53 protein-coding genes (2 of these 53 only partly in view) are annotated in these 56,393 nt (G+C 70.2%); 32 read left to right on the forward strand and 21 right to left on the reverse strand.

Annotated elements, in window-relative coordinates; genetic code table 11:
- From IE209_RS06355 to IE209_RS06380, 6 genes are all read right to left on the reverse strand, one after another.
- A protein-coding gene (locus tag IE209_RS06355) for an ABC transporter substrate-binding protein (RefSeq protein WP_189686122.1) crosses the window boundary here: on the reverse strand, window positions 1-976 show its 5' portion. The gene continues 605 nt to the left of window position 1, outside the view; 976 of the gene's 1,581 nt are visible here — the first part of the coding sequence; the start codon lies at window positions 974-976; its stop codon lies off the left edge, out of view.
- Window positions 977-998: 22 nt separating this feature from the next.
- The gene (locus IE209_RS06360; RefSeq protein WP_189686123.1) at window positions 999-2,222 is read right to left on the reverse strand and encodes a M20 aminoacylase family protein; all 1,224 of its coding nucleotides are present in this window, start codon (window positions 2,220-2,222) and stop codon (window positions 999-1,001) included.
- On the reverse strand, window positions 2,222-3,202 hold the full coding sequence (locus tag IE209_RS06365) for an ABC transporter permease (RefSeq protein ID WP_189686124.1): 981 nt from the start codon (window positions 3,200-3,202) through the stop codon (window positions 2,222-2,224). Before IE209_RS06365 ends, IE209_RS06360 begins: the two co-directional genes overlap by 1 nt.
- A gap of 54 nt (window positions 3,203-3,256) precedes the next feature.
- Window positions 3,257-4,834, reverse strand: coding sequence for an ABC transporter substrate-binding protein (locus tag IE209_RS06370; RefSeq protein ID WP_189686125.1), 1,578 nt, complete (start codon window positions 4,832-4,834; stop codon window positions 3,257-3,259).
- 76 nt (window positions 4,835-4,910) lie between these two features.
- Window positions 4,911-5,672, reverse strand: a complete 762-nt coding sequence (locus IE209_RS06375) for a DUF3047 domain-containing protein (protein ID WP_189686126.1) — start codon at window positions 5,670-5,672, stop codon at window positions 4,911-4,913.
- Window positions 5,673-5,779: 107 nt separating this feature from the next.
- Window positions 5,780-6,844, reverse strand: a complete 1,065-nt coding sequence (locus IE209_RS06380) for a porin (RefSeq protein WP_189686127.1) — start codon at window positions 6,842-6,844, stop codon at window positions 5,780-5,782.
- A gap of 274 nt (window positions 6,845-7,118) precedes the next feature.
- On the opposite strand from IE209_RS06380, the gene coq7 reads away from it, so the two are divergent.
- Window positions 7,119-7,736 (forward strand): 2-polyprenyl-3-methyl-6-methoxy-1,4-benzoquinone monooxygenase, encoded by a 618-nt coding sequence (gene coq7 / locus IE209_RS06385; RefSeq protein ID WP_189686128.1) that lies wholly within the window; start codon window positions 7,119-7,121, stop codon window positions 7,734-7,736.
- Window positions 7,737-7,743: 7 nt separating this feature from the next.
- On the opposite strand, the gene IE209_RS06390 is transcribed toward coq7, so the two are convergent.
- Entirely contained in the window at window positions 7,744-8,193 is a 450-nt protein-coding gene (locus tag IE209_RS06390) for an OsmC family protein (protein ID WP_189686129.1), read from the reverse strand.
- A gap of 302 nt (window positions 8,194-8,495) precedes the next feature.
- Between IE209_RS06390 and ilvA the strand changes: the two genes are divergently transcribed.
- From ilvA to IE209_RS06405, 3 genes are read left to right on the forward strand one after another with little or no spacing between them, the layout of a single operon-like run.
- Window positions 8,496-10,058, forward strand: coding sequence for a threonine ammonia-lyase, biosynthetic (ilvA, locus tag IE209_RS06395; RefSeq protein ID WP_189686130.1), 1,563 nt, complete (start codon window positions 8,496-8,498; stop codon window positions 10,056-10,058).
- A 16-nt stretch (window positions 10,059-10,074) separates the two neighbouring features.
- A complete protein-coding gene (locus IE209_RS06400) occupies window positions 10,075-10,881 on the forward strand; it encodes an adenosylcobinamide-GDP ribazoletransferase (RefSeq protein WP_189686131.1) in 807 nt (268 codons plus the stop codon).
- Window positions 10,881-11,444: a histidine phosphatase family protein gene (locus tag IE209_RS06405; RefSeq protein ID WP_189686132.1), complete on the forward strand. Its 564-nt coding sequence runs from the start codon at window positions 10,881-10,883 to the stop codon at window positions 11,442-11,444. The genes IE209_RS06400 and IE209_RS06405 overlap by 1 nt, the downstream gene beginning before the upstream one ends.
- Here IE209_RS06405 and IE209_RS06410 read toward each other — a convergent pair.
- A complete protein-coding gene (locus tag IE209_RS06410) occupies window positions 11,434-11,907 on the reverse strand; it encodes a type II secretion system protein N (protein ID WP_189686133.1) in 474 nt (157 codons plus the stop codon). The two genes, IE209_RS06405 and IE209_RS06410, sit on opposite strands and share 11 nt — an antisense overlap.
- 49 nt (window positions 11,908-11,956) lie before the next feature.
- Here IE209_RS06410 and gspG point away from each other — a divergent pair, with 49 nt between their 5' ends.
- From gspG to IE209_RS06500, 18 genes are all read left to right on the forward strand, one after another.
- Window positions 11,957-12,394: a type II secretion system major pseudopilin GspG gene (gene gspG, locus IE209_RS06415; protein ID WP_189686134.1), complete on the forward strand. Its 438-nt coding sequence runs from the start codon at window positions 11,957-11,959 to the stop codon at window positions 12,392-12,394.
- A complete protein-coding gene (locus tag IE209_RS06420) occupies window positions 12,369-12,833 on the forward strand; it encodes a pilus assembly FimT family protein (protein WP_189686135.1) in 465 nt (154 codons plus the stop codon). Before gspG ends, IE209_RS06420 begins: the two co-directional genes overlap by 26 nt.
- A complete protein-coding gene (gene gspI / locus IE209_RS06425; RefSeq protein ID WP_189686411.1) occupies window positions 12,833-13,189 on the forward strand; it encodes a type II secretion system minor pseudopilin GspI in 357 nt (118 codons plus the stop codon). The genes IE209_RS06420 and gspI overlap by 1 nt, the downstream gene beginning before the upstream one ends.
- Complete coding sequence (locus tag IE209_RS06430) at window positions 13,190-13,852, forward strand: prepilin-type N-terminal cleavage/methylation domain-containing protein (RefSeq protein ID WP_189686136.1); 663 nt, start codon at window positions 13,190-13,192, stop codon at window positions 13,850-13,852.
- Window positions 13,849-14,805: a type II secretion system minor pseudopilin GspK gene (gene gspK, locus IE209_RS06435; RefSeq protein WP_189686137.1), complete on the forward strand. Its 957-nt coding sequence runs from the start codon at window positions 13,849-13,851 to the stop codon at window positions 14,803-14,805. Before IE209_RS06430 ends, gspK begins: the two co-directional genes overlap by 4 nt.
- 76 nt (window positions 14,806-14,881) lie before the next feature.
- Entirely contained in the window at window positions 14,882-16,108 is a 1,227-nt protein-coding gene (gspL, locus tag IE209_RS06440; protein ID WP_189686138.1) for a type II secretion system protein GspL, read from the forward strand.
- Window positions 16,105-16,611, forward strand: coding sequence for a type II secretion system protein M (locus IE209_RS06445; RefSeq protein WP_189686139.1), 507 nt, complete (start codon window positions 16,105-16,107; stop codon window positions 16,609-16,611). The genes gspL and IE209_RS06445 overlap by 4 nt, the downstream gene beginning before the upstream one ends.
- 2 nt (window positions 16,612-16,613) lie before the next feature.
- A complete protein-coding gene (gspN, locus tag IE209_RS06450) occupies window positions 16,614-17,420 on the forward strand; it encodes a type II secretion system protein N (protein WP_189686140.1) in 807 nt (268 codons plus the stop codon).
- A 4-nt stretch (window positions 17,421-17,424) separates the two neighbouring features.
- Window positions 17,425-19,815, forward strand: a complete 2,391-nt coding sequence (gene gspD / locus IE209_RS06455) for a type II secretion system secretin GspD (RefSeq protein ID WP_229882713.1) — start codon at window positions 17,425-17,427, stop codon at window positions 19,813-19,815.
- Entirely contained in the window at window positions 19,815-21,203 is a 1,389-nt protein-coding gene (locus IE209_RS06460; RefSeq protein WP_189686141.1) for a GspE/PulE family protein, read from the forward strand. Before gspD ends, IE209_RS06460 begins: the two co-directional genes overlap by 1 nt.
- An 88-nt stretch (window positions 21,204-21,291) precedes the next feature.
- Complete coding sequence (gspF, locus tag IE209_RS06465) at window positions 21,292-22,521, forward strand: type II secretion system inner membrane protein GspF (protein WP_189686142.1); 1,230 nt, start codon at window positions 21,292-21,294, stop codon at window positions 22,519-22,521.
- 4 nt (window positions 22,522-22,525) lie between these two features.
- Window positions 22,526-23,437 carry a 5'-nucleotidase gene (locus IE209_RS06470; protein ID WP_189686143.1) on the forward strand — a complete coding sequence of 304 codons (912 nt, stop codon included), beginning with the start codon at window positions 22,526-22,528 and terminating at the stop codon, window positions 23,435-23,437.
- Between the two features lie 87 nt (window positions 23,438-23,524).
- Complete coding sequence (locus IE209_RS06475; protein ID WP_229882714.1) at window positions 23,525-24,328, forward strand: SDR family oxidoreductase; 804 nt, start codon at window positions 23,525-23,527, stop codon at window positions 24,326-24,328.
- Window positions 24,325-25,647, forward strand: a complete 1,323-nt coding sequence (locus IE209_RS06480) for a flavin-containing monooxygenase (protein ID WP_189686144.1) — start codon at window positions 24,325-24,327, stop codon at window positions 25,645-25,647. The genes IE209_RS06475 and IE209_RS06480 overlap by 4 nt, the downstream gene beginning before the upstream one ends.
- A gap of 8 nt (window positions 25,648-25,655) precedes the next feature.
- Window positions 25,656-26,582, forward strand: a complete 927-nt coding sequence (locus tag IE209_RS06485) for a bile acid:sodium symporter family protein (RefSeq protein WP_189686145.1) — start codon at window positions 25,656-25,658, stop codon at window positions 26,580-26,582.
- The gene (locus IE209_RS06490; protein WP_189686146.1) at window positions 26,579-27,553 is read left to right on the forward strand and encodes an SDR family oxidoreductase; all 975 of its coding nucleotides are present in this window, start codon (window positions 26,579-26,581) and stop codon (window positions 27,551-27,553) included. Before IE209_RS06485 ends, IE209_RS06490 begins: the two co-directional genes overlap by 4 nt.
- A gap of 67 nt (window positions 27,554-27,620) precedes the next feature.
- The gene (locus IE209_RS06495) at window positions 27,621-29,399 is read left to right on the forward strand and encodes an ABC transporter ATP-binding protein/permease (RefSeq protein WP_189686147.1); all 1,779 of its coding nucleotides are present in this window, start codon (window positions 27,621-27,623) and stop codon (window positions 29,397-29,399) included.
- 251 nt (window positions 29,400-29,650) lie between these two features.
- Window positions 29,651-31,483, forward strand: a complete 1,833-nt coding sequence (locus IE209_RS06500) for an NAD(P)/FAD-dependent oxidoreductase (RefSeq protein ID WP_189686148.1) — start codon at window positions 29,651-29,653, stop codon at window positions 31,481-31,483.
- A gap of 16 nt (window positions 31,484-31,499) precedes the next feature.
- Here IE209_RS06500 and IE209_RS06505 read toward each other — a convergent pair whose 3' ends face one another.
- The 3 genes from IE209_RS06505 to IE209_RS06515 form a co-directional block, all read right to left on the reverse strand.
- On the reverse strand, window positions 31,500-32,207 hold the full coding sequence (locus IE209_RS06505; RefSeq protein WP_189686149.1) for a hypothetical protein: 708 nt from the start codon (window positions 32,205-32,207) through the stop codon (window positions 31,500-31,502).
- Window positions 32,208-32,347: 140 nt separating this feature from the next.
- Window positions 32,348-32,806: a cyanophycin metabolism-associated DUF1854 family protein gene (locus IE209_RS06510; protein ID WP_189686150.1), complete on the reverse strand. Its 459-nt coding sequence runs from the start codon at window positions 32,804-32,806 to the stop codon at window positions 32,348-32,350.
- The gene (locus IE209_RS06515) at window positions 32,806-35,103 is read right to left on the reverse strand and encodes a cyanophycin metabolism-associated ABC transporter (protein ID WP_189686151.1); all 2,298 of its coding nucleotides are present in this window, start codon (window positions 35,101-35,103) and stop codon (window positions 32,806-32,808) included. The genes IE209_RS06510 and IE209_RS06515 overlap by 1 nt, the downstream gene beginning before the upstream one ends.
- An 83-nt stretch (window positions 35,104-35,186) precedes the next feature.
- On the opposite strand from IE209_RS06515, the gene IE209_RS06520 reads away from it, so the two are divergent.
- From IE209_RS06520 to IE209_RS06550, 7 genes are all read left to right on the forward strand, one after another.
- Complete coding sequence (locus tag IE209_RS06520) at window positions 35,187-37,424, forward strand: cyanophycin synthetase (RefSeq protein WP_189686152.1); 2,238 nt, start codon at window positions 35,187-35,189, stop codon at window positions 37,422-37,424.
- 47 nt (window positions 37,425-37,471) lie between these two features.
- A complete protein-coding gene (cphA, locus tag IE209_RS06525) occupies window positions 37,472-40,054 on the forward strand; it encodes a cyanophycin synthetase (protein WP_189686153.1) in 2,583 nt (860 codons plus the stop codon).
- Between the two features lie 80 nt (window positions 40,055-40,134).
- A complete protein-coding gene (gene minC, locus IE209_RS06530) occupies window positions 40,135-40,884 on the forward strand; it encodes a septum site-determining protein MinC (protein ID WP_189686154.1) in 750 nt (249 codons plus the stop codon).
- 31 nt (window positions 40,885-40,915) lie between these two features.
- A complete protein-coding gene (gene minD, locus IE209_RS06535) occupies window positions 40,916-41,728 on the forward strand; it encodes a septum site-determining protein MinD (protein ID WP_145549099.1) in 813 nt (270 codons plus the stop codon).
- 5 nt (window positions 41,729-41,733) lie between these two features.
- Window positions 41,734-41,994 carry a cell division topological specificity factor MinE gene (gene minE, locus IE209_RS06540; protein ID WP_056671990.1) on the forward strand — a complete coding sequence of 87 codons (261 nt, stop codon included), beginning with the start codon at window positions 41,734-41,736 and terminating at the stop codon, window positions 41,992-41,994.
- A gap of 3 nt (window positions 41,995-41,997) precedes the next feature.
- Window positions 41,998-42,468: a CreA family protein gene (locus tag IE209_RS06545; RefSeq protein ID WP_189686155.1), complete on the forward strand. Its 471-nt coding sequence runs from the start codon at window positions 41,998-42,000 to the stop codon at window positions 42,466-42,468.
- Between the two features lie 4 nt (window positions 42,469-42,472).
- Entirely contained in the window at window positions 42,473-44,101 is a 1,629-nt protein-coding gene (locus tag IE209_RS06550; RefSeq protein ID WP_189686156.1) for an MFS transporter, read from the forward strand.
- Here the strand turns inward: IE209_RS06550 and IE209_RS06555 are convergent.
- Genes IE209_RS06555 through IE209_RS06565 form a run of 3 tightly spaced genes read right to left on the reverse strand, consistent with a single transcriptional unit; the run spans window position 44,074 to window position 46,742 of the window.
- Window positions 44,074-44,901 carry a phosphatase PAP2 family protein gene (locus tag IE209_RS06555; protein ID WP_189686157.1) on the reverse strand — a complete coding sequence of 276 codons (828 nt, stop codon included), beginning with the start codon at window positions 44,899-44,901 and terminating at the stop codon, window positions 44,074-44,076. The genes IE209_RS06550 and IE209_RS06555 overlap by 28 nt on opposite strands.
- On the reverse strand, window positions 44,894-45,700 hold the full coding sequence (locus IE209_RS06560; RefSeq protein ID WP_189686158.1) for a metallophosphoesterase family protein: 807 nt from the start codon (window positions 45,698-45,700) through the stop codon (window positions 44,894-44,896). Before IE209_RS06560 ends, IE209_RS06555 begins: the two co-directional genes overlap by 8 nt.
- 58 nt (window positions 45,701-45,758) lie before the next feature.
- On the reverse strand, window positions 45,759-46,742 hold the full coding sequence (locus IE209_RS06565; RefSeq protein WP_229882715.1) for a diacylglycerol/lipid kinase family protein: 984 nt from the start codon (window positions 46,740-46,742) through the stop codon (window positions 45,759-45,761).
- A 131-nt stretch (window positions 46,743-46,873) separates the two neighbouring features.
- On the opposite strand from IE209_RS06565, the gene IE209_RS06570 reads away from it, so the two are divergent.
- Window positions 46,874-47,740 (forward strand): DMT family transporter, encoded by an 867-nt coding sequence (locus IE209_RS06570; protein WP_268245950.1) that lies wholly within the window; start codon window positions 46,874-46,876, stop codon window positions 47,738-47,740.
- On the opposite strand, the gene IE209_RS06575 is transcribed toward IE209_RS06570, so the two are convergent.
- The 5 genes from IE209_RS06575 to IE209_RS06595 form a co-directional block, all read right to left on the reverse strand.
- On the reverse strand, window positions 47,741-48,232 hold the full coding sequence (locus IE209_RS06575) for a GFA family protein (protein ID WP_189686161.1): 492 nt from the start codon (window positions 48,230-48,232) through the stop codon (window positions 47,741-47,743).
- A gap of 64 nt (window positions 48,233-48,296) precedes the next feature.
- Window positions 48,297-48,662, reverse strand: a complete 366-nt coding sequence (erpA, locus tag IE209_RS06580; protein ID WP_145549107.1) for an iron-sulfur cluster insertion protein ErpA — start codon at window positions 48,660-48,662, stop codon at window positions 48,297-48,299.
- Window positions 48,663-48,787: 125 nt separating this feature from the next.
- The gene (rpsI, locus tag IE209_RS06585; RefSeq protein ID WP_056898360.1) at window positions 48,788-49,180 is read right to left on the reverse strand and encodes a 30S ribosomal protein S9; all 393 of its coding nucleotides are present in this window, start codon (window positions 49,178-49,180) and stop codon (window positions 48,788-48,790) included.
- A gap of 11 nt (window positions 49,181-49,191) precedes the next feature.
- Window positions 49,192-49,620 (reverse strand): 50S ribosomal protein L13, encoded by a 429-nt coding sequence (gene rplM, locus IE209_RS06590; RefSeq protein WP_145549108.1) that lies wholly within the window; start codon window positions 49,618-49,620, stop codon window positions 49,192-49,194.
- Between the two features lie 155 nt (window positions 49,621-49,775).
- On the reverse strand, window positions 49,776-51,335 hold the full coding sequence (locus IE209_RS06595; protein WP_189686162.1) for a serine/threonine protein kinase: 1,560 nt from the start codon (window positions 51,333-51,335) through the stop codon (window positions 49,776-49,778).
- 27 nt (window positions 51,336-51,362) lie between these two features.
- Between IE209_RS06595 and IE209_RS06600 the strand changes: the two genes are divergently transcribed.
- The gene (locus IE209_RS06600; protein WP_189686163.1) at window positions 51,363-52,253 is read left to right on the forward strand and encodes a 23S rRNA (adenine(2030)-N(6))-methyltransferase RlmJ; all 891 of its coding nucleotides are present in this window, start codon (window positions 51,363-51,365) and stop codon (window positions 52,251-52,253) included.
- A 36-nt stretch (window positions 52,254-52,289) separates the two neighbouring features.
- On the opposite strand, the gene IE209_RS06605 is transcribed toward IE209_RS06600, so the two are convergent.
- Window positions 52,290-53,111 carry an outer envelope protein gene (locus tag IE209_RS06605; protein ID WP_189686164.1) on the reverse strand — a complete coding sequence of 274 codons (822 nt, stop codon included), beginning with the start codon at window positions 53,109-53,111 and terminating at the stop codon, window positions 52,290-52,292.
- Between the two features lie 179 nt (window positions 53,112-53,290).
- A complete protein-coding gene (locus IE209_RS06610) occupies window positions 53,291-54,184 on the reverse strand; it encodes a LysR family transcriptional regulator (protein WP_189686165.1) in 894 nt (297 codons plus the stop codon).
- 108 nt (window positions 54,185-54,292) lie between these two features.
- Between IE209_RS06610 and IE209_RS06615 the strand changes: the two genes are divergently transcribed.
- Window positions 54,293-56,393, forward strand: partial view of a hypothetical protein gene (locus IE209_RS06615; RefSeq protein WP_189686166.1) — the 5' portion only. Its footprint extends 389 nt past the window's final position; the window shows 2,101 of its 2,490 coding nt (coding positions 1-2,101); it begins with the start codon at window positions 54,293-54,295; its stop codon lies beyond the right edge, outside the window.

Genomic DNA, 56,393 nt, shown 5'->3' on the forward strand with positions numbered 1-56,393 from the left:
CCACGGGGATGGCCGAGTTGCGCATCACGCGCGTGCGGATCGCCTCGATGTCGATGGCCTGGTAGAAGGCCTGGCGCACGCGCTTGTCCTTGAACGGGTTCTTGCCCTTGATGTTGGAGAACTGCAGCTCGTCGCGCTTCTGGTCCATGCCGAGGAAGACCACGCGCAGCTCGGGCCCCTGCAGCACGTTGGCCTTGCCGTCGCGCTTGATGCGCTCCACGTCCTGCACGGGCACGGGCTCCATCACGTCGACTTCGCCCGACAGCAGCGCCGCCACGCGCGTGGCGTCGTTGCCGACCACGTTGAAGACCACTTCGTCGACGTTGCTGTCGATCTTGCCCCAGTAGTTGGGACTGCGCGTGAACACCGAGCGCACGTTGGGCTGGCGCTCGCGTGCACGGAACGGGCCCGTGCCATTGGTGCGGAACGAGGCCGCGTTCTCGATGCCCTTGCGCCGGTCCACCGGGCGCGTGGCCTGGTTGGCCTCGCACCACTTCTTGCTCATGATGTACCAGTTGGTGATGAGGTCGGGCAGGATCGGGAACGGCTGGGAGGTGACGATGTCGATGGTGTGGTCGTCGATCTTGTTGATCTGCTTGATCTGGCCCACGTAGCTCTTGACGTCCGAGCCTTCGCCGCGTGCGCGGTCGTAGCTGAAGATCACGTCGTCGGCCGTGAACGGCGTGCCGTCGTGGAACTGCACGTTCTTGCGCAGGTTGAAACGCCAGACCGTGGGCGAAGTTTGCTTCCAGTCGGTGGCCAGCGCGGCGGTCAGCTTGAAGTCGGCGCCGCGCGTGACGAGCGGCTCGTAGACGTTGCCGGTCACGGTGAGCTGCAACGATTCCTGCAGCGAGTGCGGATCCAGCGAGGTGGCGTCGCCCTGGTTGGCGATGCGCAGCGTGACGGCCTGGGCCGAGAGGCATGCGGCCAGCAGCAGGGACGCAGTCAAGGCGGCGAGGCGGGGCTTGGTGTGCATGGCGTTGGCTCCGGTGAAGGGTTCACGTGGGGTGGGATGTGGCGAGCGGCATGCCCTGCTCGATGAGGCCGGCATGCAGCGCCGCGCCCAGGGGCAGGATGTCGTCGTTGAAGTCGTAGCGGCTGTTGTGCAGGTGGCAGCCATCGGGCGCGCCCTGGCCGATGCGCAGGTACGCGCCGGGCCTGGCCTGCAGCATGAAGGAGAAATCCTCGGCGCCCATGCTGGGCTCCATGTCGCGCACCAGCAGCTCAGCGCCGACCAGGCGCTCGGCCACGTCGCCGGCGAACAGGGCCTGGTCGCGGTGGTTGATGGTGGCGGGGTAGATGCGCTCGAAACGCACCTCGGCCCGGGCGCCGAAGCCCTGGGCCACCGCGGTGCACAGCTCGGCCAGCCGCCGCTCCACGAGCGCCTGCACCTTGGCGTCGAAGGTGCGCACGGTGCCGACCAGCGTGGCCTCGCCGGGCACCACGCTCATGGCGCCGAGGTCGCCCGCCTGCATCGCGCACAGGCTCAGCACCGCTGCGTCGATGGGGCGCGTGTTGCGCGAGACGATGCTCTGCGCGGCCGTGATGATGTGCGCGGCCACCAGCACCGGGTCCACGGTCTGGTAAGGGTGGGCGCCGTGGCCGCCCTTGCCGACCACGCGGATGGTCACCCGGTCGGCGGCGGCCATCATGGCGCCGCTGTTCAGCCCGATGGTGCCGGGCGCCATGGCCGGCCAGTTGTGCATGGCGAACACGGCCTGCACGGGGAAACGGTCGAACAGGCCGTCCTCGACCATCGCCCGCGCGCCGGCGAAGCCTTCCTCGCCGGGCTGGAAGATCAGCACCGCGGTGCCGTCGAAGTGGCGTGTCTCGGCCAGGTAGCGCGCGGCGCCGACCAGCATGGCGGTATGCCCGTCGTGGCCGCAGCCGTGCATGAGGCCGCTGCGCGCGGAGCGCCAGTCGCGCTCGCCCTGCTCGGCCATGGGCAGCGCGTCCATGTCGGCACGCAGGCCCAGCATGCGGCCGCTGGCCGTGCTGCGCCCGCGGATCACGCCGACCACGCCGGTCTTGGCGATGCCGGTGTGGACTTCGTCCGCGCCGCACAGCCGCAGCGCGTCGGCCACCCGGGCCGCCGTGTAGTACTCCTCGAAGCCCAGTTCCGGGTGGGCGTGCAGGTCGCGCCGCAGCGCCGTGAGCTCGGGATGGAACTGCGCGATGTGGGCGAATGCGCGCCCGCCTGCGCGTAGCAAGGGAGCCAGCATCAATGTCCTCCCGACTTGCCGAGGCGCAGCCGCGGATCGACCGCGAAGTACAGCAGGTCCACGATCAGGTTGATGGTCACGAAGATCAGCGCGATCAGGCACAGGTAGGCGGCCATGACCGGGATGTCCGCGAAGGTCACGGCCTGGATGAACAGCAGTCCCATGCCGGGCCACTGGAACACCGTCTCGGTGATGATGGAGAACGCGATCAGCGTGCCCAGCTGCAGCCCGGTGATGGTGATCACGGGCACCAGCGTGTTCTTGAGCGCATGGCCGAAGTGGATGGCACGGTCCGACAGGCCGCGTGCCCGCGCGAACTTGATGTAGTCGGTGCGCAGCACCTCCAGCATCTCGGCACGCACCAGCCGCATGATCAGCGTGAGCTGGAAGATCGCCAGCGTGATGGCGGGCAGCATGATGTGGTGCCAGCCCTTGGGCGTGAGCAGACCCGTCGTCCACCAGCCCAGCTGCACTGTCTCGCCGCGCCCGAAGCTCGGGAACCAGCCCAGCCAGACCGCGAACACCAGGATCAGCAGAATGCCGATCAGGAAGGTCGGCAGCGACACGCCCAGCAGCGACAGCGTCATCAGCACCTGGCTCATGAAGCTGCCGCGGCGCAGCGCGGCGTAGACACCGGCCGGCACGCCGACCAGCAGCGCGATCAGCGCAGCGACGAGCGCCAGCTCCAGCGTGGCCGGGAAGCGCTCGGCGATGAGCCGCGACACCTTGGCCCCCTGGCGCAGCGACAGGCCGAACTCGCCCTGCGCCGCGTTGTAGAGGAAGTGCCAGAACTGCACGATGAAGGGACGGTCCAGGCCCAGCGCTTCGCGCAACTCGCGGATCTGCTCGGGCGTGGCGTCCTGCCCGAGCAGGAACACGACGGGATCGCCGACGTACTGGAACAGCAGGAAGGCGATGAAGGCCACGGCCACCATCACCACCACGGCCTGCAACAGCCGGCGCAGGATGAATGCAAACATCGGTTGAGGCTCCTGGGGCCTGCGGCGCGCGTCGCGCGCCGTCGGCCCGCGGGATCAGTTGACCTTGATCAGGCGCCAGTCGAGACGGTTGTCGGCGCGGTGCACGACTTCGATGTTCTTGCGCATGGCCCAGGGGATGACCTGGTTGTACAGCGGCAGGTGCGAGACGTCCTCGTGCGAGAGGATCAGCGCCTTCTCGATGAGTTCATTGCGGTTCTTGAGGTCGGTCTCGACCTTGATGCGCTCCACCAGCGCGTCCATCTGCGGGTTGGAGTAACGGCCCACGTTGTAGTTGCCATCGCCGCCCGCGCCGACCGAGCGCACCAGCGACTGCAGGCTGTACAGCGCGTCGAAGGTGGGCACGCCCCAGCCCAGCATGTAAATGCTGGCCTCGTAGCGCTGGATCATCGGGAAGTAGGTGACCAGCGGCAGCGTGCGCAGCTTGGCCTTCACGCCCACGCGCGCCCACATGGCCGTGATGGCCTGGCAGACCGCTTCGTCGTTGATGTAGCGGTTGTTGGGGCAGGCGAAGTCGACCTCGAAGCCCTGCGGGTAGCCGGCATCGGCCAGCAGCTTCTGCGCGGCCTTGGCATCGTAGGGCCAGCGCACGTCGGCCTTCTTGGTCCAGCCATTGACCTGTGGCGAGACCAGCGTGCCGGTGCTCTCGCCCAGGCCGCGCAGCGTCACGCGCTGGATCGCGTTGATGTCGATGGCCTGGTACAGCGCCTTGCGCACGCGCACGTCCTTGAGCGGGTTCTTGCCCTTGACGCTGGAGCCCACCAGTTCGTCGCGGAACTGGTCCATCCCGAGGAACAGGGTGCGGTTCTCCACGCCGTCCATGACCTTCATGTCGGGGTTGCTGCGCAGCCGGCCCAGGTCCTGCGGGCTCGGGTCGAGCACGAAATCGGTCTCGCCCGACAGCAGTGCCGCGAGCCGCGTGGCCTGGGCCTTGATCGGCGTGTAGACGATCTCGGTCACGTTGCTGGTGTTCTTGCCCCAGTAATGCGGGTTGGCCACGAGCACCATGCGCTGGTCGGGCTGCCACTCCTTGAGCATGTAAGGGCCCGTGCCCATGGCGTTGCGGTGCGCGAAGGTCTCGTCCTGGGTCTTGATGTCCTTGGGCTCGACCGATTTGTTCTTCTCGGCCCAGGCCTTGCTCATGATGCGCAACTCGGTCAGCTGGTTGACCAGCGTGGGCGTGGGCGCCTTGAGCATCACGTCGACCGTGTTGTCGTCGACCTTGACCACCTTGTCGATGCCCTGGGCGTAGACCGCGTAGTTCGAGGTCTTGGCCATGGCACGCGTGAGCGAGAACACCACGTCGTCGGCGGAGAAGGGCGAGCCGTCGCTGAATTTCACACCCTTGCGCAGCGAGAAGCGCATCTGCGTGGGGCTGATCTGCTTCCATTCCGTGGCCAGCTGCGGCTCGGGCTTGAAGGTCTTGCTGTTGTAATAGACCAGCGAGTCGTACATGGAGGCATGCACGCCATTGCCGAGCGCGTTGTTCTGCGAATGGATGTCCATCGTGGGGATGTCGCTGGCACTGGACCATTTGAAGGTCTTGGCGTGCGCAGCACTTCCGAGGGTCAACGCGACGAATGCACCGGTACAGAACAAAGCAATCTTTTGCATGGGCAGACTCTCAAAAAAAGAGATTCCACTATGCAACAAGCGGGCCAGCGCAGGCAGCCGGAGTTTCCCGATGCGTTCAGCGCGCGGCCTGCGTCCTCGTGCGCAGATCCAACGGTCCGTACCAGGCCTGGACGCGGCTGCCGGTGTTGTCGGAGTCCGTCATGATGCCGACCGCCAGCAGCGCACCCGGCTCCTCGCCGAAGGCGCGCACGAAATCGGCACGCACGTCGCGTTCGTAGTCGCGCCACTGGCCCAGGCCCGCCGCACCCGACTCGACCACGATCTTGCGGATGCGGTCGGTGCGCGGGTTGAAGATCACCGTGCCCGGCGCGCGGCTGTTGCACCACACGTACATCAGCGTGGCGTAGGGCATCTCCTCGCCCGTCAGCGCACGCGCCAGTTCGGACAGCATCGCGTTCTTGGCCGAGAAGCGGCTGCGGTCGCCCTCGAAAGCCAGCACGAGGCGGACCGGGGCATCGTCGGCGTCGCGCGCAGCCATGTCGGCACCGGCGATGAGGGCCGGCACCTTCCAGGAGAACGACAGCGGACCCAGGGCGTCCGCCGGCACATGGACCTGCTTGCGCAGCATGCTGGCCGAGGCATCGGCGGTCACGGCCATCGCCGCCCGTCCATTCGCCTGCACCGGGTCGAACTGCGTCGCGCGCTTGCCCGGCAGCGGCAGATGCTGCCATGGCGTGCCCTCCACCTGCGGCAGCGACGCCCTGGCCCATGGGGTCTGGGCGACAGGCCCTGCGGCCGCCGGCGCGTCCTTGTCCGCGCGCCAGGATGCGCATCCCAGCAGCTGCGAGGCCACCAAAGCCACCCATACGAAGCGCATCAATCCAGATCCCTTCCAAAGCAGCACGCACGAAAAAAGCCGCCGGTCTTGCGACGCGGCGGCTTTATACATTGCAATCGTCAAGCTGCGCTCAGGCAGCTCTTGGATCAGAACGTGTGGACAACGCCCAGGCCGACGGCGTACGGCTCGGAGGGACGGGCAGGCGTGGCGGCGGTCGCAGCAACACCGTTCTGGTCGTAGGTCTTCACGAAGTCGACGTAGAAACGGGTGCGCTTGGACAGTGCGTAGTTCGCGAACACTTCCACGGCGCTGATGTCGGCACCGGTGTTGCGAGCGTACTGAACGCCGATGTTTGCGGGACCGAACGGAGCGACAGCAGCGAGCGTCCAGCCCTTGCCACCAGCCAGGCGACCGCTGTTGGCGGCAATGGTGTTGTAACCATCGATGCCTTCGGTCTCGCGGCGGTTGTAAGTGGCGGCCAGCTTCACAACCTTCAGGTCGTAGCTAACGCCAACTGCGTAAGCAGTGCGCATGCCTTCCTGAGCCTTGGACTCGCCCATTGCGCTCACGGACAGCGGGCCGTTGGCAAACGTGGCGCCCAAGCTGTATTGAGCCTTAGCTTCGCCGTACGGCGCCGGCAGCAAGCCCACGCTGGGGGTGCTGGTGGTCTGGTCGCCCTTGGCGGTGTAACCAGCGCGCAGGGTGAAGCCGCCGAAGTTCGGGGTCACGTACTGCACTTGGCTGCTGCGGCGCGACGAACCGTACCAGGTCACAGCGCTGATGCCGGCGCGGTCGTAAGCGGAGGAGTAGGACGTGCCGTTGAAGTCATAGGCACCCATCACCTTGGCAGCGACCGACGAAGAGCGACCGAGCTGGATTGCACCCCAGCCAGCGCCTTCCAGGCCCACCCAGGCTTCACGGCCGAAGTTCAGGCCGGTGCCGGAGCTCGACAGGTCCAGACCGCTGGTTTGCAGGTTGAAGTTGGCCTTCAAGCCGCCACCCAGGTCCTCCGTGCCGCGAAAGCCGATCACGGAAGTGCTGTTGAAGCCGTCGCCACCGCCAGAGTAGCCCTCACCGTTGTTCATGCCCCACTTTTCGCCCTTGACCTTACCGAAGCCAATGTCCAGCACGCCGTAGAGGGTGACGGACGACTGAGCCATGGCGGCGCCGGAAGCAGCCAGCACGGCCAAAGCGATCAGACTCTTTTTCATTGCGAGATTCTCCAAGGTTAAACAGAGGGCTCCGGTTCGAAGAGACCGCGTCGTGCTTCAGCACTTTTGTTCGATCTCGCCGGAGTCCCGGGCCAACCTCCTTTTGGGAAGTTGGGCGTATTGCACCAGAACAGGTGACCTTGGGCAAAAGAAAAGGCCGAATATGGCTCTTTTTCGTCGCTTGATTACAACAGACAGCAAACGGGCGCCGGGCGCCGCCCGCGCGCACTGCCGCGCGGGCGATCCCTATACTGGGGTTTTCCCAAACACGACCATGGACACCTTGCTCAGCACCGTCGACGCCGCCCTTCGAACGGTCTTCGTGCCGGCGCGCGCCAGCCGGCCCTGCCCGACCTTGCCCGCGCAGGCCACGGCGCTGGAGGCCAAGGAGAAGCAGTTGTCGGGCGCGCTGATGCGCGTGAACCACGTCGGCGAGGTCTGCGCCCAGGCGCTCTACACAGGCCAGGCCCTGGCCACGCGCGATCCGGCGCTGCGCGCCCATTTCGAGGAAGCCAGCCGGGAGGAAACCGACCACCTGGCCTGGACGGCCGAGCGGCTGCAGGAACTAGGTGCGCGGCCCTCGCTGCTCAACCCCGTCTGGTACGCCGGCGCTTTCGCGCTCGGCTTCGTGGCCGGCAAGATCGGCGACAAGCTGAGCCTGGGCTTCGTGGTCGAAACCGAGAAGCAGGTGGCCGAGCACCTGGGTTCGCACCTGGACCGCCTGCCGGAGAACGACCACGCCTCGCGCGCCATCGTGGCCCAGATGCGCGACGACGAGCTGCGCCACGCGCACGATGCGGCCATGGCTGGCGCACTGCCCCTGCCGCGGGTCGCCAAAGGCCTGATGCGTGCGGCGGCGAAGGTCATGACGACCACCGCGCACCGCATCTGAGGGTCCCTCAGCCTTCTTTCAGCTCGAAGCTGGTCACGATCTCGGCGGTCTTGCCGAGCATGATGGTGGCCGAACAGTACTTGTCGTGGCTCATGGCGATGGCGCGTTCCACCGCCGCAGCCGGCAGATCCTTGCCCGTGACCGTGAAGTGCATCTGGATGCGCGTGAAGACCTTGGGATCGGTTTCGGCGCGCTCGGCGCTGAGCTTGACCGAGCAGCCGCGCACGTCGTGCCGGCCGCGCTTGAGGATCAGCACCACGTCGTAGGCCGTGCAACCGCCCGCGCCGGCCAGCACGGTCTCCATGGGGCGCGGCGCAAGATTGCGCCCCCCGTTCTCGGGCCGCACCGCGTCGGGCGCGCCATCCATCGCCAGCACATGGCCACTGCCGGTTTCGGCCACGAACCCCATGCCGGACTGCGTGCCGGCGGCGCCGGTCCAGCTCACTGTGCATTCCATCTCTCGGTACTCCCTGTGTTGTTCAAGCCGAACAGCGTTGCGAAATTGCCGAATTCTTCACGAAAATTCACCGCTGACATGTCACGCAATGCTGCGTCGCACAAAAATTCTCGCTATACTGCACCCATCGCGTCGCAAGTCGGCGCACCGATTGTCTCCTCCACCCTCCGAAAAGGTGGATTGGCCCCGAACCGCAAGGTTCGGGGCTTTTTTCTTTGTGGCGTCGGTGGCGCACGCAGGACCGGGCTCCCGCGGTTCTCTATGATCCGCGCTCCCCGCATCTGCCGGCCCCGCTCCATCCCATGCCTTCGACCAAGCGCCTGTCCCCCGCCGACTACCTCAAGAAAATCCTGACCGCCCGGGTCTACGACGTGGCCACGGAATCGGCGCTGGAGCCGGCACGCGCGCTGAGCCAGCGCCTGCACAACACCGTGCTGCTCAAGCGCGAGGACCAGCAAGCGGTGTTCAGCTTCAAGCTGCGCGGTGCCTACAACAAGATGGCGCACCTGACGCCCGCGCAACTGAAGAAGGGCGTGATCTGTGCCTCGGCCGGCAACCATGCCCAGGGCGTGGCCATGAGCGCGCGCAAGCTCGGCACCCGGGCCGTCGTCGTGATGCCGACGACCACGCCACAGCTCAAGATCGACGCCGTGCGTGGCTTCGGCGGCGAGGTCGTGCTGCACGGCGAGAGCTACAGCGACGCCTACCAGCACGCCGCCAAGCTTGAGAAGAAGGAAGGCCTGACCTTCGTCCACCCGTTCGACGATCCGGACGTGATCGCCGGCCAGGGCACCATCGCCATGGAGATCCTGCGCCAGCTGCAGGGCCTGGGCACCCAGCACCTGGACGCCGTGTTCGTCGCCATCGGCGGCGGCGGCCTGATCTCGGGCGTGGCCAACTACATCAAGGCCGTGCGGCCGGAGACCAAGGTCATCGGCGTGCAGATGACCGATTCCGACGCCATGGCCCGCTCCGTCGCGGCGGGCAAGCGCGTGGCGCTGGACGACGTGGGCCTGTTCTCCGACGGCACGGCCGTCAAGCTGGTCGGCGAGGAGACCTTCCGCGTCGCGCGCGGCCTGGTCGACGACTTCGTGCTGGTCGACACCGACGCCGTCTGCGCCGCCATCAAAGACGTTTTCGTCGACACCCGCAGCATCGTCGAACCGGCTGGCGCCCTGGCCGTGGCCGCGATCAAGCAGTACGTGGCCACCCACAAGACGCGCGGCGAAACCTACGCCGCCATCTTGTGCGGCGCCAACATGAACTTCGACCGGCTGCGCTTCGTGGCCGAGCGGGCCGAGGTCGGCGAGGAGCGCGAAGCCTTGTTCGCGGTGACCATCCCCGAGGAACGCGGCAGCTTCCGCCGCTTCTGCGAGGTGGTTGGCCAGCTGCCCGGCGGCCCGCGCAACGTGACGGAGTTCAACTACCGCATCAGCGATGCGGCCCAGGCCCATGTCTTCGTGGGCCTGACCACCCACGGCAAGGGCGAGTCCGCCAAACTGGCCACGCGCTTCGTGCGCAGCGGTTTCGAGGCCATCGACCTCACGCACGACGAGCTGGCCAAGGAGCATGTGCGCCACATGGTGGGCGGCCGCTCGGCGCTGGCCCGCGACGAGCGCCTGCTGCGCTTCACGTTCCCGGAGCGCCCGGGCGCATTGCTCAAGTTCCTGAGCCTCATGAAGCCGAACTGGAACATCAGCCTGTTCCACTACCGCAACCAGGGCGCCGACTACGGCCGCATCCTGGTCGGTATGCAGGTGCCCGCCGCCGAGGCCAAGGCCTTCGGCAAGTTCCTGGACCAGCTCGACTACCCCTGGGTCGAAGAGACCGCCAACCCGGTCTACCGCCTGTTCCTGCAGGCCTGAGAAGCTGAGCGCGCGCGTGCAGCAGGCCGTCCGCCACTACCTGGTCGCGCTGCAGTTCTTCACGCGCGTGCCGGTGACGGGCCGGCTGGCGGCCTGGGTCGGCTTCGACCAGCGCATGTTGCGGGCGGCCGCGGCGCACTTCCCGGGCGTCGGCTGGCTGGTCGCGCTGTGCGCCTGCTGTGTCAGTGCCGTGCTCTGGTGGCTGCTGCCGGCCCAGGGCTTCACGCCGCTGGCGGTGGCCGCACTGGGCACCGTGGCCACCGTGCTGGTGACCGGCGGCTTCCACGAGGACGGACTGGCCGACGTGGCCGACGGCCTGGGCGGCAGCCTGGACCGCGAGCGCGCGCTGGACATCATGAAGGACTCGCGCATCGGCGCCTTCGGTGCCATGGCCCTGGTGCTGGGCCTGGTCTCCAAGATCGCGCTATTGGCCGTGCTGGGCAGCGCCGGCCTGGCGCCGTTGCTGTGGGCGCTGCTGGGCGGGCATGTGCTGTCGCGCCTGCTGCCGCTGGCCCTGCCCATGCTGCTGCCGCACGTGGGCGACACGGCCCGCTCCAAGGCCAAGCCGCTGGCCGACCAGATCGACGTGCGCACGCTGCGCCTGGGCGCGCTCTGGTGCCTGCCCGCGCTGCTCGGCGTCGCCTTCGGGCAGGGCCTGGCCTTCGCGCTGTACGGCTGCACCGGCGCGGTGCTGGCGGCGGCCTGGATGTTCCGCTGGTTCCGCCAGCGGCTGCAGGGCTTCACGGGCGACGCGCTGGGTGCCACGCAGCAGGTCTGCGAGATCGCCTTCTACTTGGGCGCGGCCTGCGCGCTCGGCCGCTGATGCGGCTGTGGCTGGTGCGCCATCCCCAGGTGCTGCTGGCGCCCGGCATCTGCTATGGCGCCAGCGACGTGCCGGCGGATCCGGCCCACACGGCCCAGTGCGCCACGCGGCTGGCCCGGCAGTTGCCCCACGGTCTCGCCGGTGCGTGCTCGCCGCTCCTGCGCTGCCGCGGCCTGGCCGATGCACTGGCGGCGCTGCGGCCCGACCTGCATTGCACGCCCGATGCACGCCTGGCCGAGATGGATTTCGGCCGCTGGGAAGGCCTGCACTGGGACGGCATCGGTCGCGCCGCCATGAATGCATGGACCGAAGATTTCGTCCAACACCGCCCGGGCGACGGCGAATCGGTGGGCGGCTTCGTCGCGCGCGTGGCGTCGGCCCTGCAGACCGTGACGGCGACGGCTGGCCCGCAGGCCCTGTGGATCACGCATGCCGGCGTGATCAAGGCCGTCCGCTGGTTGCTGGCGAACGAGGGACCGCTCGAGCGTGCGGACCAGTGGCCGACCGACAGCGTCGCCTGCGGCGACTGGTGCGTGCTGGAGCTGCCTGCGCCTAGCGCGTGATCGGCGGCAATTCCAGCGTGGCGAGCGGATCGGCATCGGGCGACGCCGCCAGCACCGCCTTGCGCGCACCGACCGAGGTCAACCGCACGCCCGGCTCGATCTCGGCACCGACGCGAAAGGGCTTGGGCGGCTGGCCGGCGATGGCGATCAGCGCTGCACCACCCTGGCGCCGGTCGGCCACGACACCGGTCAGCACATAGCGGTTGCTGGTCACGGCAGGAGCGGCCGCGACCACCTGGACCGTGGCCCCCAGCGCGCGGCCCACCGCGGTGGCGTCGGCCTGCGCCAATGCGGCCTTGGCCACGGGCGCCGTCGCCCCCTCGTCGCCGGGCCCTGCCAGACGCAGCGCCCAGAACGCCACGCTGAGGGCGGCCAGCACCCACACCAGCACGGTCACGAGCCGCACGGGCCAGGGATTCGCCGCGCGCGCGGACGCAAAGGAAGCTGGAGCGGTTCGCAACATGCGCGGATTATCATGGAACGCTTCGCCCCCGCAGCGCTCCACATCTCCCATGAATCTGCTGTCCCGCTCCCGCCGCCGCATCCAGGCCGGTTTCACCCTGATCGAACTGATGGTCGTGCTGGTCATCATCGGCGTGCTGGCCGCGCTGATCGTGCCCAACGTGCTCGACCGCGCCGACGACGCCCGCGCCACGGCAGCCAAGACCGACGTGACCAACCTCATGCAGGCGCTGCGCATGTACCGGCTGGACAACCAGCGCTACCCCACGGGCGAGCAAGGCCTGCAGGCGCTGCTGGTCAAGCCCACCACCAATCCCGTTCCCCTCAACTGGAAGCCCTACCTGGAAAAGCTACCCAACGACCCCTGGGGCCGCCCCTACCAGTACCTGAACCCGGGCGTGAAGGGCGAGATCGACGTCATGTCCTTCGGCGCCGACGGCCAGCCCGGCGGCGAGGGCAAAGATGCGGACATCGGCAGCTGGCAATAAGCCGACGACCAGCCGCACGCGCCAGCGCGGCTTCACGCTGCTCGAACTGCTGGTCGTCGTGGCCATCGTGGCCCTGGCCAGCGCCGGTGTCGGCTTCGCCTTCCGCGACAGCGCCGACAGCCAGCTCGAACGCGAGGCGCAGCGCCTGGCGGCGCTGTTCGACGCGGCCCGGGCCCAGTCGCGCGCCAACGGCGTGCCCGTGCGCTGGCGCGCGCTGGAGGGCGGCTTCCGCTTCGAAGGCGCCTTGCCGGGCACCCTGCCCGAACACTGGCTGAGCCGCGACACCATCGTCGCCGCGCAGGCCAGCGTGCTGCTGGGGCCCGAGCCCGTGATCGGCGCACAGTGGCTGGAGCTGCGCTCGGTGGCCAACCCACAGCTGGCGCTGCGTGTCGCGACCGACGGCGTGCGCCCGTTCGCGGTGCAGAACGTGCAACCGTGATGCGCCCGAGCCGGGGCTTCACGCTGGTCGAGGTGCTGGTCGCGCTCGGCATCGTCGCCATCGCGCTGCTGGCCGGCGGCCAGGCCACCAGCGCGCTGACGCGCAACGCCACGCGCCAGGGCGACGTGTTGCTGGCGCAGATCTGCGCCGAGAACGCATTGATCGCGCTGCGCCTGGCGCGCCAGCTGCCCGGCGTGGGCGACACCGACCAGCCCTGCGAGCAGGCCGGCCGCATGTTCCGCGTGCAGCTGGGCGTGCGGCCCACGCCCAACCCGAGCTTTCGCCGCATCGACGCCCAGGTGCTGGAAGACAGCGTGCCGGTGCTGCGCATCACCACCATCCAGGGGCGCTTCTAGATGCGCAGCCCCCACCGCGGCTTCACGCTGGTCGAGCTGCTGATCGCGCTGGCCATCATGGCCATCGTCGCCGTGCTGAGCTGGCGCGGCCTGGACGGCATGACCCGCACGCAGGCCGCCACGCGCGCCCACACCGACGCCGTGCTGACACTGCAGGCCGGCCTGGCCCAATGGACGGCCGACCTGGACGCCATGCTGGACGTGACCGAACGCCCGCCGCTGGACTGGGACGGCCGCGTCATGCGCATCGTGCGGGCCAGCACCACGCCCGGCGAGACCGGCCCGCTGGTCGTGGCCTGGACGCGTCGCGGCGTCGCCGATGGCGGCCAGTGGCTGCGCTGGCAGTCCCCCGTGCTGCGCAGCCGGGCCCAGCTGCTGCAGGCCTGGGAGCGCGCGGGCAACTGGGCCCAGACGCCCAGCAGCGACGAGCGCCAGCGCGAGGTGGCCATCGCCCCGTTGCTGGATTGGCGTCTCTTCTACTACCGGCTCAACACCTGGACCAACCCGCTGTCCAGCGCCGACACGCCCCAGACAGGTGGCAGCGGCAACACCGATGTGCCCGATGGCGTGCGCCTGGTGCTCGAACTGCCGCCGGGCGGCGCAGTGTCGGGCACCATCACACGCGACTGGGTGCGGCCCACGGTGGGAGGCAGCGACTCATGAAGCGCGCCCAGGCCCAACGCGGCGCCGCCCTGCTGCTGGCCATGCTGACCGTGACGCTGGTGGCGACCTTCGCCGCCACCGCGCTGTGGCAGCAGTGGCGCGCGGTCGAGGTCGAGCAGTCCGAGCGCGCGCGCAGCCAGTCGACCTGGGTGCTGGTCGGTGCGCTCGACTGGGCCCGACTGATCCTGCGCGAGGACGGTCGCGCCAGCGGCAGCATCGACCATCTGGCCGAACCCTGGGCCGTGCCGCTGCAGGAGTCGCGCATGTCCACCTTTCTGGCGGCCGAAAACGGCGTGAGCCAGGGCGGCGACGAAGGCCTGCCCGAGGTCTTCCTGTCCGGCAGCATCGTCGACCTGCAGTCGCGCATGAACGTCGCCAACCTCGTGGACGCCGACGGCAAGCTCATCGAAAAGCCTTTGGAGGCGTTCAAGCGCCTGTTCGAGCTGCTGGGCCTGCCCCACGCCGAACTCATGGCCATGGCCGAGAACCTGCGCCGCGCCAGCCAGAAGCAGACCGACGACGGCGCCGACGTGCCACTGCGCCCCGAACGCTTCGAGCAGCTGGTCTGGCTGGGCGTCTCTCAGGCCACGCTGCGCGTACTGGAACCCCATGTCACGCTGCTGCCGCAGAACGACACCAAGATCAATCTGAACACCGCCAGCGCCCAGGTCATCGCGGCCTCCTCCGAGGACCTGGACCTGGCCGACGCACAGCGGCTGGTGCAGGCACGCACCAACAGCCCGCTGCGCGACCTGCCGTCAGCCGCCAAGATCCTGAACCCGGACGGCCCGCTCGCCACGACCAACTACAGCGTGACCTCCAGCTTCTTCGAGGTCAACGGCCGCCTGCGCATGGAGGGCACCGTGGTCAGCGAGCGTTCGTTGGTCCAGCGCAAGAACAACGCCGTCACCACCGTCTGGCGCCAGCGCGTCGCCGGAGAGCGCCAGCCGTGACCGTCATGGACGCTCTCTACAATCGCGCGCCGCAAGCGCGGCCTGTCCGCGTCCCGCCGCCCCGGAGAGAGAAGTCTTGAGCACCCTGATCGTCGTCCTGCCCCTGGACACCCCCGGTGCAGCCACACCGCTGGAATACGTGCTGAGCGCCGACGGTCGCACCGTCGCCGCCCACGCGCAGGCCGTCGCGGCGCTGCTGCCCGCCGCACGCGAGACCGTGGCGCTCGTGCCGGCGCAGGCGCTGTCCTGGCACCGCGTGGAGCTACCCAAGGGCGCGCTGGCGCGCGGTGCCACCGGCACGCCGCGCCTGCGCGCGCTGCTCGAAGGCCTGCTCGAGGACCGCCTGCTCGACGACCCGGCCGCCGTGCATTTCGCGCTGGAGGCCGGTGCCCGCGCCCAGGCCCCGGCCTGGGTCGCCACCTGCGACCGCGCCTGGTTGCGCGCCGGCCTGGACCTGCTGGAGGCGGCACGCCGCCCGGCCGCCCGCGTCGTGCCCGAACTGGCACCCGGCAGCGAACAGATCGAGATCCTCGGCACGCCCAAATCCGCCTGGCTGGGCTACAGCGGCGCGCAGGGGGTCAGCGTGCTGCCGCTGGCCGCGCCCGCGCTGGACTGGGCCCTGGCCCAGGCCGGCAGCGCCGAAGAGGTGCCCGTGTTCGCCGATCCGGCCCTGGCCCAGCTGGCCGAGCAGAGCGGCGCGCGCCAGTTGCAGCTGCGCCCTGCCACCGAGCGCTGGCTGCAGGCCGGCGCCGGCGGCTGGGACCTGGCCCAGTTCGACCTGGCCAGCTCCGACCGCCGCCGCGCCGTGCAGGGCACGCTGCGCCGCGTGGCCGCCATCGCCCGTGGCCCGCAGTGGCGCCCCGCGCGCTGGGGCCTCGCCCTGCTCGTCGCGGCCCACCTGGTCGGCGTCAACGCCTGGGCCTGGAAGGAATCCACCGCCCTGGCCGACAAGCGCGCCGCCGTGCGCGGTGTGCTCTCCAGCAGCTTCCCGTCGGTGCGCGTGGTCGTCGATGCGCCCGTGCAGATGGCACGCGAGGTCGAGCTGCTGCGCCAGGCCTCCGGCGCCTACGGCCCGCGCGACCTCGAAGCCATGCTGGGCGCGCTGGGCACCACGCTGCCACCCGGCCAGGTGCCGCAGGCGATCGACTTCGGCAACGGCGAAGCCCGGCTGCGCGGCCTGGCCAACACCCCCGAAGCCCTGGCCGCATTGAACGGCCGCCTGCGCGCCCATGGCCTGGCGGCGCAGTCCGAAGGCGAGCGCCTGCTGCTGCGCCCCCTGCCCGACGCCGGAGCCACGCCATGAAGTTCGACGCCCTGCAGCAACAGCTGCGCACCCGCTGGGACCTGCTCGCACCGCGCGAGCGCGGCGCCGTCATGCTCGCCGGCGCCATCGTGCTGGTGGCCCTGGTCTGGTGGGTGTTGCTGGGTCCGGCCCTGTCCACACTGCGCCACGCCGAGTCCCAGCACCAGGAACTGGACCGGCAGCTGCAGACCATGCGCAGCCTGCAGGCCGACGCCATGGCGCTGCAGAACCAGCCGCGACTGGCCTATGACGACGCCTTGCGCGCGCTCGAGGCCTCGGTGCGCCAGCGCCTGGGCAACACGGCCCAGCTCAGCGTGGCCGGGGAACGCGCCACCCTCACGCTCAAGGCCGCCGAGGCCGACGCGCTGGCGCGCTGGCTCACGCAGGCCCGCGTCAACGCGCGTGCGCTGCCCGCCGAAGCGCGCCTGACCCGCGCGGCCGGCCCGGCCAATGCACCGGCCCGCTGGGACGGCGCACTGGTCCTCACGCTGCCGGCCCGCTGACCGTGGCCCGCGCCCCCCGCACCACCGTGACCGCGCGCGCCCCTTGGGGCTGGGCGGTGCTGGGTGGCGCCGTGGGCCTGCTGGCCGGCGTGCTGGTGTTCGCGCCGGCGCGCTGGCTGGCCTGGGCCGTGGAACAAGGCAGCGAGCAGCATGTGCTGCTGCGCGCGCCGCGCGGCAGCCTGTGGAACGGCTCGGCCCAGCTGGTGCTGGCCGGCGGCGTGGACAGCCGCGACGCCACCGCCCTGCCTGGCCGCTTCGAATGGCAGCTGCGCCCCGCGCTGACGGGCCTGCGGCTGGCGCTGCGCGCGCGCTGCTGCATGCAGCAGCCCTGGCAGGTGCACGCCCAGCCGCGCTGGACGGGCGCCCGCGTGCAGATCGGCGATGGCCAGTCGCACTGGCCAGCCACGGTGCTGGCCGGCCTGGGCACGCCCTGGAACACGGTCCAGCCCGAAGGCACGCTGGCACTGGCCGCACAGGATCTCTCGCTCGAATGGGTCTCCGGCCGCATGCTGGTGAACGGCCGGCTGCAGCTGGAGGCCAGCGACCTGTCCTCGCGCCTGTCCACGCTCAAGCCCATGGGCAGCTACCGGCTCACGCTGGCCGGCGGTGGCGACGGTGCGCCGGCCAGCCTGCGGCTGGAAACGCTCTCGGGCAGCCTCACGCTGAGCGGCAGCGGACAATGGGTGGGTTCGCGCCTGCGCTTTTCCGGTGAAGCCAGCGCCGACCCCGCGCGGGTCGACGCGCTTTCCAATCTCCTGAACATCATTGGCCGACGCAATGGCCTGCGTTCCATCATCCAAGTGGGCTAGCCCGATGCACTCCTTCCCGAACCGCCGCCCCGCCCCGCCGACCCGCCGCGCCTGCGCCCTCGCCGCCGCGCTGCTGTGCCAGGCCCTGCCGGCCCTGGCCCAGATCCCGCCGGCACCGCTGGTGCCGCAGACCGGGATGCCGGCCGGCGCCGCGCAGGCCCCGGGCGGCCCCAGCACCGTGAGCCTGGTGCCCAGCGGCCCGCGCCGCGGCGACCCGGTCACGCTGAATTTCATGAACGCCGACATCGAGGCCGTGGCGCGCACCATGGCCACCATCACCGGCCGCAACGTGGTGGTGGACCCACGCGTGAAGGGCACGATGAACCTGTCGACGGACCAGCCCGTGCCGCCCTCCGTGGCCTACAGCCAGTTCATCGCTGCGCTGCGCATGCAGGGCTTCACCGTGGTGGATGCCGCCGGCCTGGACAAGGTCGTGCCCGAGGCCGACGCCAAGCTGCAGAGCAGCCCGGTCAGCGTGAGCGAAGGCGGCGACGGCGGCCTGCCCAGTGGCAGCCAAATCGTCACGCAGATCTTCCGGCTCAACCACGAGAACGCCAACAACCTGGTGCCGGTGCTGCGCCCGCTGATCAGCCCGAACAACACCATCAACGCCAACCCCGGCACCAACTCGCTGGTCATCACCGACTACGCCGACAACCTGCGCCGGCTGGCCCGCGTGATCGCGGCCATGGACGTGTCCAACGCCACCGACGTGGAGGTGATCCCGCTGCGCCATGCCATCGCCAGCGACCTCGCGCCGCTGGTCTCGCGGCTCGTCGAGCCCGGCAGCAGCACGGGCGGCGCGGCCGCGCCGGCCGCGGGCCAGGCGGCCGACACCTCGTACCGCACCACGTTGATGGCCGAGCCGCGCAGCAATGCGCTGGTCGTGCGCGCCAGCAATGCGGCGCGCATGAACCTGATCCGCTCGCTGGTGGCGCGGCTGGACCAGCCGCCGGCGCCAGGCTCCAGCGCCGCCACGGGCAACATCCACGTCGTCTACCTCAAGAACGCCGACGCCGTGAAGCTGGCGGCCACGCTGCGCGCTGCCATCGCCGCGGGCAACGTGGGCGGTACCGGCACGCAGGGCGGCGGCAGCCAGCCCAGCAGCGGATCGCCGAGCCTGGGCGCGCTGCAGACCTCGTTCGGTTCCAGTTCCAGCAGCAGCGGAACGAGCGGCAGCGGCAGCAGCAGCATCTCGGGCTTCGGCAGCAGCGGCACGGGCGGCGGCAGCCTGAACCAGGGCAACAGCAACCAGCCCTCGACCGGTGGCCAGATCCAGGCCGACCCCTCGACCAACTCGCTGATCATCTCGGCGCCGGAACCACAATACCGGCAGCTGCGCGCCGTGATCGACCGGCTCGACGGCCGGCGTGCGCAGGTGCTAGTGGAAAGCCTGATCGTGGAAGTCAACGCCGAGAAGGCGGCCGAGTTCGGCATCCAGTGGTCGGCCCTGCTGGGCGGCAAGAACCTGGCAGCCATCGGCACCAACTTCAGCGTGGGCGGCCGCAACATCTTCAGCATCGCGCCCGGCCTCATCAACGGCTCGGGCACCACGACGACGGGGCAGACCGCCCTGCCCTCCACGGGCGGCAACCTGGGCTACATCTACCAGAAGAACGGCAACAACGTGCTGGGCTTCCTGGCGCGCTTCCTGGAGACCAACACCGACGGCAACATCCTGTCCACGCCGAACCTGCTGACGCTGGACAACGAGGAAGCCCGCATCATCATCGGCGAGAACGTGCCCTTCGTGACCGGCTCCTACACCAACGCCACGAGCACCGGCTCGGGCACCGTCAACCCGTTCCAGACCTACGAGCGCCAGGACGTGGGCCTCACGCTGCGCGTGCGCCCGCAGATCAACGAGAACGGCACGGTCAAGATGGTGATCTACCAGGAGAGCTCGGCCGTGAAGTCGGGCACCGAGTCGGCCGCCAGCGGCCCCACCACGACCAAGCGCGCCATCGAGTCCACGGTGCTGGTGGACGACGGCTCCATCGTGGTGCTCGGCGGCCTGCTGCAGGACCAGTACGGCGGCAACCAGGAGAAGGTGCCCGGCGTCGGCGACATCCCGTTCTTCGGCAACCTGTTCAAGAGCGAAGCGCGCTCGCGCCGCAAGACCAACCTCATGGTGTTCCTGCGCCCGGTGGTGGTGCGCGACAACCAGTCGGCCGAAACCCTGTCCATGGACCGCTACGACCTCATGCGCGTAGGCCAGCAGCAGGCCCAGCCGCAGGAAAGCTCGCTGGTGCGCGTGAACGAGGCGCCCGTGCTGCCCGAGCAGCCGCTGCGCCGCCCGGCCGCGCCGGTGCCCGCCCCGCTGATGCAGCCCTCCACCAACCTACAGACCCAGACGCCGGGCGCGCCCTCGCAACCCGTGGCCTCGCCGCAGTGATGCGCCATCCGCTGCCTTACGCCTTCGCCCGCAGCCAGCAGCTGCTGCTGGAAGACAACCTCGGCGAACTCACGCTGTGGCTGCACCCGGCCACGCCACCGACCGCCGTGGCCGAGGTCATGCGCAAGCACCCGGTGCGCCATGTGCAGTCGCTGGCCCAGGCCGCACTGGCCCAGCGCATCAGCGCGGCCTACGCCCAGGGCGAGTCCAACGCCGCGGCCGTGGTCAGCGAGGTCGAGAGCGACGCCGACCTCTCGCGCATGATGCAGGAGCTGCCGGCGGTGGAAGACCTGCTGGAGACCTCGGACGATGCGCCCATCATCCGCATGCTCAACGCGCTGCTCACGCAGGCCGCGCGCGACGGCGCCAGCGACATCCACATCGAGCCCTACGAGCGCCATTCCAGCGTGCGCTTCCGCGTGGACGGCACGCTGCGCGAGGTGGTGCAGCCCAACCGCGCGCTGCATGCCGCGCTGATCTCGCGCCTGAAAATCATGGCCGAGCTCGACATCTCGGAGAAGCGTTTGCCGCAGGACGGGCGCATCAGCCTGCGCATCGGCACGCGCGCGGTCGACGTGCGCGTCTCCACGCTGCCCAGCGCGCACGGCGAACGCGCCGTGCTGCGCCTCCTGGACAAGTCCAGCGAGCGCATCAGCCTGGCCTCCGTCGGCATGCAGGGCGCCGTGCTGCACCAGCTGCAGGAACTGATCGCCCAGCCGCACGGCATCATCCTCGTGACCGGCCCCACGGGCTCGGGCAAGACCACCACGCTGTACGCCGCGCTGTCCGAACTCGACGCCAGCCGCAGCAACATCATGACGGTGGAAGACCCGATCGAGTACGAGCTGCCCGGCATCGGCCAGACCCAGGTCAACGCCAAGATCGACCTGACCTTCGCCAAGGCCCTGCGCGCCATCCTGCGCCAGGACCCGGACGTGATCATGATCGGCGAGATCCGCGACTTCGAGACCGCGCAGATCGCCATCCAGGCCTCGCTGACGGGCCACCTGGTGCTGGCCACGCTGCACACCAACGACGCCGCCAGCGCCGTCACGCGCCTGATCGACATGGGCGTGGAGCCCTTCCTGCTGAGCTCCTCGCTCTTGGGCGTGCAGGCCCAGCGCCTGGTGCGCAAGCTGTGCCCGGCCTGCCGCGGCCCGGGCTGCGAGGCCTGCGGCCACACCGGCTACCAGGGCCGCACGGGCGTGTTCGAGCTGCTGGTGGCCGACGACGCGATCCGCGCCCAGGTGCACAACCGCGCCTCGGAGGCCGACATCCGCGCCGCCGCGCAGCGCAACGGCATGCTGCTCATGCGCGAGGACGGCGAGCGCCTGGTGGCCGCCGGCATCACCTCGCGCGAGGAACTGCTGCGCGTGACGCGAGACTGACATGAAGCCCCCACGCTCATCGCTGCGCGTATCGCTGCCCCCCAGGGGGGCGCGTCAGAGCCTTCGGGCGGCCGGGCGGCACTGACACATGCCAGCCTACGCATTCGAAGCCGTCGACGCCGAAGGCGCGACCCGCAAGGGCGTGCTGGAGGCCGACACCGCGCGCTCGGCGCGCACCATGCTGCGCGCCCAGGCGCTGGTGCCGCTGGCCGTCGAGCCGGTCGGCGCCGGCCAGGGCGCGGGCGAGGAAGCGCCGCGTTCGCGCGGGTTGTTCGCCGGCCGCATCTTCCGCGGCACGGCGCTGGCGGTCTGGACGCGCCAGCTCTCCGGCCTGGTCTCGGCCGGCCTGCCACTCGAGCGCGCGCTGACCGCGCTGACCGAGGAGGCCGAGGACGAACGCCAGCGCCACCTGCTGGCCGGCCTGCGCTCGGAGGTCAATGCCGGCTCGTCCTTCGCCAAGGCGCTGGCCCGGCACCCGCGCGAGTTCACGCCGATCTACACCGCCGTGATCGGCGCGGGCGAACAGAGTGGCCACCTGGGCCTGGTGCTGGACCGGCTGGCCGAGGACCTGGAGACGCAGCAGGAACTCAAGTCGCGCCTGATCGGCGCCGCGCTGTACCCGGCCATCGTGAGCTTGGTGGCCATCGTGATCGTGATGTTCCTGGTCGGCTACGTGGTGCCGCAGGTGGCCAACGTGTTCGCGGGCACCAAGCGCGCGCTGCCCATCCTCACGGTGGTCATGCTGGCCATCAGCGACGTGGTGCGCCACCACGGCTGGTGGATCGCGCTGCTGCTGCTGGCCGGCGGCGTGGGCCTGAAGCTCTCGCTGCGCGCCGAGGCCATGCGCCTGCGCTTCGACGCCATGGTGCTGCGCCTGCCGCTGATCGGCCGGCTTGCCGCGGGCTACAACGCGGCCCGTTTCACGAGCACGCTGGCCATGCTGGCCGCGGCCGGCGTGCCCATCCTGCGCGCCCTGCAGGCCGCGGCCGAGACGCTCAACAACCGCGCCATGCGCGCCGACGCGCTGGATGCGCTGGTGGCCGTGCGCGAGGGCGCGCCGCTGGCCTCGGCGATCGCGCAGAAGAAGCGCTTTCCCGGCCTGGTGTCCATGTTCGCGCGCCTGGGCGAGCAGACCGGCGAGCTGCCCACCATGCTGCAGCGCGCCGCGCGCCAGATCGGCAGCGAGGTACAGCGCCGCGCCATGGCGCTGGCCACCATCCTGGAGCCGCTCTTGATCGTGGCCATGGGCCTGATCGTCATGCTGATCGTGCTGGCCGTGCTCATGCCCATCATCCAGCTCAACCAATTCGCGAGGTAGACCCATGCCCGCCACCCTGGAAGACAAGCTCGTCGTCGCGATCTCCTCGCGAGCGCTGTTCGACCTGGAGGAGGAAAACCGGCTGTTCGAGGCCGGCGACGCGCGCGCCTACATGCAGCTGCAGCTCTCGCGGCTGGAAGTGCCGGCGCGGCCCGGCGTGGCCTTCTCGCTGGTGCGCAAGCTGCTGGCCTTCAACGACCCCGCGCAGCAGCGCGTGGAGGTGGTGGTGCTCTCGCGCAACGACCCGGTCAGCGGCATGCGCATCTTCCGCTCGGTGCGCGAGGCCGGCATCAAGCTCGAGCGCGGCGTGTTCACGCAGGGCCGCGACCCCTTCGGCTATCTGCGCCCGCTGCGCGCCCACTTGTTCCTGTCGGCCAACGAGGCCGACGTGCGCGAGGCGCTGGCCCAGGGCTTCCCGGCCGCGCGCGTGCTGACCGAATCGGCCCAGGCCGGCATCAACCACCCGGACGAGGTGCGCATCGCCTTCGACGGCGACGCCGTGCTGTTCTCCGACGAGGCCGAGCAGGTGTTCCAGGCCCAGGGCCTGGATGCGTTCCAACTGCACGAGACCGACAAGGCCGCGCTGCCGCTACCCGACGGCCCGTTCAAGCCACTGCTGGCCGCGCTGCACCGGCTGCAGCAGGCCTCCCAGGCCGGCATGCGCATCCGCACCGCGCTGGTCACGGCGCGCAGCGCGCCCGCGCACGAGCGCGCCATCCGCACGCTCATGAACTGGAACATCGAGGTCGACGAGGCCATGTTCCTGGGCGGCCTGCCCAAGGGCGAGTTCCTGCGCGAGTTCGAGCCCGACTTCTTCTTCGACGACCAGACCACGCATGTGCGCTCGGCCGCGCGCCACGTGCCGGCCGGCCATGTGAGCCACGGCGTGGCCAACCACCCGCCTCCCGTGCGCTGAAGACGGCCGCAGGCCGCGCAGCCTGCGGAACACCCGGATGCGGCGGCGCGCGGCGGCCGCTAGCATGCGCCGCGGAGGAGACTGCCCGTGACGTTCGACAACGCCGTGCTGACCGGTGCCTGCGGCGGCCTGGGCCAGGCGCTGGCCCGTGCGCTGATCGCCGGCGGTGCGCGGGTCGCGCTGGTCGGCCTGCAGCGCAAGGCCCTGGCCCCGCTGGCGGCGCTGGCACCCGGCCGCTGCGCCATCTACACCCCGGACGTGAGCGACGGCCCGGCCATGGCCGCCATGGCGGCGGACTGGACCGCGCGCTTCGGCCCGCCCGACCTCGTGATCGCCAACGCCGGCGTGGCCGGCGGCTTCGACACGGCGCGGCCCGAGGATCTGGCCGTGCTGCGCCGCATGCTGGAGATCAACCTCGTGGGCGTGGCGGCCACCTTCGCGCCCTTCCTGCCGGCGATGCAGGCCGCGGGCCGTCCGGGCGCCCTGGTCGGCGTGGCCAGTGTGGCGGGCTGGCGCGGCCTGCCCGGCAACGGGGCCTACTGCGCCAGCAAGGCGGGCCTGATCGCCTACCTGCAAAGCCTGCGCGCCGAACTGCGCCCCACGGCGCTGCGCGTGCACACCGTGAGCCCGGGCTACCTGCGCACCGCGCTCACGGCCGGCAACCGCTTCGCCATGCCGGGCCTGCTGGAGCCCGAGGATGCGGCCCAGCGCCTGCTGGCCGGTGTGGCCGCGGGCCGCGCGCACATCGTGCTGCCGCGCCGCACCGGCTGGCTGGCACGCGCACTGGCCCTGCTGCCCGCGCCGCTGCACGACCGCATCCTGCTCGCGCAACCGCGCAAGCCCCGGCCCGGCGAAGCCGGCGCCACCGAGATTCCCGGCCTGGAACGATGAGCACTCCGACACACGCACAGATCGCCCTCGTCGGCGCCGGCCCCTCGGGCCTGGCCGGGGCCCGCAACCTGCAGAAGCTGGGCATCGCCTTCCAGGGCTTCGAGGCCCATGGCGATGTCGGCGGTCTGTGGAACATCGAGAACCCGCGCTCCACGGTCTATGCCTCGGCACACCTGATCTCCAGCAAGCGCATGACGGAGTTCAGCGAGTTCCCGATGGCCGACACCGTGGCCGACTACCCGAGCCACCGCGAGCTGCTGGACTACTTCCGCGCCTTCGCACGCCGTTTCGACCTGCACCGCGACTACCGCTTCCATACCCGGGTGCTCAAGGCCGAACCCGTCTCGGACGCCCCCGGCACACGCTGGCGCCTGACCACGCAGACCGGCGACGCGGCGCCCGAGGTGGCCGAGTACAAGGGCCTGGTGGTGGCCAACGGCACGCTGGCCGAGCCCAACATGCCAACCTTCCCAGGCCAGTTCGCGGGCGCGCTCTGGCACACCTCGGCCTACAAGCAGGCCACCCAGTTCGCCGGCCAGCGCGTGCTGATCGTGGGCGCGGGCAACTCGGGCTGCGACATCGCGGTCGACGCAGTCCACCACGCCAGGAGCATCGACATCTCGGTGCGGCGCGGCTACTACTTCGTGCCCAAGTACGTGTTCGGCAAGCCGGCCGATTCGATCGGCGGCAAGCTGACGTTGCCGCCCTGGCTCAAGCAGCGCATCGACAGCACCATCTTGCAATGGTTCACGGGCGACCCGGTGCGCTTCGGCTTTCCGCGGCCCGATTACCGCATGTACGAGTCGCACCCGGTCGTGAACTCGCTGATCCTGTACCACATCGGCCACGGCGACGTGGGCGTGCGCCCCGACATCGCGCGCCTCGAGGGCCACACCGTGCACTTCAAGGACGGCAGCGCACGCGACTACGACCTGGTCCTGGCCGCCACCGGCTACAAGCTGCACTACCCCTTCCTGGACCACGCGCTGCTGAACTGGCAGGGCATGGCGCCGCGCCTGTACCTGAACATCTTCGCGCCGCGCTTCGACCGGCTGGCCGTGCTGGGCATGGTGGAGGCCAGCGGCCTGGGCTGGCAGGGCCGCTACGAGCAGGCCGAGCTGGTGGCGCGCTATTTCAAGGCACTGGACGACGGCAGCCCGCAAGCCGGCGCGCTGCGGTCGGCCAAGGATGCGGATCCGGCCGCCTGGCCCGACCTGTCGGGCGGCTACCGCTACCTGAAGCTCGAACGCATGGCGTACTACGTGCACAAGGACACCTACCGCAAGGCGGTGCGCGCGGCCGCCGCGGCCTTCCACTGAGAGCCCCCATGCTGCCCGTCGACGACATCCGCCTGAACTTCAACCCGGCCTCGCTGGCCGTGCTCAACGCGGTGCTGGCCTTCCTGATGTTCGGCATCGCGCTGGACACGCGCATTGAAGATTTCAGGCGCGTGGCGCGCATGCCGCTGGCCTTCGCGGTCGGCGTGGGCGCGCAGTTCATCGCCCTGCCGGCCATCACCTACGTGCTCACGCGCGTGCTGGGCGTGGGGCCCAGCATCGCGCTGGGCATGATCCTGGTGGCCTGCTGCCCGCCCGGCAACGTGAGCAATGTCCTCACGCACCGGGCCGGCGGCAACGTGGCGCTCAGCGTGTCCATGACGGCGGTGTCCAATGCCATCGCCATCGTGGCCATGCCGCTGAACTTCGCGTTCTGGGGCGGCCTGCATCCCACGGCATCCGCGCTGCTGCGCAGCATCTCCATCGACCCGCTGGAAATGGGCGGGCACATCCTGCTCATCATCGGTCTGCCCTTCGTGCTGGGCATCTGGTGCGCCGAGCGCTTTCCGCGCTGGACGGCGCGCTTCAAGAAGCCCATGCGCATCCTGAGCTTCGTGACGCTGATCGCCTTCATCCTCGGCGCCATCGCGGGCAACTGGCGCTACTTCCTCGACTACATCGGCCTGGTCATCGTGGCGGTGGCGCTGCACGACGCGCTGGCCTTCGCCACCGGCTGGCTCTGCGCGCGCGCCTTCGGCCTGGCCGACTACGACCGCCGCGCGCTGACCATCGAGGTGGGCATCCGCAACGCCGGCCTGGGGCTGGTGCTGATCTTCGGGTTCTTCGGCGGCCTGGGCGGCATGGCCGTGGTGGCGGGCGTCTGGGGCTTTTGGGACATCATCGCCGGCCTGGTGCTGGCCGGCTGGTGGGGCAAGCGGCCGGTGCAGGGCGGCGCTGCAGCCCCCGAAACGCCATGAGGGCCGAGCGCATCCTGGTCACGGGCGCAGACGGCTTTCTCGGCCGTGGCCTGCTCCATGCGCTGGCGACGCGGCCGGAACCGACCACGGTGGTGGCGGCCGATGTGCGCGAGGTGCCGGCCACACGCCGCCTGCTTGGCATCGCCTACCTGCGTTGGGACGTGCGCGACGAAGGGCTGGCGCAGGTGCTGGCCCGGCACGGCATCGACACCGTGGTGCACCTGGCCTCCATCGTCACGCCGCCCAAGGGCTCCACGCGCGCGCTGGAACATGCGGTGGACGTGGGCGGCACGCGCAAGGTGCTGGACGCCTGCCTGGCGCAGGGCGTGCGCCACCTGCTCGTCTCCTCCAGCGGCGCGGCCTATGGCTACCACGCCGACAACCCCGCCTGGCTGACCGAGGCGCATCCGCTGCGCGGCAACGAGAGCTTCGCCTATGCCCACCACAAGCGGCTGGTGGAGGAGATGCTGGCCGAGGCCCGTGTCCGGCATCCGCAGCTGGCGCAGACGGTGCTGCGCATCGGCACCATCCTGGGCGAGCGCGTGGACAACCAGATCACCGCCCTGTTCGAGAAGACGCGGCCGCTGGCGATCGCGGGCAGCGACAGCCCCTTCGTCTTCGTCTGGGACGAGGACGTCTGCGGTGCGCTGCTGCACGCGCTCGACGGCAAGGGGCCGCCGGGCTGCTACAACCTCGCCGGCGACGGCGCCCTCACGATCCACGCGATCGCCGAGCGACTGGGCAAGCGGCCCCTGGTGCTGCCGGCCGGCCTGCTGCGCAGCGCGCTGCGCCTGGGCCGCTCGCTGGGCATCGGGCGCTATGGGCCGGAGCAGCTGGACTTCCTGCGCTACCGGCCGGTGCTGGACAACAGCGCGCTCAAGCAGCGCTTCGGCTACGTGCCGCACAAGACCAGCGCCCAGGCCCTGGAGGCCTTCATCGCCGCGCGCAAGGCCCAGGGCCGGCCGCTCTAAGGCTGGCCTAAGTCTGCTGCGGCGGTCCGCGCTAGCATGGGCGCGCCCCCACGACCGCCGGCATTTCATGCAACTCCGAGAACGGCTTGCGCGCACGCGCCAACAGGCAGGGCGCATCTGGCGCCTGTCCCGTCCCTACTTTCAGTCCGAGGAAAAGTGGCGCGCGCGCGGCCTGCTGGCCGCCATCGTGCTCCTCAATCTGGCCGGCGTCTGGCTGCTGGTGCAGTACAACGACTGGTACCGCGTGTTCTACGACGCGCTCGAGAAGCGCGACCAGACCGTGTTCTGGGAGCAGCTGTGGCGCTTCACGGTCCTGGCCTTCGGCATGATCGTCCTGGCGGTCTACCGCTTCTACCTGACCCAGCTGCTGGAGATGCGCTGGCGCGCCTGGATGACCGGCACGTACCTGAAGCGCTGGATGGCCGACCACGCCTTCTACCGCATGGAGCTGGCGCGCTACGGCCAGGCCGAAGGCGGCGCACCGCCGGACAACCCGGACCAGCGCATCCAGGAAGACCTGAACCTGTTCACCACCTACACGGTTTCGCTGACCATGGGCGCGTTCAACGCCTTCGTCACGCTGGTGAGCTTCGTCGGCGTGCTGTGGGGCCTGTCGGGGGCCTTCGGTTTCAGCATCGGCGGCCAGCACTACGAGGTACCCGGCTTCATGGTCTGGGTGGCCGTGCTGTACTGCCTGGCCGGCAGCCTCATCACGCACTGGATCGGCCGGCCGCAGATCGGCCTGAACTTCCAGCAACAGCGGCTGGAGGCGGACTTCCGCCACCACATGGTGCGCGTGCGCGAGTACAGCGAGGCCATCGCGCTGGACCGCGGCGAACCCGTCGAGCGCAAGCAGCTGGACCTGCGCTTCTCCAAGGTGCTGGCCAACTACCTGGATCTGATCCGCGCGCAGAAGCGGCTGATCTGGTTCAGCAGCTTCTTCGGCCAGGCCGCCGTGATCTTCCCCTTCCTCGTGGCGGCGCCGCGCTTTTTCAGCGGCGCGATCCAGCTCGGCGAACTCATGCAGATCTCCACGGCCTTCGGCCGCGTGCAGGACTCGCTGGCCTGGTTCGTCGACAACTACCAGCAGCTCGCGGTCTGGCGTGCCACGACCGACCGGCTGACGAGCTTCGAGGCGCACCTGGCCGCCCATGCAGCAGGCGCCGACGGCCGGGTCCGCTACAGCGCGGGCGGCGACACGCTGGCCACCCAGGACCTCGCGCTGGCCCTGCCCGACGGCACGCAGCTGCTGCAAGGCCTCGACCTGCAGGTGCGGCCGGGCGAGCGCGTGCTGCTCCAAGGGCCCTCGGGCAGCGGCAAATCCACCTTGCTGCGCGCCCTCGCGGGCATCTGGCCGCAGGCCAGCGGCAGCGTGGCCCAGCCGGCGGACGCCATGTTCATCCCGCAGCGCCCCTACTTTCCGGACGGCCCCTTGCGCGATGCACTGGCCTACCCGAAGCCGGCATCGGACTACCGCGACGAAGACCTGCGCGCCGCGCTGCGCGACGCCCAGCTGCCGCAGCTGGCGGACGACCTGGACCGCCAGGACGCCTGGAGCCAGAAGCTTTCGGGCGGTGAGCAGCAGCGCCTGGCCGTGGCGCGCGTGCTGCTCAAGAAGCCGCGCTGGATCTTCGCCGACGAGGCCACCAGCGCGCTGGACGCACCGGCCGAGCAGGCGGTCTACGCCAAGCTCGTGGACCAGGTGCAGGCGGCCGGCGGCGCCTTGCTGTCGATCGCACACCGGCCAGCGGTCGCCGCCTTCCACGACCGCAGCTGGCAGCTGGTGCCGAACGACGGCGGGGCGGCGCGCTTCCGGTTGCAACAGGCGCCGCTGCCAGCGCATTGATGTGGCGGACCCGGCCCACTGCCGGGCTGCGGCGTCTGGCCCCACAACGGCACTGGACCGGGCGCGACAGCTGTCGCAGGCGGGTGCGACAGCTGTCACTCCGCCTGCGACATTCGGGTCCGTCCTGGCACAGAGGAAATGCTTTCAGAACAAGCACTTGCGCTTCATGACCCGGCAGGCATGCGGCTTGCGCAGCAGGGACCGCCGCGGCCACGCCGGCCCGGCCACACCCACCGCAAGGAGACGACAGCATGACCCAGACCCTGGCCGCAGCGCCGGTCACTTCCCCATCCGACCAGGCCGCGCAATGGCTACAGGACTTCGGCGCCGCGCTGGCCCGCGGCGACATCGCCGCCACGCTCGAGGCCTTCGCCGACGACTGCTATTGGCGCGACCTCGTGGCCTTCACCTGGAACCTGCACACGGCCGAGGGCAAGCAGGCCATCGCCGCGATGCTGCAGGCCAACCTGGCCCGCGTCGCGCCCAGCGGCTGGCAGGTGCAGGACCAGCCCAGCCATGCCGACGGCGTGACCGAGAGCTGGTTCACGTTCGAGACCGCCGTGGCACGCGGGCGCGGCCACCTGCGGCTCAAGAACGGCAAGTGCTGGACGCTGCTGACCGTGATGAGCGAACTCAAGGGCTTCGAGGAAAAGAAGGGCAAGCGCCGCGTGCTCGGCGCCGAGCACGGTGCGCGCCGCAATCGCACCACCTGGCTGGACCGGCGCCAGCAGGAGGAGGCCGCACTGGGCTACACCGAGCAGCCCTACTGTGTGGTCATCGGTGGCGGCCAGGGCGGCATCGGCCTGGCCGCACGGCTCAAGCGCCTGGGCGTGCCCACGCTCGTGATCGAGAAGAACGCGCGCGCCGGCGACTCCTGGCGCAAGCGCTACAAGTCGCTGTGCCTGCACGACCCGGTCTGGTACGACCACATGCCCTACCTGCCGTTCCCGGACGACTGGCCCGTGTTCTGCCCCAAGGACAAGATCGGCGACTGGCTGGAGATGTACACCAAGGTCATGGAGCTCAACTACTGGAGTTCCACCGAGGCGAAGAGCGCCAGCTTCGACGAGGCCAGCAAGACCTGGACCGTGACGGTGGAGCGCCAGCATGCCGACGGCCGCCGCGAAACCGTGGTGCTGCGGCCCACGCAGCTGGTGTTCGCGCTGGGCGTCTCGGGCTTTCCGTCCGTGCCGCGCATCGCCGGTGCCGAGACCTTCGAAGGCGCGCAGCACCATTCCAGCGCCCATCCGGGTGGCGCGGCCTATGCCGGCAAACGCTGCGTGGTGCTGGGTTCGAACAATTCGGCCCACGACATCTGCGCCGACCTCTGGGAGCATGGTGCCGACGTGACCATGGTGCAGCGCTCGTCCACGCACATCGTGAAGTCCGATTCGCTCATGGAGCTGGCGCTGGGCGGTCTGTATTCGGAAGAAGCCTTGGCCCAGGGCATCACCACCGACAAGGCCGACCTGCTGTTCGCCTCGGTGCCGTTCAGGATCATGCACAGCTTCCATGTGCCGGTGTACGAGGCGATCCGCCAGCGCGACCGCGACTTCTACGCGCGGCTGGAAAAGGCGGGCTTCCTGCTGGACTTCGGCGACGACGGCTCCGGCCTGTTCATGAAGTACCTGCGGCGCGGCTCGGGTTACTACATCGACGTGGGCGCGTCCGAGCTCGTGGCCGACGGCAGCATCCACCTCAAGAGCGGCGTCAACATCGAGCAGATCAAGCCGCGCTCGGTGGTGCTCACCGACGGCACGGAGCTGCCGGCCGACCTGCTGGTCTACGCCACGGGCTACGGCTCGATGAACGGCTGGGTCGCCAAGATCGTCTCGCCCGAGGTGGCCGACCGCGTCGGCAAGTGCTGGGGCCTGGGCTCGGGCACGACCAAGGATCCCGGCCCCTGGGAAGGCGAGCTGCGCAACATGTGGAAGCCGACGCAGCAGCCGCAGCTGTGGTTCCATGGCGGCAATCTGCACCAGTCGCGCCACTACTCGCAGTACCTGGCGCTGCAGCTGAAGGCAAGGATGGAGGGGATCGCGACCCCGGTCTACGGCCAGGGCGCCGTGCACCACCTGCGCTGAACGCAGGCCGCCGGCCTCACAGGCCGGTGGTCTTCTTGGCCGACGGGTCGGCGTAGGTGACCGGGCTGTCGGCTTCCTTGGGCGGGTTGAGCGTGAGGTTGCCGGTCTGCGCCACGTCGATGGCATTGCCGCCGGCGCGCCACAGGCTTTGCAGGAAGTCCAGCAGCTTCTTGGAGATGGGCTCCTTGGGCGGCTCTGGCGGCTTTTCTTCCTCGACCTTGGGCTTTTCGGTCCAGTTCTTGGGCGCGGCATCGTCCGGGCCGGAAGGCTGGTCCGGCCCCGGCTTCTGGCCGGTGGCCTGGTAGCGGCCGAGGGCCTCGGCCGTCTCGGCGGTCGGTGCGGCGTCCGTCTGCTGGCGCTGTTCGAACGCTTCTGTGGCCGCCTCGATGCTGGACTTGGCCGGCACCGCAGCGGCCTGCCCGGCGGGGGCGCCCGGCCCGCCCGCTGCGGACGCCGCCACCATGACCGCACCGGCGGAGGTGGCGGCTTCGTCCTCGCCGACACGGCCGGAGCGGATCAGGGCATCGGCCTGGGCCGACAGCTCGACCCGGATCGAGGGCTCGGGCTGCTGCGCGACGGCGCGCTCCTGCAGCACCCGGGTCTCCTCGCGCGTGGCCCGCGCCACGGTTCCGGCGGGCGCGGCTGCGCTGCCGGCGGCCGGCTGCGAATCGGCACCGGCGGCGGCCGGCCCGTTCACAGTGCGATCAACAGAAGGCAGTTGCATGGCGCTCACCAAAAGGACTGGACGAACGGCCAGGGAAATGGGTTTTCCCAGGCCTCGCTTGTCTTAACGGCAGAACTGAACCGGAATTTAGGCCTATTTCTTCGAAAGGCCCAAATTTCTTCACACCACGCCACATCCCGTCACAAAAAGCGCTCCAGCAGGCGACGCGAGGCCCGATCCAGGGCCTGGCGGTCGCGCACGCGGAAGTGCACGCCCTGGCCACTGGCGATCAGCAGGCCGCCGTCGGACAGGCGGCGGATGTCCTCCTCGCTCTTGAGCACGAAATCGCTGCTGCCGCGGTCCGTCTCCACGCGCCAGATGCTGGGCGTGGAGAAGGTGGACACGCTCAGGAGCCGCCGCACCTCGGGCTGGAACTCCCGCGCCGCGACCTCCTCGGCGAGCAATGCGCGCTGCGCCTCTGGCAATGCATCCAGCTTGTCGATCCAGACCAGTTCGCGGCCGTCGCTGCCGACCAGGGACAGGCCCTCGCCGGGCGCGGACAGCGGAAAGGCGCGCACCGGGACCACGCCCACATGGTCGATGCCGTCCAGGCGCAGGACCAGCTGGCCCATGGGGTGGCGTTGCAGTTCGAAGTCCATCACACGCCTCCTGCGGGGTGGGCCGGGTGGCTGGCCGGCAGCGCGGGCGGCAGCGCATCGCCGTCGGTGTCCACGCGCCGCACCTGGGCCTCGTAGAGCCGCCAATAGGCGCCCTGGCGCGCCATGAGCTCGTCGTGCGGACCGACCTCGACGACCTGGCCGCGGTCCATCACCACCAGCCGGTCGGCCTTGCGCAAGGTCGACAGCCGGTGCGCGATGGCGATCGTGGTGCGGCCCTGCACGAGGTTGTCCAGCGCCTTCTGGATCTCCTTCTCGGTCTCCGTGTCCACGGCCGAGGTGGCTTCGTCCAGGATCAGGATCTTCGGATCGATCAGCAATGCGCGCGCGATCGAGATGCGCTGGCGCTCGCCGCCCGACAGGCCCTGGCCGCGCTCGCCGACCAGCGAGTCGTAGCCCTGCGGCAGCCGCAGGATGAACTCGTGCGCGTGCGCGGCGCGCGCGGCGGCCACGATCTCGGCGCGCGTGGCGTCGGGCCGGCCGTAGGCAATGTTCTCGGCGATGGTGCCGAAGAACAGGAAGGGCTCCTGCAGCACCAGGCCGATGTGGCGCCGGTAGTCGGCCACGCGCAGGCGGCGCAGGTCCAGGCCATCGACGCGGATCGCACCCTCGCTCACGTCGTAGAAGCGGCAGATCAGGTTCACGAGCGTGCTCTTGCCCGAGCCGCTGTGGCCCACCAGACCGATCATCTCGCCGGGTCGGATGTCCAGCGACAGGTCGCGGATCACCGAACGGTTGCCGTAGCGGAAGGCGATGCCGTCCATCTGCAGCCCGCCGCGCAGGCCGCCGGCCGGCAGCGCGACAGGGTCGGCCGGCTCGGGTACGTTGGAGCGGTGGTCCAGGATGTCGAAGATGCGCTTGGCGCCCGAAGCGGCCTTCTGCGTGACCGAGACGATGCGGCTCATGGAATCGAGCCGGGTGTAGAAGCGGCCGATGTAGGCCAGGAAGGCCGTCAGCACACCCACCGTGACCTGCTGGTGCGCCACCAGCCAGATGCCGAAGGCCCAGACGACCAGCAGGCCGATCTCGGTCAGCAGCGAGACCGTGGGCGTGAACAGCGACCAGGTCCTGTTGAGCCGGTCGTTGACTTCCAGGTTGCGCCGGTTGGCGTCGCGGAAGCGCTGCGCCTCGCGCCCTTCCTGGGCGAAGGCCTTGACCACGCGGATGCCGGGAATGGTGTCGGCCAGCACGCTCGTGACATCGGACCAGACGCGGTCGATCTTCTCGAAGCCGGTGCGCAGCCGGTCGCGCACCACATGGATCATCCAGCCGATGAAGGGCAGCGGCACCAGCGTCACCACCGCCAGACCGGGGTGGATGGAGAACAGCACGGCCGCCGTCATCGCGATCATGAGCACGTCGGTCGCGAAATCGAGCGCATGCAACGAGAGGAACACGCAGATGCGGTCGGTTTCCGATCCGATCCGCGACATGAGGTCGCCCGTGCGCTTGCCGCCGAAGTAGTCGAGCGAGAGCTGCAGCAGATGGTCGAAGGTGGCTGTGCGCAGGTCGGCGCCGATGCGCTCGGACACCAGGGCCAGCAAATAGGTGCGCCACCAGTTCAGGCCCCAGCCCAGCAGCGCCGCGGCGAGCAGGCCGCCCAGGTACATCGCCACGGTGCCCGGTGCGATCTGCTGGCCGTTCTGGAACGGGATCAGCACCTCGTCCATGAGCGGGATGGTCAGGTAGGGCGGCACCAGCGTCGCGGCGGTGGAGGCCAGCGTCAGTAGGAAGCCCAGCAGCAACTGCATGCGGTAGGGATGCGCGAAACGCCACAGGCGCAACAGCACCCAGGTGGAGGGCGGCGTATGCAACTCACGGAAACAGACGCTACAGGTTTCGCTGTCCGCAGGCAGCGGCGCATGGCATGTCGGGCAGGCGCTGCCCTCCTCTTCATCGGCCGGCTCCCGGCTGTCGCGGCGTTCGAACTGGCGCAGCAGGCGCAGCGCCTGGGGGTCGGCTGCCAGCGTGAAGCGCCATTGCGCGAGGCGCTGCTGCCCGTCGTGCAGCGTGAGCTGGCCAACGCCGGCATGGTCGGAATGGCGCAGCGCGAGTGCCGGCATCAGCGGCCAGCTCTGCAGCCGCGGCCCCTCTGTCGCCAAAGTGACAAACAGGAGACGCTGGTCCGTTAACACCAGGAGACCGGGCGCAAAACGCAGTTGCGCATCCAGGTCAACCGCCACGCTGGCTGTTACGTTTTCACCGCCTGCCAGTTCGGCCCTCAAGGCCGACTGGAGCGTCGAAGAACTGGAAAGGTCGACCTGATGTGGATGATGCATGTTGAACAAATGAGGCGCGAAATTCTCGCCGAAGCCCGTCGGGCCCAGCCCGGCGGCCACCCACAACGCGCCAGGCGGCCCGCATGACGACAAGCACTCCGGCGGCACCCTCGCGCGCCGCCGACATCCAGCTGTTGCGCATCCGCTACCTGCGCGGCCCCAACATCTGGACCTACCGCTCTGCCCTGGAAGTCTGGCTGGACCTGGGCGAGCTCGAGGACTTTCCGTCCAACCTGATCCCCGGCCTGACCGAGCGCCTGGTGGCCATGCTGCCCGCACTGGTCGAGCACCACTGCGGCGTGGGCGAGCGCGGCGGCTTCCTGCAGCGCCTGGTCGAGGGCACCTGGGCCGGCCATGTGCTGGAGCACGTGGTCATCGAACTGCTGAACCTGGCCGGCATGCCGACCGGCTTCGGGCAAACCCGCAGCACCTCGCAGCGCGGCGTGTACCGCATGGTGTTTCGCGCGCGCGATGAGCAGGTCGCACGCACGGCCCTGGCCTGCGGCCACCGGCTGCTGATGGCCGCCATCCATGGCGAGACCTTCGCCGTGCCCGTGGCCGTGGCCCAGATCCGCGCCAAGGTCGACGACTGCTACCTGGGCCCCAGCACGGCCTGCATCGTGGCCGCTGCGGCCGACCGCGGCATCCCGCACATCCGCCTCAACGAGGGCAACCTCGTGCAGCTGGGCCATGGCGCGCGCCAGCGCCGCATCTGGACCGCCGAGACCGACCGCACCAGCGCCATCGCCGAAGGCATCGCCAGCGACAAGGACCTGACCAAGACGCTGCTGGCCTCCTGCGGCGTGCCGGTGCCCGAAGGCCAGGTGGTCGACAGCCCGGCAGCGGCCTGGGAAGCGGCACAGGACATCGGCCTGCCCGTGGTCGTCAAGCCCTCTGACGCCAACCACGGCCGCGGCGTGAGCCTGGACCTGTCCGAGCAGGCCGACATCGAGAAGGCCTTCGGCGTCGCCGACGCCGAGGGCAGCGAAGTCATCGTCGAGCGCTTCATCCGCGGCGACGAGCACCGCCTGCTCGTGGTCGGTGGCAAGGTCGTGGCGGCGGCGCGTGGAGAAAGCCTGTCCATCACGGGCGACGGCCGCCAGACCGTGGCCCAGCTGATCGACAGCCAGCTCAACAGCGACCCGCGCCGCGGCGATGCCGAGGAGTTCCCGCTGGAGACCATCGACCTCGAAAAAGACGGCGTGATGCGCCTGCTGCTCGAACGCCAGGGCCTGGACGGCGCGTCGGTGCCGGCCAAGGGCCGGCGCGTGCTGGTGCAGCGCACCGGCAACGTGGCGATCGACTGCACGGACGAGGTGCACCCCGAGGTGGCCCACGCGGCGGCGCTGGCCGCCCGCGTGGTCGGCCTGGACATCGCCGGCATCGACCTCGTGGCCGAGGACATCGGCAAGCCGCTGCAGGCCCAGGGCGGCGCCATCGTCGAGGTCAACGCCGGCCCCGGCCTGCTCATGCACCTCAAGCCCGCGGAAGGCGCGCCGCGCCCGGTCGGCCAGGCCATTGTGGACCACCTGTTCGCCGAGGACGAAGACGGCCGCATCCCTATCGTCGGCGTGGCCGGCACGCTGGGCACGGCCACCATCGCGCGCCTTGTGGCCTGGCTGCTGCACCTGTCGGGCCGCCGCGTCGGCCTGGCCTGCAGCGACGGCCTGTTCCTGGACAGCCGCCGCGTGGACGCCAGCGATTGCGCCGGCTGGGAGAGCGGCCACCGGCTGCTGATGAACCGCGCCATCAACGCCGCCGTGCTCGAAAACGGCCCCGCCTCCATCCTGCGCGACGGCCTGGCCTACGACCGCTGCCAGGTCGGCATCGTGACCGACATGGGCGGCGCCAGCCAGCTGGCGGAGTTCGACATCCAGGAGAGCGACCAACTGGCCCGTGTGCTGCGCACCCAGGTCGATGTCGTGCTGTCCGACGGCGTGGCCGTGCTCAATGCCAGCGACCCCCGCGTGGCCGCACTGGCCGCCCTGTGCGACGGCCAGGTCATCCTGTACGGCAAGGAGGCCGAGCTGCCGGCCATCATGGCCCACCGCGCCAATGGCGGCCGTGCCGTGCTCCTGCAGCAGGGCCAGCTGGTGCTGGCGACCGGCAACAGCGTGACGGCCGTGGCCGGCATCCAGCAGTTGACGGCGCGCCGCGGCAAGGCCATGCGCGACGACAAGCTGGTGTGCAGCGTGCTCGCCGCCGTGGCTGCGGCCTGGGCGCTGCAGATCTCGCCGGACCTGATCTCCGCCGGCCTCAAGACCTTCGAACTCGATCCCGGATCGACCACCCGTACCGCCAGGACCCTGGCCGCACGCTGATGCCCTCCAACGACGACAACAGCTTCGTGCAAGCACGAGACAACACCATGCACATCTCTCGCGTGCGGGCCCTGCGCGGCCCGAATCTGTGGAGCCGGCACACGGCGCTCGAGGCCATCGTCTCCTGCGCGCCGCCCGAGCGCTCCATCGTCGAACTGCCGGGCTTCGAGATCGCCGTGCGCGCACGCTTTCCGACCATCGGCACCTTGCGTTCCGGCCCCAACACCGGCCCCGTGGCGCTGGCCCATGTGCTGGAAAGCGCCGCACTGGCGCTGCAGGCCCAGGCCGGCTGCCCGGTCACCTTCAGCCGCACGGCGGCCACGCTGGAGCCCGGCATCTACCAGGTCGTGGTCGGCTATAGCGAGGAAGCCGTGGGCCGCCGCGCGCTCGAGCAGGCCGAGGCGCTGATCCAGGCCACGCTGCAAGGCCAGCCCTTCGATGTCGACGCCGCGATCGCCGAACTGCGCGCGCTGGACGAAGACGAGCGCCTGGGCCCGAGCACGGGCTGTATCGTCGAGGCCGCCGTGGCGCGCGGCATCCCCTACCGCCGGCTCACGCGCGGCTCCATGGTGCAGTTCGGCTGGGGCTCGCGACAGCGCCGCATCCAGGCCGCCGAGCTGGACGCCACCAGCGCCGTCTCCGAGTCCATCGCGCAGGACAAGGACCTGACCAAGAAGCTGCTGCACGCCGCGGGCGTGCCGGTGCCGCACGGCCGCCCGGTCGCCAGCGCCGAAGAGGCCTGGGCCGTGGCCCAGCAGATCGGCCTGCCCGTGGTGGTCAAGCCGCAGGACGGCAACCAGGGCAAGGGCGTCACGGTCAACATCGTCGACCGGGCGCAACTGGACGGCGCCTTCGCGGCCGCGGCCGAGTACGGTGAGGTCATGGTCGAGCAGTACCTGCCCGGCAGCGATTTCCGCCTGCTGGTGGTCGGCGACAAGCTGGTGGCGGCCTCGCGCCGCGACCCGCCGCAGGTCACGGGCGACGGCGAGCACACGGTGCGCGAACTGGTGGACCTGGTCAACGCCGACCCGCGCCGCGGCGACGGCCACGCGACCGCGCTGACCAAGATCCGCTTCGACGACATCGCCATCGCGCGCCTCGCCGTGCAGGGACTGGAGCCGGACTCCGTGCCCAAGAAGGGCCAGCGCGTGGTCCTGCGCAACAACGCCAACCTGTCCACCGGCGGCACCGCCACCGACGTGACCGACGACGTGCACCCGGCCATCGCCGCGCATGCCGTAGCCGCCGCGCAGATGGTGGGCCTGGACATCTGCGGCGTGGACCTGGTCAGCGAGACCGTGCTCAAGCCGCTCGAGCAGCAGCGCGGCGGCATCGTGGAAGTGAACGCCGCGCCCGGGCTGCGCATGCACCTGTCGCCCTCGTACGGCAAGGCGCGCAACGTGGGCCAGGCCATCGTCGACACGCTGTACGGCGCCGGCGAGGACGGCCGCATCCCGGTCGTGGCCGTGACCGGCACCAACGGCAAGACCACCACCACGCGCCTGATCGCCCACCTGTTCACGGCCGCCGGCCTGCGCGTGGGCATGACCAACACCGACGGCGTCTACGTGGAAGGCCGCCAGATCGACAGCGGCGACTGCAGCGGCCCGCGCAGCGCGCGCAACGTGCTGATGCATCCGGACGTGGACGCGGCCGTGTTCGAGACCGCGCGCGGCGGCATGCTGCGCGAGGGCCTGGGCTTCGACCAGTGCCAGGTGGCGGTGGTGACCAACATCGGCGCGGGCGACCACCTCGGCCTGAACTACATCACCACGGTGGAAGACCTTGCGGTGCTCAAGCGCGTGATCGTGCAGAACGTGGCCACCAGCGGCTACGCCGTGCTCAATGCCGCCGACCCCAATGTCGCGGCCATGGCCGCGGCCTGCCCGGGCCAGGTGATCTTCTTCGCGGCCGACCGGCACCACCCGGTGATGGCAACGCACCGCGCCCAGGGCCGGCGCACCGTGCACGTGGACGGGGACCACCTGGTCGCCGCCGTGGGCTCGTGGCGCGAAACCATCGCGCTGCGCGACATCCCGATCACGCGCGGCGGCACCATCGGCTTCCAGGTCGAGAACGCGATGGCCTCGGTCGCCGCGGCCTGGGCCGCGGGCCTGTCCTGGGACGCGGTGCGCCGCGGCCTGGCCAGCTTCGCCAACGATGCCGACAACGCACCGGGCCGCTTCAACGTGATGGACTACCGTGGCGCCACCGTGATCGCCGACTATGGCCACAACCCGGACGCCATGCGCGCCCTGGTCGCCGCCGTGGACGCGATGCCGGCACGCCGGCGCAGCGTGGTCATCAGCGGCGCGGGCGACCGGCGCGACGAGGACATCCGCGAACAGACCGCCATCCTGGGCAATGCCTTCGACCACGTAATCCTGTACCAGGACGCCTGCCAGCGCGGCCGCGCCGACGGCGAGGTGCTGGCGCTGCTGCGCCAGGGCCTGGCCCAGGCCAGCCGCGCGCGTGCGGTCGACGAGGTGCATGGCGAGTTCAAGGCCATCGACCAGGCGCTGGCGGCGCTGCAGCCGGGCGACCTGTGCCTGGTGCTGGTCGACCAGGTCGAGGAGGCGCTGGCCCACCTGGCGCGCTGCGTCGAGGAAGCGTCCGCCGTCCCGGCCTGACGCGTTTCGATACGGTTTCGGCGCAGCCTGCGGGGCCGACCCGCAGGCTAAAATCCGCCCCTTTGCCGAAACCCTCCCCCATGTCCGCTGCACCCGCTGGGCACGCCCGTGCCAGCTTCGAATTGAAGAGCGCCAGCCTGCCGTTGATTTCGGTGGTGCTCAAGACGCCGAATCTCGCGGTGCTGTCGCAGGAACTGCAGGCCCGTTTCGGCGAAACCCCGGACTTCTTCGATGACGACCCGGCCGTGATCGTGCTCACGCAGATCGCGCAGGACCCCACGCCGCTGAGCTTCTCGGTGCTGCTGACGCTGCTCAAGCACTACCGGCTGCGGCCCTTCGGCATCCACGGTGGCAGCCCCGCGCACAAGGAGCAGGCGGCCGCCGTCGGCCTGATGGACCTGCCCGAGATCTCCTCGTCCGCCGTGGCCGTTCCCGGCGAAGGGCCGGCACCCGCGCCGGCGCCGGCACCGGTGGCCGCTCCCGCTGCGGCGCCTGCTGCCAGCAACACCATGGTGATCGACCGGCCGCTGCGGTCGGGCCAGCAGATCTATGCCCGCGGCGCCGACCTGATCGTGCTGCAGGCCGTGAACTTCGGCGCCGAGATCATCGCCGACGGCAACATCCACGTGTATGCGCCGCTGCGCGGCCGGGCCATCGCCGGCGCGCGCGGCAACACCGAGGCCCGCATCTTCAGCACCTGCATGGAAGCGCAGCTGATCTCGATCGCCGGCATCTACCGCACCAGCGAAGTCGCCCTGCCCGCCGAAGTGCTGGGCAAGCCCGCCCAGGTGCGCCTGGTCGGCGAGAGTCTGGTGCTCGACCCCATCTGACTTCATCCCTTAGAAAAAGGACCTCCATTCCATGAGCAAGATCATCGTGGTCACCTCCGGCAAGGGAGGTGTGGGCAAGACCACCACCAGCGCCAGTTTCTCCTCGGGCCTGGCCCTGAAGGGCCACAAGACGGTGGTCATCGACTTCGACGTCGGCCTGCGCAACCTGGACCTGATCATGGGCTGCGAGCGCCGCGTGGTGTACGACCTGATCAACGTGATCCACAACGAGGCCAACCTGAACCAGGCCCTGATCAAGGACAAGCAGTGCGAGAACCTGTTCGTGCTGGCGGCCTCGCAGACGCGCGACAAGGACGCGCTGACGCAGGACGGCGTGGAGAAGGTGCTCAAGGACCTGGCCGAGATGGGCTTCGAGTACATCGTCTGCGACTCGCCGGCCGGCATCGAGACCGGTGCGCTCATGGCCATGCACTTCGCCGATTACGCGCTCGTGGTGACCAACCCCGAGGTGTCTTCGGTGCGCGACTCCGACCGCATCCTGGGCATGCTGGGCTCCAAGACCAAGCGCGCCATGGAAGGCGGCGAGCCGATCAAGGAGCACCTGCTGATCACGCGCTACAACCCCAACCGCGTGGCGGATGGCCAGATGCTGTCGCTGGAGGACATCCAGGACATCCTGCGCATCCCGCTGATCGGCGTGATCCCAGAGTCCGAGGCCGTGCTGCAGGCCTCCAACCAGGGCGTGCCGGCCATCCACGGCAAGGACACCGATGTGTCCGAGGCCTACAAGGACGTGGTGGCCCGCTTCCTCGGCGAGGACAGGCCCATGCGCTTCGTCGATGCCGAGAAGCCCGGCTTCTTCAAGCGCCTGTTCGGGAGGTAAGGCCGATGTCCTTTCTGTCCTTTCTGCTCGGGGAGAAGAAGAAGACCGCCAACGTCGCCAAGGAGCGGCTGCAGATCATCCTGGCGCACGAGCGCGGCAGCCGTGGCGGTTTGAAGCCCGACATGCTGCAGGAACTGCAGCGCGAACTCGTGGCCGTGATCTCCAAGTACGTCGCGGTGAACCAGGAGCACATCAAGGTGAACCTGGAGCGCCAGGACACGCTGGAAGTGCTCGAGGTCAAGATCGAGCTGCCCGAGGGCCGCTGACCCATGCGGGGCTGGCTGCTGCTCACCACGTTGCTGGTGCTGGCCTGCACGCGCGCCGACGCGCAGAAGGTCGGCGAGGTCGACACGGCCTTCCAGTGGCTGGGCCCCAACCACAAGATCGTCGTCGATGCCTACGACGATCCGCGCGTGCAGGGCGTGACCTGTTACGTCTCGCGCGCCCGCACGGGCGGCCTCAAGGGTGCCGTCGGCCTGGCCGAGGACAAGGCCGAGGCCTCCATCGCCTGCCGCCAGGTCGGCCCCATCAACGTGCCGCAACCGCTGCCAGCCCAGGAAGAAGTGTTCAGCGAGCGCATGTCGGTGCTGTTCAAGCGCTTGCGCATCGTGCGCATGGTCGACACCCAGCGCCACACGCTGGTCTACCTGACCTACTCCGACAGGCTGATCGAGGGCTCGCCGCAGAACGCCATCACGGCGGTGCCGGTGGACCGCGCCACGCCCCTGCCGGTGAAGTGAGCGGATGCCCGACGACCGGCCTTCCGTCCTGACGCCCGACGAGGCCTCGTCCCCCGACGCCGACCTTTCCACACTGGCTCCGCTGCGCTGGCCGGTGTTCCGCATGCTGTGGCTGGTCTGGCTGGCCTCCAACATCTGCATGTGGATGAACGACGTGGCAGCGGCCTGGCTCATGACCTCGCTGACGACCTCGCCGGTCTGGGTGGCGCTGGTGCAGACCGCCGCCACCATGCCGGTGTTCCTGTTCGGCCTGCCCAGCGGCGCGCTGGCCGACATCGTGGACCGGCGCCGCTTCTACATCACGACCCAGTTCTGGGTCGCCAGCGTGGCGCTGCTGCTGTGCGCCACGGTGCTCACCGGCACGGTCACGCCACCGCTGTTGCTGCTGCTGACCTTCGCCAACGGCATCGGCCTGGCAATGCGTTGGCCGGTCTACTCGGCCGTGGTGCCCGAGTTGATCCCGCGCGCGCAGCTGCCTGCCGCGCTGGCCCTGAACGGCATCACCATGAACGCTTCGCGCATCGTCGGCCCGCTGCTGGCCGGCGCGCTGATCGCCAGCATCGGCAGCGCCGCGGTCTTCGTGCTCAATGCCGGGCTGTCGCTGACCTCGGCCTTCATGCTCATGCGCTGGCAGCGCGAGCACAAGCCCGATCCCCTGGGCCGCCAGCGCCTGTGGAGCGCAATGCGCGTGGGCGTGCAGTTCGTGCGGCAGTCGCCGCGGCTCAAGGCCGTGCTGCTGCGCATCGCATTGTTCTTCTTCCACTCCACGGCGCTGATCGCGCTGCTGCCGCTGGTCGCGCGCGGCCTGCAGGGCGGCGACGCCGCCACCTTCACAGTGCTGCTGGCCTCGATGGGCATGGGCGCCATCGCCACGGCCTTCCTGATGCCGCGGCTGCGCCAGTGGCTGGCGCGCGACCAGGTCGTGCTGTACGGCACGCTGCTGCAGTCCGGCGCCACGCTGGTGATGGCCTTCGCCTCCAACGTGGCAGTGGCCGTGCCGGCGATGTTCGTGGCCGGCATGGCCTGGATCGCCACGGCCAATTCGCTGTCGGTCTCGGCCCAGCTCGCGCTGCCGGACTGGGTGCGCGCCCGCGGCATGGCGATCTACCAGATGGCCATCATGGGCGCGAGCGCCTTCGGCGCCGGCCTGTGGGGCCAGGTGGCGGCGCTCAGCACTGTGCAGCTGAGCCTGCTCGTGGCGGCGCTCACGGGTGGCACCGCCATGTGGCTGGCGACGCGCTTCGTGGTCGATCTGCAGATCGAGGAAGACCTCACGCCCTCGCATGTGCTGCCGGTGCCGGTGGCGAAACAACCGCCGGCCACGGGCCACGTGCTGGTCAGCATCGACTACCGCATCGACCCCGCGCGCGCGGCCGATTTCGAGCGCGTGATGCAGGACAGCCGGCGCAGCCGCCTGGCCCAGGGCGCGCTGGAGTGGCACTTGCTCCGCGACATCAGCGACCCCGGCCACTACACCGAGCAGATCGTCGACGAATCGTGGACCGAGCACCTGCGCCGCTTCGACCGCGTGACCGCGGCCGACATCGCGCTGCGCGAGCGCAAGCTTGCCTTCCACCTCGAGGAAGCGCCGCCGCGCGTGACGCGCTACGTGGTCGACACGCCGCGCACGTAGCGCCGCCGCAGTTCGATGGCGGCGATGCACACCGCCAGCCAGGTCAGGCCCGAAGCGAAGCCGGCCAGCACGTCGCTGGCCCAGTGCACCTGCAGCAGCACGCGGCTCACGCCCATGCAGTAGGCCAGCAGTGCCGCGAGCAGCACCGCCGGCAGATGCCAGCGCACGGGCAGCAGGCGCACGCAGAGATAGGCCAGCATGCCGTAGACCACCACCGAGCCCGAGGTGTGCCCACTCGGAAAGCTGTAGCCCTCGGCGACGGCGAAGCCGTGCTCGTGCAGCGGGCGCACGCGCGCGAAGACGCGCTTGAGGCCCTGGTTCAGCAGGCCGTTGCCGGCGCAGGCGACGACCCAGCCCAGCGCGAGCCAGCGGTGGCCGCGCCACAGCAGCCCACCGGCCACCAGCACCACGAGCGCGACCAGAGCCAGCGGATCGCCCAGGTGCGTGGCCGTGCCGACCAGGCGCAAGGCGGCTGCGGGCAAGCGCTGCGACAGCGCCTCGGCCAGGCGCTGGTCGAACAGGCCCAGTTCCTCGTCGGCGTCCACGTCCATGGCCTCCATGGCCTCGGCGAACAGTGCTGCCGTGGCCAGCATGAAGCCGCCGCCCAGCGCGAGCCACATGCCCAGCCAGGCCCAGGGCGGCAGCCAGGCGCGGGGCGTGTGCAGGTGCAGATGGCGCAGCCCTGCGAACAGCAGGCCCGCGCACACCAGGGTGGCCAGCAGCCCACCGCCGGCCGCCACCAGCGCATGCTGGCCCAGCCAGTCGGCCAGCGCCTGGACGCGCAGCGCGTCCTCAGCCATGGGCGCTCCGGTCCAGGTCCAGTGCGTGGCGGGCCACGCAGGCAAAGCGCTGCGTGGCCTCGTCGAAATCCCAGCGCTCCACATGCGCCACGCCCTCGCCCCGGTGCAGCACGTTGACCGAGTTGTTGGCCTCACGGCGCAGCCGCGAGGACAGCGCCGTGCCGGCCTGCACGCACCACATGCGCCGTGCCAGGCCGGCGTGCAGCGCGTGCAGGGGCAGGACGTAGGGCAGGTGGATGTGGCCGCCGGCCACCACGTCCGCACCGGCCTGTGCCCAGGCGCGCACGGCGGCCTCGTGGCCCCGCAGAAGGTCGCGCGCATCGCGCGGCGTCGGCACGGCCACGGGCTGGTGCACCACCACCACACGCAGCTGGCCGGGCGCGGCCTGGCGCAGCCGCGCCGCCACGCGTGCGATCTGCTCGGCCGAGACCTGGCCATGCTGGTGGCGCCAGCGGCGCGTGGTCTTCACGCAGACCACCAGCCAGTCGGCGCTGTCATGCACGGGTTCGAGGTCGGCACCGAAGGCCCGCCTCTGGCGCGCATAGGGCCACAGCAGGCGCGCCGCGAGGTTGACGAGCGGGATGTCGTGGTTGCCCGGGATTGCGAGCACGGGCCGGCCCAGCCGCGCACAGAACGCCCGGGCGGCCGCGAACTGCGCCGCGGTGGCGCGCTGGGTGATGTCGCCGGACAGCAGCACGCGTTCGGGCGCGAGCTCCTCAGCCAAGGCCAGCAGCGCCTCGACCACGGGCGCCCGCTCGGTGCCGAAATGCGTGTCCGAGATCTGCAGCAGGACGCTCATCGACGGCCTTCGCGCTGCGCGCTGCGGTGCCCAGCACCTTGGGGCGGCCCATCGGTGCTCACGCCGGCTCCACGCGGTCTTGCGGCATCGGCATCAGCAGCCACAGCGGCTGCGGCGAGACGCGGAAGTGCAGCGGCGCGCGCAGCCAGCAGATCTCGCCATCGGTCGCCACCTTGACGCGCGCCGTGCGGCGCGGCGCGGCCGGCCGCATGGCCAGGCGTTCGAAGCCGAAGCGCAGCACGTCCTCGGCCTCGCCGAGCCGGCCGAAAGCGCCGCGCAGCATCAGGCCCAGCATCGACAGCGTGCCGACCGGGCGCAGCATCAAAGCCACCAGTTGTCCCTGCGCCAGCAGGCCGGCTTCGGGCACGCCGATCTGCTGCAGCTGCAGGCCGTTGTTGCCGACGAACAGCGTCGAGGTGCGCACGGACTGCTGCCGGCCCTGGCATTCGAGTTGCAGCCGCAGCGGCCGGTGCGCGTGCAGCAGCGTGACCAGCGCCGACCACAGCGCGACGAGCCGGCTGCGGCCATAGCGCCGCTTGTAGGCCTCGCGGTCCTGCAGCAGCTGCGGGTACAGGCCCACGCTGGCGTTGACGAGGAACAGCCGGTCATTGACCAGGCCCACCTGCACCGGCGCGGGTCGAGCGCGCAGCAGGGCATGCGTCGCCTGCGCCGTGTCCGAGCTGATGCCGTGGGTGCGGCTGAAGTAGTTGAAGGTGCCCTGCGGCAGCACGCCGAACGGCAGGCCGGCCGGCAGCACGGCCTGGGCCACGGCGTTGAGCGTGCCATCGCCTCCGGCCGCGACCACCGCGCCCTGGCAGCCCTGCGCGCGCCGCACCGCCTGGGCCGCGATCTGGGCCACGTCCACGCCGCGTTCGATGCGCAGCACCTCGTGCGCACGTCCGGCCGCGTCCAGGATCTCGCGGATGGTGCGCTCGGTCGCATCGGCGTCGCTGCGCCCGGAGCCGGCATTGAGCACGATGACCAATGGACCGTCGGCTGCGAATGCGGGAGGGCTGGAGGCGACGGTGGTGGCTGGGTTCACGGGCGGGCAGCTTAGCAGCGGCCCGCATGGCCGCATGTCGGACGGGGCCGCTGCCGCAGGGCACGCACGGTTCTGGTGCAACGTGGACAATCGCGGGCTTTCGCGCCGCGAAGGCGCACCGGAGACCGGCCATTCGCTCCCACGACAACACGCGCGGCATCCTCGCCATGCTCGGCGCCATCAGCTTCTTCGCCTGGATGGACGCGGTCATGAAACTGCTGGCCGCCCACTACCCTGCAGTGCAGGTGGCGGCCCTGCGCGGCATCGCGGGCCTGCCGCTGGTCTGCCTGTACCTGTGGTGGCGTGGCGAAGCGGGCCGCGTGCTGCAGGTGCGCTGGCCGCTGCACCTGCTGCGCGGTGTGCTGGGCGTGGCCATGCTCTCGCTGTTCGCCTACGGCCTGCAAAGCCTGCCCATGGCGGTGGCCTACACGCTGTTCTTCATCGGTCCCATCCTGATCGCGCTGCTCTCGGTGCCCGTGCTCAAGGAGCGCGTGCGCGCCGCGCACTGGTTCGCACTGGCGGCCGGCATGCTGGGCGTGCTGGTGGCGCTGCGGCCGGACCAGGATGCGCTGCTGAGCTGGGGCGCGCTGGCCGTGCTGGGGGCCGCCTGCTGCTATGCGGTCTCGGCCATCACGGGCCGCGTGCTCACGCGCACCGACTCCAACGGCAGCCTGGTGTTCTGGATGACGCTGCTGGTGGCCGTGGGCGCCGGCGCGCTGGCCGCGCGCGGCTGGGTGCCGCTGCAGGCCGAGCATGGCTGGACCATCGTGGCGCTGGCCGTGACCGGCTTCATCGGCCAGATGTGCATCACCGAGGCCTTCCGCCATGGGCAGGCCGCGGTGGTCGCGCCCTTCGAGTACGCAGCGCTGGCCTGGGCCGTGGGGTTGGACTGGCTGCTGTGGCGCACGCTGCCCGACGCCGCGACGCTCGTGGGCGCGGCCATCATCGTGGCCAGCGGGCTGTACCTCGTACAGCAGGAACGCCGCGCGCGCTCCTAGCTACTTCTTCTTGCGGGCGGCATGGCGTTCATGCCATTCGGCCAGCGAGAAGTCGGGATAGCCGTCGAAGCGCGGGTCGCCGCGCTGGCCCTCCACCGCCACCCAGTTGGCCTTGGAATCGAGCAGGATGTGCGCGTTCTCGGGCGGCACGGGCAGCGGCGTGTCGATGGCGCTCGCATGCGGGTGCACGAGTTCGGGCCACTCGGGATCCCACAGCCACAGCGCGCTGCCGCAGCGGCCGCAGAAATGCCGCTGGCCGCTGCTCTGTCGGTCCGGCTTGCCCTCTTCCCGCATCACGGCCTGGTACTTGCGCAGATAGCGCTTGCCACGCACCTTCAGCGTGCCGGCATCGGCGCCCAGGTTGATCGCATAGCCGCCACCGCCGGCCGTCTTGCGGCAGATCGAGCAGTAGCAGCGCATGAACGGCACCGGCGAAGACGACGCCACCGAGAAGCGGACACTGCCGCAATGGCAGGAACCTTCGAGTTGCATGCAGGCCTCCAAAAGCAGAACCGCCGGGCAAGGCCGGCGGTTCAGGACAGGGAGCGGGGAAGGATCAGACCGAGAAGCTCGAGCCGCAGCCGCAGGTGGTGGTGGCGTTCGGGTTCTTGATCACGAACTGGGCGCCCTGCAGATCTTCCTTGTAGTCGATCTCGGCGCCGACCAGGTACTGGTAGCTCATCGCGTCGATCAGCAGCGACACGCCGTTCTTGGTCATGGTCGTGTCGTCCTCGTTGCTGATCTCGTCGAAGGTGAAGCCGTACGAGAAGCCCGAGCAGCCGCCGCCCTGCACGAACACGCGCAGCTTGAGGTCGGGGTTGCCTTCCTCGGCGATCAGGTCGGCCACCTTGGCCGCTGCGGCGTCGGTGAAGAGGATCGGGTCGGGCATCTGGACTTCGACGTTGTCGGCGACTGCGCTCATGGGGTTGTGCTCCGGAAAAAGTACGGGCAATGCTAAGCGAATCGTCTTGACGTTGCTTGCAATGCGGTCATTCACCAAAGAAAAACCGCCCAGCGGGCGGTTCTTCTCGGGTTCGCCAGGCGCGATCAGCGCTTGGAGAACTGCTTGCGGCGGCGTGCGGAGTGCAGACCGACCTTCTTGCGCTCGACTTCGCGGGCGTCGCGGGTCACGAAGCCGGCAGCGCTCAGTTGCGGCTTCAGCGTCGCGTCCCAGTCCAGCAGCGCGCGGGTGATGCCGTGGCGCGTGGCGCCGGCCTGGCCGGATTCGCCGCCGCCATGGACGTTGACCTGGATGTCGAAGGTCTCGACATGGTTGGTCAGCACCAGGGGTTGCTTCGCGATCATGATGGAGGTCTCGCGGCCGAAATAGGCCTTGATGTCCTTGCCATTGACCGTGATGTTGCCGCTGCCCTTCTTCAGGAACACACGGGCGACGCTGGATTTGCGACGGCCGGTGCCATTGTTCCAATCACCAATCATTGCGCGGCTCCTCAGATTTCCAGGGCTTTGGGCTGCTGGGCGGCGTGCGGATGCTCGGCGCCACCGTAGACCTTCAGCTTCTTGATCATGGCGTAGCCCAGGGGGCCCTTGGGCAGCATGCCCTTGACGGCCTTCTCGAGCGCGCGGCCCGGGTGCTTGGCCTGCATGTCGCGGAAGTTGGTCGCCGTGATGCCACCGGGGAAACCGGAGTGGCGGTAGTACACCTTGTCCAGGGTCTTGGCACCGGTCACGCGCAGCTTGGCTGCGTTGACGATCACGATGAAATCGCCGGTGTCGACGTGAGGCGTGTAAATGGCCTTGTGTTTGCCGCGCAGACGGAGAGCAACTTCGCTGGCTACTCGTCCGAGGACCTTGTCGGTCGCGTCAATCACAAACCACTCATGCACGACCTCAGCGGGCTTTGCGCTGAAAGTAGTCATGTTTCTCTTCTTAAAAAAGATGGGTTCGGGCAGCTCTTTTCCACGGTCGGTGTTTCTCTGAAGGAAACCTCTTAGGTGGGAGGACGTTCTTCGCCGCGGAGCCAGCCAGTCGCTGCGAAACCGCGCATTATAGGCAGAACCGCCGAGGGCGGCAACTAGGGGCCGTAGGGGCGCTGGCTCTCGCGCAGGCGCCGCGTGTTTTCCACGCACACCGGCATGGCCGCGTAGGGCGCCTGCTGGCAGGCGCGGAACAGGCACATGGGCCGCGTGAGGAAGTTGCTGTCGGGGCAGATCTGCTCGGCCGACAGTGCGCGCGGCGCTGCCGGGGGCGGCGGGCGGCGCACCGCCGGGGGCGGCGCGGGCTGCATCGGCAGTTCCGCCGGCGCTGGCAGCGCCTGGGGACCCGGCGCAGAAGCCGCTGGTGGCGCCGTGACCGCCACCGGGGCCTCGGCCCTGGCCGGCGCCTTGGACGGGACCGGTGCCGCAGCCGTCGCCGGCGGATCGCCGGGCGAAGCCACGATGCCCACCGCCGCCAGCAGGCCCACGATCAGCGCAGCCACCCCGGCCTTGGGCCACCACTGGCGCCTGTGCGCTTGCACCACGGCCGGCGCTGCCACGGCCAGGTCGATGGTGCTGTGCGGTTGCGGCGCCTGCCATAGCGTGGACATGTCGTCGTCCTCGTGCTGCGGGTCGCTCGCGGCGTGCGGCGCCTGCCAGTCGGGGCCGAGTTCGGCCCGCCAGTCGAAGCGCTCCATGCCCGGGACCGGCTGCAATTGCAGCAGGGCGCGGAACGCGGCCAGGTCGCGCGGCCGCCGCGCAGGGTCGAGCGCGAGCCCGGCCGTCAGCGCCTCGACGAGCGCCGGCGTGTACGCCAGGCCATGGACGCTGCGCAGGTGCTCCGCCAGCTCGGCCGGCGGGCGCAGGCTGTCGCGCACCGCGCGCACGCTGGCCGGCACGGGCGGCGCGCGGTTCAGGCAACCGTAGACCACGGCGGCCAGTGCATAGACATCGCTCCAGGGGCCCTGGGGCATATCCTGGGCATCGGCGTACTGCTCGATCGGCGCGTAGTTGACCTTCAGGATGGCCGTGTGCTGCGGCGCGTCCTGGCCGAGCGCCTGGCGCGCCGCGCCCAGGTCCAGCAACACGGGCGGGCCGATGTCCTGCAGGAAGATGTTGTCCGGCGAAATGTCGCGGTGCACCGTGCCGCGCCGGTGCAGCAGTTCGAGCGCCTGCAGCACCGACCACAGCAGCTTGCGCAGCCAGGGTTCGGGCGGCGGCGTGCGCATCTGCGCACAGGCCTCCTTGAGCGTCACGCCCTGGTACAGCGGCATCGCCATGTAGGCCGTGCGGTTCTGCTCCCAGACACGCAGCACCTTGACCAGCGCGGGATGGTCGAACTGCGCCAGCAGGCGGGCCTCGTTCATGAACGAACGCAGGCCCTCGTCGAAGCGCCGCGCATCGGCCCCGGTGCGCAAGGTCACGGCCTGGCCGACACGGTCGGCCACGCCGCCCGGCAGGTACTCCTTGATCGCCACCGTGCGGTGCAACGAGTGGTCGTAGGCGCGGTAGACCATGCCGAAGCCGCCGGCTCCGAGCAGTCCGTGCAGTTCGAACTCGCCCAGCCGCGTGCCGGGCGGCAAGCCCTGGGAGGGATGGCGGACGGCGGCGTTCACGGGCAGGACGGCGGGCGCAAGCCAGCCAGTGTAGAGGGCCATCGGCAACGGCGCCGCTACCATTGGCCGATGTTCAGTTACCGCCACGCCTTCCATGCGGGCAACCACGCCGACGTGCTCAAGCACCTGGTGCTGGTCGCCATCCTGCGCCATCTTGCCGAGAAGGAGACCGCGCTGGCCCTGCTGGATTCGCACGCCGGCGCCGGCCTGTACCGGCTCGATGGCGACTACGCCGCCACCAGCGGCGAGGCCGCCGACGGCGTGCTGCGGCTGCTGCAGGTGCCCGCCGCCCAGCGCAAGGATTGGCCCGCCGCGCTGACCGACTACCTCGCGCTCCTGGCCAGCTTCAACCCAAGCGGCGGCCACCGCATCTATCCCGGCTCACCCTTCGTGATGCACCGGCTGGCCCGCCCGCAGGACCGGCTCAAGCTGTTCGAGATGCATCCCACGGACGCCAAGACGCTGCAGGCCAACATCGACCAGCTCGAGGCCGGACGCCAGGTCGCGGTGTTCCGCGAGGACGGATTCGAGGGCGTGCGCCGCTTTCTGCCGCCGCCCTCGCGCCGTGCCCTGTTGTTGTGCGACCCGAGCTACGAACTCAAGAGCGACTACGGCCGCGTGGTCGAGCTGCAGACCATGGCGCTGCAGCGCTTTCCCACGGGCACCAGCATGGTGTGGTACCCGCTCATCGCCCGCAACGAGGCCCACATCCTGCCGCGCAAGCTCAAGAGCGTGGCCACGCGCGCGGGCAAACCCTGGCTGCATGCCACGCTGACCGTGAAGGGCGCCAAGCAGGCGGTGGCGGGCGAACGCCGCCCGGGCCTGCCGGCCAGCGGCGTGTTCGTGGTGAACCCGCCCTACACGCTGAGGCCGGCGCTGGAGCAGGTGCTGCCGCTGCTCGCGGAACTGCTCGCGCAGGACCAGCACGCCGCCCATGCGCTGGAGACCCAGGGCGGCTGAAGCGCGACTGAGTAGGCCGCGGCGCGCGGCCGCGGATCAAAAGTGGAAGTCGGCGCGCAGCATCGGCGTCTTGGCCAGCGAGCCCGGCACGGCGTGCGGGTTGCCGAACTTGTTGCGCCAGTACTGGTATCCCACGCCCACACGGAACGCGTTCTTGCCCGCGCCGATGTGCGGCGACACGTCGTAGAACAGCGTCATGTCCAGGTTGGTCTCGGGAGAGGTCGGGCCGCCGAATTCGTTCTTGCCCTTGTCGCCGATGTAGTTCAGGAAGCCCTCGAACGACAGGCCGGTGCTGCCCACCGGGATGCCCCAGGCCAGGTTCAGCATGGGATGAGTGTCGTAGGTGTAGCGCTCGGTGATGCCGCGCGGCTTGTTGCTCTCCCACAGCGCGTACACGCCGACGTTCAGGAAGCCGGCGGGCACGTCGATCATGAAGGTCGGGCCGGCCACCACCATGCGCTTCTTGGACGCATAGTTGTCGTCGTTCTTGGTGTTGACGTCGAAACCGGCCGTCAGGCCCAGGCCCTTGACCGGGCCGAAGGCAAAGGACTTGCCCGTGACCTTGCCCAGGTCCAGCGTATGGCGGTAGACCACGTAGATCTCCTGCGCATTGCTGTCCTTGCCATCGGACATCAGGAAGTCGACGTTGAGGAAGTTGCTGCCGTACTTGTAGCCGCTGGCATGCGTGAAGTTGACGATGGTCTTCTCGATGTCCTGCGGGTTGTAGGGCTCGGCGAACTTGGTGCCCCAGCGCACGCCCATGGAGGTGTCGCTCCAGTCGGCGGCCTGGGCGCCGATGGCGGCGCAGGTCAGCGCGGCGGCGGCCGCAAAACGAAAGATGTAATGGTTTTGGTGCATGGGGAAGGTTTCAGTGGTCATCGCACAGTGCTCACAGCAACCAACGTGCCATGTACTGCGCGAACGATCGTAGCCATGGCCGCCACGCCGGGCATCTGACTTCCAGTTCGCACGCGATACGCAATCGCGTATGCCGCGTCGCCGCGGTTCACCTATACGCGCGCACCCTGGCGCGGGCATCAAGGCGCTGCGGCCAGCACCTCGCGCGCCACGGCCACGAACGAGGCCAGCACGGCCAGACCGGCGTCCTCTTTGCGCCAGGCCAGCGCGCCCACCGTCAGCGGCACCAGGCCGCGCACGGGCACCAGCCGTGCCCCGCGCATGCCGGCCTGCGCCAGCGATGCCGGCACCAGCGCCACGCCCAGGCCGGCCGCGACCATGGCGACCACGGTCAGCCACTGGCGCGCCGCATGGCGCGTGCGCGGGTGGATGCCGGCGCGGTTGAACACCGCGATCACGTTGTCGTAGTTGGCCGGCGCCACATCGCGCGCGAACATCACGAAGTTCTCGTCGGCCAGGCGCTTCAGGTCGATGCTTTTCTCGCCCGCCAGCGGGTGCGCCTCGGGCAGACAGCAGACCAGCCGGTCGTCGGCCAATGGCAGGCTGGCCAGCGCCGCAGGAAACGCCTTGGCGTTGAGAAAGCCCGCATGCAGCTGCCCGTGGCGCAACGCCTCGAGTTGCTCGGCCGAGGACATCTCGCGCAGGTTGACTTCGATGTCGGGCCGGCGCGCCCCGAAAGTCTCGACGATGCGCGGCACCTCGCGGTAGACCATGGAGCCGGTCATGCCCAATTCCAGCCGACCGCGCATGCCGGCGGCCACGGCCTGGGCCGCCTCGCGCGCCGCGGCCACACGCTCCAGAACCAGCCGCGCCTGGGCCAGATAGGCCGCGCCGGCCGGCGTCAGCGCCACCTGCTTGCTGTTGCGTTCGAGCAGGCGCACGCCCAACTCTTCCTCCAGCGCCTTGATGGCCGAGCTCAGCGGCGGTTGGGTGATGGCCAGGCGCTGGGCGGCACGGCCGAAGTGCAGTTCCTCGGCGAGGACGACGAAGTAGCGCAGCAGGTGCAGTTTCATGGTGGGCCAGCAGTATGGTCCTTCGCCGGCGCAGCATGACCCGGGACACTGGGGCCGGGCCGCCCCGGCGGCCTATGGTGGCGGTCCCTTGTGCCATCGGTGTCCGCCATGCCCATCTGCCTGCGCTTCCCGCGATCGCTGCTTCGGCCCTGGCGCTGGCTGGCCACCGGCCTCTGTGCTGCACTGCTGGCCGCCTGCGGCGGTGGCGGCGGCGACGAGGGGCCGACGCCGCCCCCGCGCACGCCGGACACCGTGAGCGCCGTGATCGGCCCGGCCGGCGGCACCGTGACCGGCAGCGACGGCGTACAGGTCATCGTGCCACCCGGCGCACTCCGCGAGGACACGCGGATCGCCGTCACGCGCCATGCCGACGATGGCCCCCAGTTCGACCTGGCGCTGGCGACCCCGCCGACCGTCTATGCCTTCACACCGCACGGCCTCGTGTTCGACCAGCCGGTGACGGTGCGCATGCCGGTGCCGGCGGGCGCGACCGCGCCGCGCGCGCTCTTCGCCGCCAGCGGCGCGGACTGGAGCGAGCAGGACGCCGTGGCCGAAGCCGGCTTCCTGAACGTGCAGCGCAACACCTTCTCCTGGGGCACGGTGTACTGGGGCCAGGGCTGCACGGGCAGCGCTGATGGCAACCCCGACTGGTGTTTCGTCCCCTGGGGCACCACCGCCGTCGCGGCCACGCCGGCCAGCGCGCTGATCCCACTCCAGACGCCCGGCCCCTACAGCGCGGGCAGCTACCGACTGGACGCTGCCGCCGCCTTGAGCGTCACCGCCACCTATGTGATGTACCCCAGCTGCGTCACGGCCCAGCTGCGGCTGGTGCGCCGCAAGCTCGACGTCCCCTCGGCCGTGCTGGAGACGCTGGCCACAGCGCAGAGCAGCTTGCAGATCGGCGGCCACCCCTGGAGCACGCGCGGCGCCGCCGGCAGCACCACCTTCGCGCCGATCGCGCTGGACCACCGCGACGCGGGCCGCCATGCCTACGGCGTGTACGTCAGCTGCACGCGCAGCAACGGCCAGACGCGCGAGTTCGGCGAATCCCTGGTGCTGCACATCGCCGTGCCCACGCCCACCGTGCTCCACACCGTGGGCGGCAGCGTCAGCGGCCTCACGGGCGCGGGCCTGGTGCTGCGCAACAACGGTGGCGACGACCTGGCCGTGGCGGCCGATGGAAGCTTCCGCTTCGCCACCGCCATCGGTGCGGGAACACCCTATGACGTGACGGTCGCCGCAGCACCCGCCGGCCAGCGCTGCACCGTGACCAACGGCAGTGGCACCGCCAGCGCCGACGTGCGCAATGTGACGGTCAGCTGCAGCACAGCGCCCGGCGGCGCCAGGACCTGGCAGCCGGCAGCGCCACTGCCGCCCGTAGCCAGCGGCTCGGCCACCGAGCCGCAACTGGCCGTGGCCGCCGATGGCTCGGCCACGGCCCTGTGGTTGCAGGCATCGGGCCTGTGGTCCAGCCGCTACACGCCCGCGGGTGGCTGGGGTGCCGCGCAGCGCGTGGACAACGCCAGCAGCAGCGTGCCGCGCGCGCCGCGCGTGGCCGTCGACGGCCAGGGCCATGCCATGGCGCTGTGGGTACAGGCCGACGCGAACGACACCGCCCGCCTTGCGATCTGGGCCAGCCACCACGACGGCAGCGGCTGGTCCACACGCCAGATCGACGAGGGCAGCGAACATGCAGGCGAGCCCGAGCTCGCGGCAGACCCGGTCGGCAACTTCATGGCCGTGTGGTCCGAACAGGTTTCGGGCAGCAGCCGCATCCGCGCCCGACGCTTCGTGGCCGGCGACGGCTGGTCCAGCGGGCCGATGCCGGTGGACGGCGGCATCGGGCGCGCCACCACGCCGCGCGTGGCCATGGACGGCAACGGCATGGCCATCGCGGTGTGGACGCAGTACGACGGCACGCGCGAGCGCATCGTGGCCAACCGCTTCAATGGCATCGGCTGGTCCACCGCCGACACCATCGACGCCAGCAACACGGGCGAGCACAGCGATCCGCAACTGGTCGGCAACGCGGCCGGCCAGGCCATCGTGGCCTGGATCCACCGCGGCAGCGCCACGCCACAACTGCTGGCGCGCAGCTACACGCCATCGACCGGCTGGAGCGGGACGGTCCAGCCGCTGAACATCGGCGCGGCCAGCCCGCTGGCGCACCGCCTCGCACTGAACAGCCAGGGCCAGGCCATGGCGCTCT

It is taken from the genome of Pseudorhodoferax aquiterrae (genome assembly GCF_014652235.1).
Lineage (GTDB): Bacteria > Pseudomonadota > Gammaproteobacteria > Burkholderiales > Burkholderiaceae_C > Pseudorhodoferax > Pseudorhodoferax aquiterrae.

Coding starts and splice junctions, on each gene's coding strand:
- IE209_RS06360 (WP_189686123.1), bottom strand. CDS start 2,222: ATGCTGGCTCCCTTGCTACGCGCAGGCGGGCGCGCATTCGCCCACATC.
- IE209_RS06365 (WP_189686124.1), bottom strand. CDS start 3,202: ATGTTTGCATTCATCCTGCGCCGGCTGTTGCAGGCCGTGGTGGTGATG.
- IE209_RS06370 (WP_189686125.1), bottom strand. CDS start 4,834: ATGCAAAAGATTGCTTTGTTCTGTACCGGTGCATTCGTCGCGTTGACC.
- IE209_RS06375 (WP_189686126.1), bottom strand. CDS start 5,672: ATGCGCTTCGTATGGGTGGCTTTGGTGGCCTCGCAGCTGCTGGGATGC.
- IE209_RS06380 (WP_189686127.1), bottom strand. CDS start 6,844: ATGAAAAAGAGTCTGATCGCTTTGGCCGTGCTGGCTGCTTCCGGCGCC.
- coq7 (WP_189686128.1), top strand. CDS start 7,119: ATGGACACCTTGCTCAGCACCGTCGACGCCGCCCTTCGAACGGTCTTC.
- IE209_RS06390 (WP_189686129.1), bottom strand. CDS start 8,193: ATGGAATGCACAGTGAGCTGGACCGGCGCCGCCGGCACGCAGTCCGGC.
- ilvA (WP_189686130.1), top strand. CDS start 8,496: ATGCCTTCGACCAAGCGCCTGTCCCCCGCCGACTACCTCAAGAAAATC.
- IE209_RS06405 (WP_189686132.1), top strand. CDS start 10,881: ATGCGGCTGTGGCTGGTGCGCCATCCCCAGGTGCTGCTGGCGCCCGGC.
- IE209_RS06410 (WP_189686133.1), bottom strand. CDS start 11,907: ATGTTGCGAACCGCTCCAGCTTCCTTTGCGTCCGCGCGCGCGGCGAAT.
- gspG (WP_189686134.1), top strand. CDS start 11,957: ATGAATCTGCTGTCCCGCTCCCGCCGCCGCATCCAGGCCGGTTTCACC.
- IE209_RS06420 (WP_189686135.1), top strand. CDS start 12,369: ATGCGGACATCGGCAGCTGGCAATAAGCCGACGACCAGCCGCACGCGC.
- gspI (WP_189686411.1), top strand. CDS start 12,833: ATGCGCCCGAGCCGGGGCTTCACGCTGGTCGAGGTGCTGGTCGCGCTC.
- IE209_RS06430 (WP_189686136.1), top strand. CDS start 13,190: ATGCGCAGCCCCCACCGCGGCTTCACGCTGGTCGAGCTGCTGATCGCG.
- gspK (WP_189686137.1), top strand. CDS start 13,849: ATGAAGCGCGCCCAGGCCCAACGCGGCGCCGCCCTGCTGCTGGCCATG.
- IE209_RS06445 (WP_189686139.1), top strand. CDS start 16,105: ATGAAGTTCGACGCCCTGCAGCAACAGCTGCGCACCCGCTGGGACCTG.
- gspD (WP_229882713.1), top strand. CDS start 17,425: ATGCACTCCTTCCCGAACCGCCGCCCCGCCCCGCCGACCCGCCGCGCC.
- IE209_RS06460 (WP_189686141.1), top strand. CDS start 19,815: ATGCGCCATCCGCTGCCTTACGCCTTCGCCCGCAGCCAGCAGCTGCTG.
- gspF (WP_189686142.1), top strand. CDS start 21,292: ATGCCAGCCTACGCATTCGAAGCCGTCGACGCCGAAGGCGCGACCCGC.
- IE209_RS06470 (WP_189686143.1), top strand. CDS start 22,526: ATGCCCGCCACCCTGGAAGACAAGCTCGTCGTCGCGATCTCCTCGCGA.
- IE209_RS06480 (WP_189686144.1), top strand. CDS start 24,325: ATGAGCACTCCGACACACGCACAGATCGCCCTCGTCGGCGCCGGCCCC.
- IE209_RS06485 (WP_189686145.1), top strand. CDS start 25,656: ATGCTGCCCGTCGACGACATCCGCCTGAACTTCAACCCGGCCTCGCTG.
- IE209_RS06490 (WP_189686146.1), top strand. CDS start 26,579: ATGAGGGCCGAGCGCATCCTGGTCACGGGCGCAGACGGCTTTCTCGGC.
- IE209_RS06495 (WP_189686147.1), top strand. CDS start 27,621: ATGCAACTCCGAGAACGGCTTGCGCGCACGCGCCAACAGGCAGGGCGC.
- IE209_RS06500 (WP_189686148.1), top strand. CDS start 29,651: ATGACCCAGACCCTGGCCGCAGCGCCGGTCACTTCCCCATCCGACCAG.
- IE209_RS06505 (WP_189686149.1), bottom strand. CDS start 32,207: ATGCAACTGCCTTCTGTTGATCGCACTGTGAACGGGCCGGCCGCCGCC.
- IE209_RS06510 (WP_189686150.1), bottom strand. CDS start 32,806: ATGGACTTCGAACTGCAACGCCACCCCATGGGCCAGCTGGTCCTGCGC.
- IE209_RS06515 (WP_189686151.1), bottom strand. CDS start 35,103: ATGCATCATCCACATCAGGTCGACCTTTCCAGTTCTTCGACGCTCCAG.
- IE209_RS06520 (WP_189686152.1), top strand. CDS start 35,187: ATGACGACAAGCACTCCGGCGGCACCCTCGCGCGCCGCCGACATCCAG.
- cphA (WP_189686153.1), top strand. CDS start 37,472: ATGCACATCTCTCGCGTGCGGGCCCTGCGCGGCCCGAATCTGTGGAGC.
- minC (WP_189686154.1), top strand. CDS start 40,135: ATGTCCGCTGCACCCGCTGGGCACGCCCGTGCCAGCTTCGAATTGAAG.
- minD (WP_145549099.1), top strand. CDS start 40,916: ATGAGCAAGATCATCGTGGTCACCTCCGGCAAGGGAGGTGTGGGCAAG.
- minE (WP_056671990.1), top strand. CDS start 41,734: ATGTCCTTTCTGTCCTTTCTGCTCGGGGAGAAGAAGAAGACCGCCAAC.
- IE209_RS06545 (WP_189686155.1), top strand. CDS start 41,998: ATGCGGGGCTGGCTGCTGCTCACCACGTTGCTGGTGCTGGCCTGCACG.
- IE209_RS06550 (WP_189686156.1), top strand. CDS start 42,473: ATGCCCGACGACCGGCCTTCCGTCCTGACGCCCGACGAGGCCTCGTCC.
- IE209_RS06555 (WP_189686157.1), bottom strand. CDS start 44,901: ATGGCTGAGGACGCGCTGCGCGTCCAGGCGCTGGCCGACTGGCTGGGC.
- IE209_RS06560 (WP_189686158.1), bottom strand. CDS start 45,700: ATGAGCGTCCTGCTGCAGATCTCGGACACGCATTTCGGCACCGAGCGG.
- IE209_RS06575 (WP_189686161.1), bottom strand. CDS start 48,232: ATGCAACTCGAAGGTTCCTGCCATTGCGGCAGTGTCCGCTTCTCGGTG.
- erpA (WP_145549107.1), bottom strand. CDS start 48,662: ATGAGCGCAGTCGCCGACAACGTCGAAGTCCAGATGCCCGACCCGATC.
- rpsI (WP_056898360.1), bottom strand. CDS start 49,180: ATGATTGGTGATTGGAACAATGGCACCGGCCGTCGCAAATCCAGCGTC.
- rplM (WP_145549108.1), bottom strand. CDS start 49,620: ATGACTACTTTCAGCGCAAAGCCCGCTGAGGTCGTGCATGAGTGGTTT.
- IE209_RS06595 (WP_189686162.1), bottom strand. CDS start 51,335: ATGGCCCTCTACACTGGCTGGCTTGCGCCCGCCGTCCTGCCCGTGAAC.
- IE209_RS06600 (WP_189686163.1), top strand. CDS start 51,363: ATGTTCAGTTACCGCCACGCCTTCCATGCGGGCAACCACGCCGACGTG.
- IE209_RS06605 (WP_189686164.1), bottom strand. CDS start 53,111: ATGCACCAAAACCATTACATCTTTCGTTTTGCGGCCGCCGCCGCGCTG.
- IE209_RS06610 (WP_189686165.1), bottom strand. CDS start 54,184: ATGAAACTGCACCTGCTGCGCTACTTCGTCGTCCTCGCCGAGGAACTG.